Below are 56,566 nucleotides of genomic sequence, written 5' to 3' on the forward strand. Positions count from 1 at the left end.
GTGACGATGGCCCGGCGAACGCCGGTCGGGCCGAGCAGCACGAGCAGCAGCGCAAGGCCGGTTGCCGCGTAGAGGATGGTGAGGAGGGGAAGGCCGACGAGGTCCAGATCGAGCGGGTTGACGCCCGAGAGCAGCGAGTTCATTCAGATCCTCCGCTCTCACTTTGGCACCACCGGCACATTCCTGCGCGGGTCGTGTTGAGTTATCAGCCCGTGTTCGGCGAAACCACGGCTGGCGCTCGGCTCACACCCAGCCCGCGGGCGGATGCTTCCCCGCCGTCTCTCTACTGACGCTCCCCAGCAGGCTCCTAGCGCAGGTCGCGCAGGCGGTCAGTGATGCTGTTCTCTTCCCCCGACCTGCGCTCATAGGTGACGGCGATGATGAGGAGCACGGCGCCGACAACGGCCAGGGTGATCCACCACGGCATCGACTCGATCCCCCGACCGATCTGCACGAGAAAGACCAGAACGTTCTCGAGCGGAAGCACGACGATTCCGATCAGGAACGGCGCTGCGAGCTTGAGACTCGAGCCGCTCAGGATGGCGACGAGCGCAATGACGATCACGAGGATCGCCCGCCAAGTCTGTGGGTCGGTGAAAGTGGCCGCTACCGATGCCACGAGCAGGGTCACGACGCCGGGGGCGAGCAGCGGCCACGAGCCGTACCAGCCGGCTGGCCAGCCGGTCACCGTGCCGTCTTGCCTGCTGCCGCTGTCTGGCTGCTGGCGGGCAGCATCCGCTCGCGCACCAGTCAGGACTACGGCGCCGGCCGCAATCAAGAAGAACCCCAGCGGCAGGGAGAACCACTCGACCCGCAGCTCGCGCGGACTCCACGCCACGATCGCGGTGAGGAACGCGATCGCGAAGACGAACCACACGGGTGGAAGGCTGCTCGGCCGGTTACGCAGCCGCCAAGCGATGACGACGACGGCTAGGAGGTAGGCGAGCATGAGGGACCACATCATCCAGATCGTGAACCAATCGCGCTCGATCGAGGGCCAGGTGGCGACTGCGACGTAGACCGCCGTGGGCGCGTACAACCAGCGGGTGCGGGATAACCGCGACCCCTGCGGGGCGATCCTGAGGATGGCTCGAGCGCCGAGGGCTGCAGGCAGTGCACCGGCGAGGCCGATTGCGAGGCTGAGCAGAACGAGCGGCACTCCACCGGCCAGGATCGGGTCGGCACCGAGACCGAATCTCGCCCCCTGAATGGCACCGGCCGCCCCGGCAGCGATCGCGACCCCCAAAGTCGGCCGTTGCAGGACTCGAAGGTATTCGGCGCGCGCGGAAGCGCCCCGGCCGAGCAGCATGCCGAGGCCGAGCAGAAGCCAGGACCCCGCGATCAGGCCGTAACCACGCCACGGCGCCAGCGCGGCCGTTCCCGAGCCGGATACTGTCACAATCACCAGGATGGGTGCGACGGCCACGACCAGACCCGCCGCGTACAGCGACACGGCGCGGGAACCGCGTGCCGTGAGGATCAGGCCGACAGTCGCGGCGGCCAGGCTCGGTGGCAGCAGGTAGGGTTCGAGCACGCCGATTCCGGCGATGGCCCACAGACACCAGAGCGCACCCGTGAATGAGGCAGCGGCGACCCACCACCCGTAGCGGCGCTGTGCCCACAACGATGTGGCCGCGGCACCGAGCCCGAGAACGAGCAGCACGATGAAGGTGGTCGGCAGCCCGGCAGCGACGCGCACGAGCGCCAGAGCGACCGCGATCGCCGCGGTGAGCAGTGTGGAGGCTTCAATCGCGATCCGGGCAGCTGCCGCATCCCGCGTACCAATTCCCTGCTTGCCCAGCATCGACCGGATCAGGCCGGTGCTCGGAAGCACGACGGCGACAATTACGGCGACAATCGGCAAGGTCACCGGTGACGCGCTGCCAAGCAGCACCTGCGCGCCGAGGCAGATCACCACAACAGCAAGTGACGGAACGAGGAGTCCGGCGGCGATCGCACGGAGCACGAGGCCCAGGCCGGCACGCCGCGTGTTGAAGAGGGTGAGTGCCAGAAGAAAGATGAGGGCGGTCGAGAGAGCTGTCCAGCCGCTGCGCTCGAAAAGCACCTGCGCAACCCCGATCAGGAACGGCACCGACGTCACGACCAGAATCGCGTACCACGCTGGTGCCGCCACCCGGCGGAGGAACGTCGCGGCGATGGCGCCGATCGAGCCGAGCGATGTGGTGAGGCAGAGCAACGCGATCGTGCCGATGCCCAGCAGGTCGAGCGCCACGCCGAAGACGAACAGTGCGTAGGCATAACCTGCACCGACGTGCAGAAATCGTGCCCGGGTCGGCACGGTTCGCGCGATGGCGGCGAGGGTCGCGACGATCGCGATGCCCGCCCAGACCGTGACAACGTCATCGACCAGGGAGCAGACCGTGGCCAGCAACACCGCGAAATGGGTGCCCAGCACGAGGGGTAGCCGCATCTTCAGGGCGGCGTTACCGATGCGCGGAACAGCGACGAGCGCGACGCTCGCCGCCACGGCCAGGCCCAGGGCGATCGCGATGCGCGACCACAGGGGCATAACGGGCTGACAGGCAAACGCCAGCCCGGCGAGGGCGGCGAGCCAGATCGCAATCGAGCCGGTCCACGCGGCCAGCTTGGGGGAAGCATCCATTCTGGCGCCATCACGGTGCCTGCTTATAATCGAGAACGCTCCGAGTCCGGCCGCCATGGCGCACAGGCCGAGCACAACGGCGAGAAAGCCGTGCGGGGGCATGAATCCGGTCGCGCCGCCGTCTGAGCCGGTCAGTGACGTGAGCACCGTGACGGCCCCGATCAACACCGCGGAGAGAACGGGCACGAGGACACTCACACCCGCAACCGCGAGCACGCCGCCCAGGAATGCTCGACGGTCGAGGGCGTGGGCTCTCGGAGCCAGCGCCTGGAGCACGAGCAGTGCGGCGGCCCCTGCTCCGGGGGCGACGGCCTGGTACCACTCGTCCGCGACGTGCGCGCCGAGGTCGAGCGCGAAGGGCAAACTGACCGCGGCCGCCATCGCGGCGGCACCGGTGACGGCGCTCCAGAAGATTTTGGCGAGCTGCCGGGTCGTGAGCAGGGCGAGAACCGCGACGGCGGTCAGCACGGCGGTAATCGTCAACCAGTACTGGGTCGTGCTGGTGAATTCGATGAAGCCTATCTGGGCCAGCACGATGCCGGTCGCGAGGATCTGAATGGTCGCCAGTGTCACTCGCTCAGATACCAGGCGTGCATCAATCCGCCGCGCAAGCCCGGGTATGGTCGCGATCAAGGCCAGCGCGACAAAAGCTACTCCGAGGTGCCCCAGGGTTGCCGACAGTGTGGTTGCGCCCGCGTAGCCCAGCATCGCCGGAACGAGCGTGAGCGCGGCGAGCGAGATCCAGAGCCAGCCCCGAATTCGCGCGAGCGTCGCCATGACGACCATGACGCCTCCGCTGACCAGTGTTCCGGTGGCGGCGAACACCCACGGGCTGACTCCGGTCGGCGCCAGTTCCGAGAACGCGTAGACGTCGAGGGCGACGAAGACCATCCCAAGGCCACCGACGGCCTCCGCCGAGAATTGCAGCTGGCGACGGGCCAGCAACCAGCTGGCTCCGAGAAAGAGGAGCGTGACCAGGCTGACGATCACACTGCGCAGGGCGTGATCCCTGATGTCAGGGTTGAAGAAGGTGAAGACGATCGCCGAAATCGCGAACAATCCAGCGCCCGCGACTGCGAGCACTGACTGCACCGTCGCGCTCGACCGCGAAATATTCGGGGTCGCAGCGCTCTTGCCAAATTGCGCGGGCATCCGTTGTGGAATCGGTGCCGATGTCGGTACGGCGCTGTCTTCGGTTTTGGTCGCACGGGACGGATGCGCCACGCGAACGAGTGCCTCCTGCCGCCTGATGAGCGCCGCAGCAGCCGCCCCGGAGGTGGACCAGAGCTCGGCCGCCGCAGCGCCAACCAGTTCGGCGCCGCATTTGCGGCACGGGCTATCGGGCAGTGCGATCCCGCAGACGGGGCACGACGTCCGGTCGAGTAGGTGACGAATCGCGACGTCATTCCAGGACTTGACAGCGCGTGGCACGGTCATGCCCCCGTTTGTGCTGTCGTGGCGGCCGCATCCTCTGGCACCCACATGAAGATGTCACCGGGCTGGCAGTCGAGCACGCGGCAGATCGCATCCAAGGTGGAGAAGCGCACGGCTTTGGCCCGACCGTTTTTGAGCACAGAAACGTTTGCCGGTGTGATGTCGATTGCGGCGGCAAAGTCGGCGACCGACATCTTCTTCCTGGCGAGTTCGACGTCGAGGTTGATGACGATGGGCATCAGACCACTTCCGCCAGGTCTTGTTCCAGCTCGGATGCCTTACGCAGGAGCCCGCGCATCACCACGATCATCAAAGCGAGTCCCGAGCCGATGACGATTCCGAGCGCGCACAGCATGATGACCGACGGCGAGGCAACACCGGCGACCGCAAGGGTGATGAACGATCCAAGGATGAGGAGGGTGGCCAAGGCGACTATGCCGAGGATGAAATTGACATACCTGAATGCGTTTACTCTGAAAATGATGGATGCCCGCACCAGCGACAGCAGCCGCCACACGCAGACGAGCGCGACCTGCACGCAGAGCAGGAACGCCACGGTGACAACGATCCCGGGCACCTGGAGGTAGTCGAGTTGGGTGGATTTTTCGACCATCTGCTGCGCGACCGCTGGAATAACGAAAACCTGGCACGCTAAAAGCAGTGCGATCAGTGCGAAAATGAGCGTTTTCAGGGTGATGATCGCCGTGCCATGCATGAAAATCCTATCGTTTATCGGTGTAAATCTATCGATAAACAATATACATAGATTTCCCACCGTTGACAGATCACTTGTGGCACGGGGCCGTTTGCGGGATCCGTCGCAGCTAGGCGTCGGAGATGCCGGATCGTAAATTCTGTTCACGAGGCTGGCTGCTTTTGAGCGCAAGTCGCTGTTCCTGAATGATGCGGCCACCGCAGGGCTGCCCGGTAGGTTCAATCCTTCCGCATGGGCGGACTGCGCGCGAGCCTGGTACGGGAGCGCCGCGCGGGAGCGGCCTGTGAGGCAAAAAAACCGCGATCAAACGGCCCTTAAAACATTTCTTTGGGTATTCTTTGCGAGTTTTCGCCGATTCAGTGCTTGTATGCGTGATTTTTCCTCGGGAATGTCGGTGGTCGGGTGTTGGGTTGAATTATGAGCAACCTGGCGCTGGAGCTCACCCGGGTAGCGGTCGCTGTCGCCGCGCTCGGTGGCTCCAGTGCCGAGTTCGGCGGCCTGTCCGATGCGGCGGTGCTCGCGGCGCGTGGTCCGATCGCCGACCTGTTGCGGCTGAGCAATACGGTCGCGGCGTTGCTGGCAGGCACGATCGCGCGCAGGTCCAGGCCGGAGTTGGGTCAGTCGGGGTTGGCGGCGCGGTACGGGCTTCGTAACCCGACCCTGATGGTGCAAGACGCTACCGGGCTGAGCCGCATGGAGGCCGGCCGACTGCTGGCCGTGGGCGTACTGATGAACGACACCGAAACCGCTGAACGGCGGGCGGCCGATGCTGCCCGGGAGGCTGAGCTGGCCGCGCAGGTTGCCGCCGAAGCAGTGGCGGAAGCAGTGGCGGAAGCCGAGCGGGAGGCTGCACGGGCGGCTGCACGGGCGGCGGCGTAGGCAAAGTTGCACCCGGATCTGCCGCCGCTACCCGCGGCCGTGCCCCGCCGCGACTCGGACTCGTCAGCGCGTCAAGGACGACCCGCGCACCCTGGACCAAATCGCCGCTGATTCCTTCACCCAGCTGCTCAAACTCGGCGCTGACGCCGACCCGAACACCATGTTCGGCGGCCGCCGCCCGGTCGTGCAGATCATCGTCACCAAACACGACCGCCCCACCACCATCCCCCACCCAATAGCCCGCCCGGCCGCTGGCCCTGCAAGCACAACGGGACCAGCCACTGGCCCTGTCCGCGCAGATGGCCCGATAACCGGGTCGGGCGCGCCGACTAGCACAGCACCCGCTCCGGTCGCCCCGACCGCGCCGACCGCGCCAGAAGCCCAGGCGACCGGGAGCACAGGGAGCAGCGATAGCACCGAAAACCCCGCGAACACTCGGGGCGCCGACAAGGCGCCGAGTGGCACATTGGCGGGCAGCGGAACGGGCCGGATGGCGGCCCCCGGGCGGAGCGCTGAAACCACAAGTTCTACCGAACGCGCTAGCTCCCACCCCGTTTTCGGCTACCTCGAGGGAAACCCGGCGCCGGTGTCGGCGGAGACGATCGACCGGCACCTCTGTGACACCGGCTACCTCGCCATCTTGTTCAGTGAGTCCGGGCAACCACTCAACGTCGGACGAGAAGAACGTCTCTTCAACCGCGAGCAACGCCGGGCCCTCGCCGCGCGTGACGGCGGATGCCGCTGGCCCGGCTGCGACCAACCACCGTCGTGGACAGAGGCGCATCACATCGACATGTGGTCTGATCAAGGACTTTCCAACATCAACTTCGCCATAATGCTCTGTGCGCACCATCACCTGTTGCTGCACAACCGACATTGGAAGATCTATCTCCAGGGTGGCGAGTACTGGCTGCAACCCCCGGTCGAGATCGACCCGGAACAGACTTTGATCTACCTGCCCAGCCAGAACCCGCTCCTGCAGGCACCCGAACGGCTTGACCTTCCGACGCCGGCTACCCCCGCGACTGGTCGGGCAGATCGCGGCAAGTTACGGGATGGTGGTCTCGACGGGCTCGACCCGCGCACGGGGGACTACCCGCGACCGGGCTACCCAAATGACGACTACCGAAACTGACCCTTCGCGTTGGCTGGTCTCCTGCGCCTGGTGCCGCCAGCTGCGCGTTATAAGGTTTCGGCCTCCATCGCTCGTTCCTCGCGCCTCGACCAGAAAGACTCGCTGATCGAGGCACGAGCCTGCGAGCGTTCGAGATCCGGTCGCGATGCGTTAGAAGCCGAGGCGCCCGAGCTGCTTCGGGTCGCGCTGCCATTCCTTGGCGATCTTCACCCGCAGCGACAGAAAGACGCGCTTGCCGACGAGCGGTTCGATCTGTTTACGCGCGCGGGTACCGACATCCTTCAGCCGGCTGCCCGACTTGCCGATGATGATGCCCTTCTGGCTGTCTCGTTCGACGAACAGGTTGGCGTAAATCTCAACCAGTTCCTGGTCATCACGCTCGATGATGTCGTCGATGGTCACGGCGATCGAGTGCGGCAGCTCGTCGGTGACGCCCTCGAGGGCTGCCTCGCGAATGAACTCCGAGATGCGCGACTCGAGGGTCTCGTCGGTGACGGTGTCGGCTGGGTAGAGCGGGGCATCCGCATGCGGCAGCAGGCGCAGGAGTTGGGTCGCCAGGGTGTCGAGCTGGATTCGGCTGGTCGAGGAGATCGGAACAATGGCCTCCCAATCCCGCAGCTGGGAGACGGCGAGCAGCTGATTGGCGACGTTGGTCTTGGAGGATGCATCAATCTTGGTGACGATGGCGACCTTTTTGGCCCGCGGGAAGGCATCCAGTTGCTCGTTGATGAACTTATCTCCCGGGCCGATCGGCTCGTTGGCCGGGATGCACAGGCCGATCACGTCGACGCCGGCCAGGGTCGCCGTGACCAGGCTGTTCAGGCGCTCACCGAGGAGGGTGCGCGGGCGGTGGATTCCGGGGGTGTCGACCAGAATGAGCTGGCCGTTCTTCTGGTGCACGATGCCCCGAATGGCGCGGCGGGTGGTCTGCGGCTTCGACGAGGTGATCGCGACCTTCTCCCCCACGAGTGCGTTCGTCAGGGTGGACTTTCCCACGTTGGGGCGTCCCACGAAGGAGACGAATCCCGCTCGGTAATCGGCGGGGTGCGCCGGTGTTGCTGCGGTCATGACCGTTCTCCTTCATCATCAGACACTGTGCTACGGTTCGTTCCCGTGAGAAATGCGGTCTGCGCATCAATCAGCGCGTCGTCGCGCTCCACCAGCACGGTGCTGATGCGCTTACGACGACCTTCGGTGCGTTCGGCGGTGAGGTTCAACCCGCTCACCGAGGCGACCGAGCCGGCGACGGGCAGTCGCCCGAGCGCCTTGGCCAAAAGACCACCGACCGAGTCGACATCATCGTCGTCGAGCTCGAGACCGAAGAGTTCCCCGAGCTCGTCGACCGGCAGTCGGGCGCTGACCCGAAAATGCCCATCACCAAGGTCTTCGAACTCGACCACATCGCGGTCGTACTCATCCGAGATATCGCCGACGAGCTCCTCGATCAAATCCTCGAGGGTGACCAGTCCGGCGATGCCGCCGTACTCGTCAACGACCATGGCCAGGTGGTTGGACTCAAGCTGCATCTGCCGCAGCATATCGTCGGCTTTCTTGGATTCCGGCACGAACACGGCCGGACGTGCGAGTTCGGCGACCGTCAGCTGCAGGGCATTGATCGGGCGTTCAAAGACCAGCCGGGCAACGTCGCGCAGGTAAAGGATGCCGGCGACGTCGTCGACCTCGCCGCCCCGAACGGGCACGCGCGAGGTACCGCTGCTCAGGAACAGGCCCATGGCCGCGTCAATGCTCGCGTCGGCGTCGATGGTGATCATGTCGGTGCGGGGAATCATGAGCTCCCGCACGACAGTGTCGCTGAACTCAAAAATTGAGTGGATGAGCTCGCGGTCGTCCTCCTCGATTACGTCGAGTTCGGTGGCCTCGTCGACCATGCTGAGCAGCTGGTCTTCGGAGGTGAAGGTCGCCAGCTTGGTGCGGCCGGGGGTGACGCGGTTTCCGAGGGCGACCAGGGCGTTCGCGATCGGTCCGAGCAGAACGCGCGCAACATGCACGAGCAACGCGGTGGCCGTCAGCAGAGCGACCGGATGCGCCCGCCCGACACTGCGCGGACTGGCACCGACCAGCACAAACGAAACCGAGGTCATGATCAGCGCCGACAGCACCAGCGCGAGCCACAGGGCCTCGATGGTGGTCGCAAAAACGAGGGTCACCAAGACCGCCGCCGTGGTCTCGGCTGTAATGCGAATAAAGTTAATCGCATTCAGGTGCGCGCCGGTGTCCTCGGCGATCGCGCGGAGCGACCGTTTCGCCCGCCGCGTCGGCACCAGGCCGACAATATCGGCCCGGGATTGGGTCGTGATCGCCGCGTCGACGGCGGCCATCAGACCGGCAAACACGACCAGAACCACGGCCGCGTAAATAAACCACACGATGTGCATCAGGGGCGTTGTCGTTCCTGCATGGCAAAACCGATGAGAATGTCGCGCTGAATGCCGAACATTTCCTTCTCTTCGGCCGGTTCGGCGTGGTCGAAGCCGAGCAAGTGCAGCACGCCGTGCGTGGTCAGTAGCAGTAGCTCATCGAGGGTGCTGTGTCCGGCGGTTTCAGCCTGCTCCTTGGCGACCTGCGGGCAGAGCACGATATCGCCGAGCAATCCGGGCGGGGTCTCCTGCTCCTCGGTACCGGGGCGTAGTTCGTCCATCGGAAAGCTCAGAACGTCGGTGGGGCCCGGCTCATCCATCCACTGCACGTGCAGCTGCTCCATGGCACCCTCGTCGACCAGCACAATGGCGAGTTCGGCGTCGGCGTGCACGTGCATGGTGTCGAGCGCGAAGGCAGCGAGGCGCTGAATGGCGGCCTCATCGACCGGGATGGTCGACTCGTTGTTGATTTCGATGCTCAACTGGAACTCCGTTTCGGGTTGCGGCCGGGCGCATTGCCGGTGCGCTGCGGGCCTTGAGTAGCAAATGCGCGCGCTTCGGCGCTCTCCTGGCGGAGGGCCTGTTTCTGCGCGTCGTACTCGGTATACGCGTCGACGATGCGCCCGACCAGCGAGTGCCGCACAACGTCGGCACTGGTCAGATAGGAAAAGTGGATGTCGTCGATACCGTCAAGGACGCGGGTCACCAATTTCAAGCCGCTGCTGCCGGCCGGCAGGTCGATCTGGGTGACATCGCCGGTGATGACCATCTTGGAGCCGAAGCCAAGGCGGGTCAGGAACATCTTCATCTGCTCGGGCGTCGTGTTCTGGGCTTCGTCGAGCACGACGAAGCTCGCGTTCAGGGTGCGACCGCGCATGTAGGCGAGCGGGGCGACCTCGATCGTGCCGGCCGCGAGCAATTTGGGGATCAGTTCGGGGTCAAGCATTTCGCCGAGCGCGTCGTAGAGCGGCCGCAGGTAGGGATCGATCTTGTCCGTGAGCGTGCCGGGCAGAAAGCCGAGCCGTTCTCCGGCCTCCACTGCCGGGCGGGTCAGGATGATGCGCTCAACCTCTTTGTTCTGCAGGGCACGCACCGCCTTCGCCATGGCGAGGTAGGTCTTGCCGGTTCCGGCCGGTCCGATGCCGAACACGATCGTGTTGTCGTCGATCGCGTCGATGTACTCTTTCTGGCCGATCGATTTGGCCCGAATACTCTTGCCACGGGCGGTCAGAATTGGGGCGCCGAGCTGGGCGGATGGGCTCACGGAACTGTCGGCAGCCAGCATCCGTGACGCGGTGGCCACCTCGGTCTCGCCGAGGTCGTGGCCGGTGCGCAGGGCCAGCTGCAGCTCCTCGATCAAGCGACGCACGGCCTCGACGTCGTCGGCCGAGCCGCCGAGCGTCACGTCGTTGCCGCGCACGTGCACGTCGACCTTCGGGTAGGCGGCCTCGATGGTGTTCAGGTAGCGGTCTTCGGGGCCGAGCAAGCGCACCATGGCGACGCCGTCAACGGTGAAGCGCAGCTCCCTGTTGGAGTCAGCTTTAGAAGAATCAGAGGGCGCCAAGCGAGTCCTCCCCCAGCTGATCAGACGCTTCGGGGCTGCCGAGCACGTGCGCGTGCACGTGGAAGACGGTCTGGCCGGCAGCCGCCCCGGTGTTGAACACCAGACGGAACTGTCCGTTGGTGCGTTCGGCCGCGATCTGCTCGGCCACGGCGACGAGTTCGGCGAGCAGGGTGGGATTGCCGGCGGCGAGCTCGACCACGTTTTGATACTGAGGGTCTTTCGTGGTGACGACAACGTGCACCGGGGCTTTGGGTGCAATGTCGAGGAAAGCGATAATGCGCTCGGTTTCGGCCACGATCGTCGCCGGAATCTCACGCGCGATGATGCGGCTGAAAATGGTCGGTTGGGCGACGGAAGAAGACATACCTCTATCTTAAGCGGCGCTATCAGCGGCACGCACTACCAACGGCACGCTCTACCAGCGACCCAAAGTTGCATTGAGGATTGCGAGGGCGGCTGGCCCCGCGGTCGATGTGCGCAGCACGGTGTCGCCGAGGCGTACCTGGCTCGCGCCGGCCTGCTCAAGCAGGAGCAGTTCGGCCGGCGATATTCCGCCCTCGGGGCCGACGACGAGCAGAATGTCGCGGTCGTCGGTGGGGACGGCCACCTCGGTGAGGCGACCGGTTGCGGTCGGGTCGAGCAGCAGCATCCGTGTCGTGGCGGCCAAAACGGCCAGCTGCTTGGTGCTGGTCAGCTGGGCGACATCGGGCAGCCAAGCCCGGATCGACTGTTTGCTGGCCTCACGCAGGATGCTGCTCCAGCGTTCGTGGCCTTTGGCGATCTTCGCGCCCTCCCACTTGGTGATGGAGCGGGCTGCGGACCACGGGATGACGCCGTCGACGCCGAGTTCGGTGGCGGCCTGAATGGCCAGTTCGTCCCGGTCACCCTTGGCGAGGGCCTGCACCAAGCGGATGCGCGGCGTCGCCGCCGCAGTCTCGCTCGCGTCATCGACGCGCAGGGTCAACTGCAAAGCGTCCGCCGTCAGCACGGCTCCCTCCAGCAGCAACCCGGCCCCATTACCGAGGCGGAGCCGGTCCCCGGGGCGCACCCGGCTCACCGTGACCGCGTGCCGCGCCTCGTCGCCGTCCACGGTGACCACCTGCCCCGGGCGGCACTGCTCCGCCCGGAGCGTTTCTTGCAGGTAGAAATGTGCCACGTCAGCCGAGGAACCGGTCGCGCAGCTTCGCGAACAAGCCCTGCTGGTACTGGCTCAGGGTCGGCGCCGGAGCCGCGTAGCGGGCTGCGAACTGTTCGATCAGGTCGCGTTCCTTGTGGTCGAGCTTGGTCGGGGTGAGCACGTGGATGCCGACCTTGAGGTCGCCGCGGCCACTGCCGCGCAGCTTAGTGATTCCGCGATCCTTGATCGTGAGTACCTCGGAGCTCTGCGATCCGGGGCGAATCTCTACCTCGATGTCGCCGTCGAGAGCCTTGACGGTCACGGTGGTGCCGAGAATCGCACTGGTCATCGGCACGTCGAGCGAGCACATTAGGTCGTCGCCGTCACGGCTGAACACGTCGTGATGGCGCACCTTCATCTCCAGGTACAGGTCCCCATTGGGACCGGCAGCCGGGCCGGCTTCGCCGCTGCCGGGCATCTGCAGGCGCAGGCCGGTGTCGACGCCGGCCGGAATATCGACCGGAACGGTGCGGCGGGCGCGAATGCGGCCCTGACCGGAGCAGGTCATGCACGGGGTGGCGATGATGGTGCCGTAACCGCGGCAGGAACCGCACGGGCTGGACGTCATCACGTTCCCGAGCAGGGAGCGCACGGCGCGCTGGATGCTGCCCGTGCCGTGGCAGATGTCGCAGGTGATCGGCGCGGTGCCGGGCGCGCAACAGGAGCCCTTGCAGGTCTCACAGACGATCGCCGTGTCGACCTCCAGGTCGCGGTGCGTGCCGAAGATGACCTCGTCGAGGTCGAGGTCGACTCGAATCAGAGCGTCCTGGCCGCGTTCGCGGCGCGAGCGCGGACCACGGCTGCTCCCGCCGCCGCCGAAGAAGGTCTCGAAGATGTCGCCGAAGTTGCCGAAGTTCTGCCCGTCGAAGCCGCCGTTCTGGCCGCCGCCCTGGTCGTACTTCTGGCGCTGCTTGGCGTCGCTCAGCACGTCATAGGCGTGTGTGATGCTCTTGAACCGTTCGGATGCTTCGGCGCCGGGGTTCACGTCGGGGTGCAGCTCGCGGGCGAGGCGACGGTACGCCTTCTTGATTTGGTCGGTGGTTGCGTCGCGGTCAACGCCAAGCGCTTCGTAATGGTCAGCCAAAGGTGGCTCTCCTTGATTTTTTTATGATGGTTGTTCGAAATGGCACAGAGCCTAAATGGCACAGAGTCGAAATGGCACAGAGCCTAAATGGCACAGAGTCTAAATGGTACAGATTTCAGGTCTCGCCGAGCAGGCGGGAGAGGTACCGGGCGACGGCGCGTACGGCCGCCATATTGTTGGAATAGTCCATGCGGGTCGGCCCGAGCACGCCCAGCCGGGCCAGGTTGCCGCCTGCGGTATAGCCGCTGGTCAGCACGCTCGCTTCCGGTAGGCCGAAGGCCGCATTCTCCCGGCCGATACTCACCGAAACGCCGTGCTGGTCGGTCTCCATCTCGCCGAACAGCCGCAGCAGCACGACCTGTTCTTCGATGGCTTCGAGTACCGGATAGATGCTGCCGGAGAAGTCGTCTTCGGTGCGCACCAGGTTTGCGGCCCCGGCCATGACGAGCTTCTCCTGACGGTTGGCCCCGACCTGGTCGGCGACGGTGCGCGTGATCAGGTCGACGATCGGCTGCAGCGCCGGCGATCCCGGCCAGACGCTCACGGCGAGGGCAACGCTCGCCTCGGCCATGCCCAGTCCAACGACCGTGACGTTGAGTCGGGCGCGCAGTTCGCCGAGCGTCTGCTCGTCGAATGCTCGCGGCAGGTCGATGACTCGCTGCTCGACCCCGCCGGAATCGGTGATCAGCACCGACAGGATGCGCGTCTCGGTCAGCGGCACTAACTCGATGTGCCGAACCCTGGCGCGGGACAGCGAGGGGTATTGCACGAGCGCGACCTGGTGGGTGAGCTGCGAGAGCAAACGCACGCTGCGCACGAGCACCTCGTCGAGGTCGGCGGAGTGACCCAGGAAAGTTTCAATGGCCTGACGCTGGGCCGGGGTCAGCGGACGCAGGTCGGCCAGGTGGTCGACGAAGACCCGGTACCCCTTATCCGTCGGGATGCGCCCCGAGGAGGTGTGCGGCGCCGCGATGAGCTCTTCTTCTTCGAGCAGGGCCATGTCGTTGCGAATGGTCGCGGCGGAAACACCGAAGGAATGCCGGTCGACGATGGATTTGGAGCCGACGGGTTCGCGGGACGCGACGTAGTCCTGCACGATGACGCGCAGCACATCGAGCCCACGGTCGGAAACCATTTCGCCCGCCTTCCTCTTTTTCCGGTCCAGCTTCAATTAAGCGGATGCCCCGGGTCGGCGCGCGTCAAGCGCACCGGAACGCAGGTTTGCCGGCACGTCGTTGGCACTCGCATCCACTGACTGCCAATACTATCGCGACCGGCCGTGTTCCGGCTGAGCGCACCCATTGCCAGTATCGCGAACCGAGGGTTTAATTACCGCTATACGCTCCCCCCGGAGTTCAGTGAAAGGCACGATCATGAGCGATCCACAGGCACAACCTCCCGGTGATTCCAACTACCGTGACCCTAATGCTGGGCAGCCGCCGTATGGCCAGCAGCCCGGTACGGGCAGCCCATACGGCACCCCTACAGCCGCAGCCCCACTCTCGGAGGCCGACGACCGACAATGGGCCTCGTTTGCGCACCTCGGCGGCATCCTGAGCTTTCTTCCGTCGCTGATCATTTGGCTGGTCTTCAAGGACCGCGGCCGCCTCACCAATACCGAAGCGAAGGAGGCGCTCAACTTTCAGATCACCCTCGTGATCGGATACGTCGCGATAAATGTCGTCTCGTTCATCCTGGCGATCGTCACCTTCGGAATCGGCGGCCTGCTCATCGGCCTGACCTGGCTGCTCTGGGTGGCCGGAGTCATCTTTTCGATCATTGGGTTTCTGAAGGCCAAGGACGGCCAGAACTACCGGTATCCGGTCGCGATTCGCCTGATCAAGTAGCGCGCGGCCCGGTCCAATACGCATCTCGGACGGTTAGTCTGGAGGGGTCTGGCCTGGCTTGTCCGACCCCACACAGTGCTATTGCACGCAGTGGTTCTTCCCTGGATGTCGTCGGCAACCCATCGCCAGATCCACCGCGACCAAACCGACCACGCTCGAACAGGAGACCGCATGTCCGAGAACGATTCACGCACAAATCCGTACGAATCCACCCCGCCGCAAAACCCGTACGCGCAGAGCGTCCCGCCGGCGCCGATGAGTCCGGCCGACGAGAAGATGTGGGCGACCCTGATTCACGTCGGCGGTATCCTCTTCGCCTTTGTTCCCGCACTCATCGGCTATCTCGTGCTGCGCGATCGTGGGCCGTTCATTCGTGCCCACAGTGCGACGGCTTTGAACTTTCAGATCACCCTGATGATCGTTTATGTGGTGGGCACCGCGTTGACGGCGATCCTGATCGGCTACCTGATTGTGCCGGTGGCCTGGGTGCTCGGCATCATCTTCTCGATCCTCGCCGCACTCGCGGCCAACCGCGGCCAAGGGTATTCCTACCCGCTGACCATCAGATTTTTCAGCTAGCGCACGCTCTTAGTCGCTCAGCCGACGCACCACGGCGTCGGCCAGAAGCCGTCCGCGCAGGGTCAGTTCGATGGTCCCGGCGAGCGCAGCTTTGGCGTTGACGAGCTCATCGGCGATCAGGCCGGCCACCTCTCGGCGTCCGTCCGCGGACAGCGATGCGACCGGGATACCGGTGCGGATGCGGCTCTGCAACAGGATGCGCTCGAGTTCGCGGGTGGGCGCATCGAGCGTTTCGCGACCGGCGGCCGGGGACAGGCCGCCGAGCATCCGCTCTGAATAGGCTGCGGGATGTTTGACGTTCCACCAGCGCACCCCGCCGATGTGGCTGTGGGCGCCGGGGCCGATGCCCCACCAGTCCTGGCCGGTCCAGTAGGCGAGGTTGTGGCGGGAGCGGTGCGCGTCGCTCGTAGCCCAGTTGCTGACCTCGTACCAGTCATAGCCGGCGGCGGCAAGCAGTTCGTCGGCGAGTTCATAGAAGTCGGCCTGTTGGTCGTCGTCGGTCGGGGCGATCTCGCCGCGGCGAATCTGCCGCGCGAGTTTGGTGCCGTCTTCGACGATAAGCGAATAGGCGCTGAGGTGGTCTGGATGCAGGCTGAGCGCCTGTTCGAGGCTGGTGCGCCAGTCGGCGAGCGACTCTCCCGGCGTGCCGTAGATGAGGTCGAGGCTCACGTCGAGGCCGGCAGCGCGGGCCCATTCCACCACGAGGGGCACCCGCTCCGGGTCGTGGGTGCGTTCCAGGGTCGCCAGCACGTGCGGCACGGCGGACTGCATGCCGAAGGAAACCCGGGTGAATCCGGCCTCCGCGAGGGCGCCGAGGTAGGCGGCATCGACCGAGTCGGGGTTCGCCTCGGTGGTTACTTCGGCGTCGTCGGTCAAGCCCCACTGGTCGCGCACGGCGCCGAGCATTTTCGCCAGGTCGGTGACCGGCAGCAGCGTGGGTGTGCCTCCCCCGAAGAACACCGTTGCCACCGGGCGTTCGGGCACGCCCGATGCAGTGAGGATGCGCCCAGCGGCCTCAACCTCGAGCACCGCTTGGCTGGCGTAGTCGCTCTGCTTGACGCCGCGCAGTTCGGTCGCGGTATAGGTGTTGAAATCGCAGTAGCCGCAGCGCACCCGGCAGAACGGCACGTGCAGGTAGACGCCGAAATCGCGTTCAGCGGCGTTGACGGCTGCCGAGGCCGGCAAAAGGCCGTCGTCGGGTGCCGGGTCGCCGATGGGGTGGGGTCCGGCCATGGGTGGTGCTCCAGTACGTTCTATTTGATCGCACCCGCGGGGTGCAAAGCCCGCAGATACAACTTGGTGAATTTGGCCTGCTGAAAGCGCAGCACCGGCCAGGCCAGTCGGTAATACCAGGTGCTCGGCCGCGAAAAGGAGCGGATCGTCAACCAAACCGAGTCGTCCTCGCGGTGCTCGACGATGAAGGATTCCTCACCACTCTCCGGGTGGCCGGCCAGGGTGCCGTAGGCGAACCCGATGCGGGCGGCCTCGTCGATCACGTAGACGACCCGCACCGGCGCGGTCAAGCCGATCGGTCCAACCCGCATCTTGAGTGTGGCCGTCATACCGTTCGCAATATACGGGGTGCCATCCTCAGCGAAGGTCGCTTCATTGACCGGATGCTGCTGCCCGACCGCCGGCGTGCCGTCGGGTTGAAAGGTCACCGGGGTGTACTGCACGCCGGTTCCGTTTTCGAGGTCGGTCACCTCCATGCCGCTGCCGCGCTGGATTCCCCACGTCATCAGCAACTTGGTCGCGGCTTCAAAGCGTTCCGGCGAACTGCCGAGCCTGACGCTCTGCTCCATCGGCCGGTAGCCCTTGGGCGGATAGCTCATCAGGTCGGGCGCCAGCGTACCGCCGATGGCAGCGTAGCTGACGGCGGCATCGGTGAAGGTGGCCCTGCGCATCCGCTTTACTTCTTGTCTTTGGTCTCGATGTCGCCGCTGAGCGCGGCAATGAAGGCTTCCTGGGGAACTTCGACCCGGCCGACCATCTTCATGCGTTTCTTGCCCTCTTTCTGCTTCTCCAGCAGCTTGCGCTTGCGCGAGATGTCACCGCCGTAGCATTTGGCCAGCACGTCTTTGCGCATCGCCGAGATGCTCTCGCGGGCGATGATGTGCGCGCCGATCGCGGCCTGGATGGGCACCTCGAACTGCTGGCGCGGAATCAGTTTGCGCAGGCGCCCGGTCATTAGCGCGCCGTAGGCGTAGGCCTTGTCGCGGTGAACGATGGCGGAAAACGCGTCGACCTGCTCGCCCTGCAGCAAAATGTCGACCTTGACCAGGTCGGCTTCCTGCTCGCCGGAGGGTTCGTAGTCGAGCGAGGCGTAGCCGGCGGTGCGGCCCTTGAGCATGTCGAAGAAGTCGAACACGATCTCACCGAGCGGCATCGAATAGCGAATCTCGACGCGGTCTTCGCCGAGGTATTCCATGCCGAGCAGGGTGCCACGGCGACTCTGGCAGAGCTCCATAATGACGCCGACGTAGTCTTTCGGGGCGAGAATCGCGGCTTTGACCATGGGTTCGAGCACCTTGGCGATTTTGCCGGTGGGGTATTCGCTCGGGTTGGTGACCGTGATGGTGCGCTTGTCGTCGGTGGTGACCTCGTAGGGCACGCTCGGCGCCGTGGTGATGAGGTCGATGTTGAATTCACGTTCGAGGCGTTCGGTGATGATCTCGAGGTGCAGCAGGCCGAGAAACCCGCAGCGAAATCCGAAACCGAGGGCGACGGATGTCTCCGGCTCGTAGCCGAGGCTGGCGTCAGACAGCTTGAGTTTGTCCAGTGCTTCGCGCAGCGCCGGATAATCGCTGCCGTCGATCGGGTACAGGCCGGAGAACACCATGGGCTGCGGTTCGTCGTAGCCGGGCAGGGCGTCGGTCGCCGGGCGCACTGCGGTCGTGATGGTGTCGCCGACCTTGGACTGGCGCACGTCTTTCACACCGGTGATCAGGTAGCCGACCTCGCCGACCTTGAGGCCCTTGCTCTCCACCGGTTCGGGCGAGATGACGCCGATCTCGAGGATCTCGTGCGTCGCCTTGGTCGACATCATCTGAATTTTTTCGTGCGCCTTCAGATGGCCGTCGATCATGCGCACGTAGGTGACGACGCCGCGGTAGCTGTCGTAGACCGAGTCGAAAATCATGGCGCGAGCGGCGGCATCCGGGTTACCCTTCGGCGCCGGAATCATCGTCGTGGCGAGGTTCAGCAGCTCTTCAACACCGGCGCCGGTCTTGCCGGAGACACGCAGCACGTCTTCGGGGCGTCCGCCGATGAGACTCGCGAGTTCGCGGGCGTACTTCTCCGGGTCGGCGGCCGGCAGGTCGATCTTGTTGAGCACCGGAATGATCGTGAGGTCGTTTTCGAGGGCCAGGTAGAGGTTGGCGAGGGTCTGGGCTTCGATGCCCTGGGCAGCGTCGACCAGCAAGATGGCGCCCTCGCAGGCGGCGAGGCTGCGGGAGACCTCGTAGGTGAAGTCGACGTGGCCGGGGGTGTCGATCATGTTGAGGGCGTAGGTGACGCCGTCCATTTCCCACGGCATACGCACGGCCTGGCTCTTGATGGTGATGCCGCGTTCCCGCTCGATGTCCATGCGGTCCAGGTACTGGGCACGCATGGAACGCTCGTCGACGACGCCGGTGATCTGCAGCATCCGGTCGGCCAGGGTCGACTTGCCGTGGTCGATGTGGGCAATGATGCAGAAGTTGCGGATGAACTCGGGGGCCGTGGCGGCCGGTTCCAGCGCGTGAAGGGCTCTCGGTGACATAGTGCGTCTATTCTTTCATGCTCGGCCGTGTTGTACCGTCTCCACACTGGTATCAGAGATATCCGACGCATACAATACAAGTATCGCAGGGAGGATTTTTTCATGGCCATTTCGATCAGACTCTCACCCGAAGACGAAGCCCGGTTGCAGGCCCTCGCCACGAAGACCGGTCGCTCCAAGACCTTTTACGTGCGCGAAGCCATCCACGCGCACTTGGACGACCTCGAGGAGCGTTACTGGGCCGACGGGGTGATTCGAACATGGGAGGCGTCGGGCAGAGAAACGCGTCCGGCAGCCGAGCTCTGGGCTGAACTCGGCCTATGAGCCATCGCGCATGAAACGCTGGCGGCTGGAGACCACGCCGGAGTTTGACCGCGCAGCACGTAAAATCGACCGCCAGTCGCTCCGACGCATCAAGGACTACCTGGACGATATTCTCGAACTCGACGACCCGCGCGACCGCGGCAGGGGGCTGACCGCGAATCTCTCTGGTTATTGGCGTTATCGAATCGGACACTATCGAGTGATCGTCGAATTCCACGACGACGTGCTCGTCATCGTTGCGATCGGACTCGGTCACCGATCCGACATCTACCGAAACGACTGACCCTGGCCCCGGGTCAGGCTGAGGCGCGGTCGGCTCGTTTGACGACCTGGCCGAAGCCGTCGCTGTGCCGGTAGACCGGGGTGCCGTCGATGAGCACCAGTTCGGCGCGGGAGGTGAGGTCGAGCGGGTCGCCAGACCAGATCACGGCGTCGGCGTCGGCGTCGGCGTCGGCGTCGAGGCCAACGGTGAGGGATCCGACCCGGGAGTCGAGCCCGAGAATCACGGCCGGGTTGACCGTGAGGGCCTCGAGCGCCGTCTGCGCCGGCAGCCCGTCCTTCACGGCCAGGGAGGCCTGGTGCACGTGCTGGTCCCAGGCGAGTTCCCCGGAGAGCACCCGGGCCAGGGCCTCCTGGCCGAGGTCCCGGGTAAAGGGATCGCCCTTTTCGGCGGCGGCATCGCGCGCCTGCACGTAGTTCCGGGCATCGACGACGGCCGGGCGGATGATCAGACTGACGCCGAGGTGAGTGCTCAGGGTCTGCTTCTTCTCACCGTAGATCCGCTTCAAGTTCTCTCCGCGGGCTCTCTTGATGTTCACCGAGTCGCTGATCACCTGCTCGTCGATGGTTCGACCGCCCGAGCTCTTGATTGCAACCGACTGGCCGCCGATCGGATTGCCGGAGCCGGGCTTGACCACGATCGTGCTGACTCCGCCGGAGAGCGCGTCGCGAAAGCCCTCGTCATCGATGTTGATGGCGTCGATGGCACGGACAGCAGCCATGTTCGGGCCGGTCATTTCGTTGGTGTCGTTGCCTGCCCATCCATTCGCCGCTTCGTGGATGCCCACGTGGCCGTGCGCCTCGATGAAGCCGGGCAGCACCTACTTGCCGGTCGCATCGATGACCTGCGCGCCGATTGGAACGGTCAGGCCGGCGCCGACAGCGCTGATGCGACCGTTCTCGATCAGCACGGTGCCGTTCGCGATCGTTTCGCCGATTACCGGCACAACGCGAGCATTGATGATGGCGGTCAACGTGGTCGTGAGTGCAGATGTCATCGCTCCAGCCTCGGCATGCGCTGTGATCGGGGCTGACTAGGCTCGCGGGCATGGAGATTCCCGAGTCACGCGTACCAATTTTGCTCGTTCACGGTATCCGTGCCTCGGCCACGATGTGGCGGTATCAGGAGAAGAAGCTGCGTGCCGCCGGGCACCGGGTTCTCGCGATTGATCTGCCCGGCCACGGGCAGCGGATGACGGAGCCGTTCACGGTGCCGGCCGCGCTCACCGCCATCGACGACGGGGTGGCGGCGCTCGGTGGCAGTGTGCTGCTGGTCGGGCTCTCGCTCGGCGGCTACTACGCCGTCGCCTATGCCGCAGAGCACCCCGATCGGGTAGCCGGGCTGATCGCTGCCGGCTGTAGCGCAGTTCCCAGGGGCGCTTTGCTCGAGGGCTATCGGCTGCTGGCCCGAATGATTCACCGCCTACCCGATCGGGGCTTGTGGCTGCACGAGGGACTGGCGCGCCTCCTTCTACCTGCGGCCGGGGCGCGCGATGTACTCGCGGGCGGCGCCGCACTCGACGTGATGGATTCCGGCCTGCAGGCGACCTCGACGCTGACTCCCCTGGCCAGCCTCGCGGCGTATCCCGGCCCGATCTGGCTGGTCAACGGTGCCCTCGATCACTTTCGGCTGAACGAGCGGCGCTTTCTCTCCGCCTGCCGCAACGGGACGGTCGTCGTGGTGCCGGGAGCAACGCATCTGTCGAGCCTGGCCCAGCCGGAGCGCTTCACGGCGATCCTGTTGGGGGTCGCCGGACAGGTGTCGCTGGCGAACTGAGGCCGCGGCATCCGCTCGCCGCGGCATCCGCTTGCCGCGGCCGATCTGGGTGCCCGAATGCACTCATGGCACACCGCACCCGCGTGAGCGCGCCCGAGACCGGTGCGCGCTACGGCAACTAACGAACCGGCCTAGCGGTTACCCATATCGGGCGCGGTCATGCGCACGGAGGGTGCAGCGGCATCCGCTCGCGCGAGCGAAAAGGGGTTTCCCCGACCGGGCGAGTTTTGGGGCGGGGCGAATTGCTGGTAGCGTTACTGGTTGGCTTGCGTGTTGGGTCCCACCCCGCACGATTTTCGCCGCAGAAGCGCCCTCTACCGCTGAGCGGCTGTCCGTACTAGAACCTAACGAAAGCGTAAAAAACGTGGCAAATATCAAGTCGCAGATCAAGCGAATTGGCACCAACAAGAAGGCCCAGGAGCGTAACAAGGCCGTCAAGAGCGAGTTCAAGTCCGCGATCCGCGCGACTCGTACCGCAATTGCCGCTGGCGACAAAGACAAGGCCGTCGTCGGTCTCGCCTTTGCTTCCAAGAAGCTCGACAAGGCCGTCAGCAAGGGTGTAATCCACCAGAACCAGGCTGCGAACAAGAAGTCCGCCATCGCGAAGGCTGTCGGCGCACTGGTCTAATCGTCGCACTCGTCTAATCGACGCTGGATCCACCCGCACCTGCTGTCTGCGTCGGCTCGTTAGAGCGGATGCTGCACCTCGTGGCACATAAGTCCCCGCCCCTCGGCGGGGACTTTTTGTGTCCCTGGAAACCCGTCCGGGCAGCAGTGGCGCTGTCCCTGCGTCTCGAATTGACCACAAACTCTGTAACGCAGTGGTCCATTACTCGGCGTGTATTGCGGTCAACCGCGCAGGTTGAACCAGGCTCAGCAGCCCCGAGGCCCGCTCATTGCCGGTGGCGCTAGCCCTCGCCGCGGCGCGCGATCACGCCGATGAGGCGCTCGAGAGCGTAGACCGGGTCGCGACCCGCACCCTTCACCGCGGCATCCGTTTCGGCGAGCACGAGGATGCAACGGGCAAGGCCCTCGTCGCTCCAGCCGCGCAGGTCCTTCTGGGCGCGCTCCACCTGCCAGGGTGCCAGACCGAACTGGGCACCGAGCTGGGCAGAGCCGCCGCGGGCTCCGAAGACCTTCGCCATGGTGCGAATCTTCATAGCGAAGGCCGCGACGATCGGCACCGGATCGGCCCCGGAGGTGAGAGCGTGCCGCAGGGTGACGAGGGCCTCGCCATTGCGGCCAGCGATGGCCCAGTCTGCGACCTTGAAGGCGTTGGTTTCAACCCGACCGCCGTAGTAACGATCGACCGTGGTTTCGGTGACCTCGCTCGTCGCGTCTGCGATGAGCTGCTGGCAGGCGGCGGAGAGTTCGGCCAGATCGTCGGAGAACGCGGCGACAAGCTGCCGCAGCGCACTCGCGGTGACGCGTTTGCCGGCCGCCTTGAACTCGTTCGACGCGAATTCGTACTTCTCGGTGTCTTTCTTGAGCTCGGTACAGACCACCTCGATGGCGCCACCGAGTCCGCTGCGAATGGTGTCGAGCAGCTTCTTGCCCCGTACTCCCCCGCCGTGTCGCAGCACCACGTAGGTGTCATCGGCCGGGTTCTCGAGGTAGTCGAGCGCCTCGACGAGAAAGGTGTCGCTGCACTTCTCGACGTTGCTGACCCGAATCAGCCGCGGCTCGCCGAACAGGGACGGGCTCGCCAGGGTGAGCAGCTCACCGGGGGCGTAGCTGTCGGCCTGCACGTCGCTGATTTCAAGGCTGGGATCTTCAAGTTTGAGAAAGTCGCGGAGCTGACGGATGGCGCGTTCCGCGAGAAACGTTTCGGTCCCCGAGACGAGCACGATCGGTGCCGGACGCACCTGGTGCCAGCCGAGCTGGGGAATGACGGTGCCCTTGGCCGCGCGGGCGGGGGCTGCCTTGCCGGAGCGGGAACCGGTCGTGGCGGGTCGTGCAGCCAAAGCGCTCTCCTTGGGTGTCATGCGGGTGGTCGATCAAGCCTAACGCGCACGACTGACCCTCCCGGCAGCATCCGGGGCAGCCGTCGGCGGCACGGGCGGCCCGCGGTCGGTAATCTTCTCCGTCCAGAGCACGAGGGTGCCGTTGTCCCCTGGCGCAACCACCGCCATCCCCTCCCGGTCGGTGCGCACGGACACGGTTTTCACCGAAGCGAGAACGTTGAGCAACGCGTCGGTGGGATGCCCGTAGGTGTTTGTCGCGCCGACCGAGATCAGCCCCACCCGGGCCCGCAACTCGGCGTACAGCTCGGGGCTCTGATCGGCCGAGCCATGGTGGGCGACCTTCACGACGTCGACCCGGCCGGGCGGCGAGACCCGCCGCAAGGCATTCTGCGATTCCTCGCCGAGATCTCCGAGAAAAATCGAACGGATGCCCCGCCCTTCGAACACAATGGTGATGCTTCCCGGGTTGCCCGCCTGCATCGTCGTGGCTCCACGGACGGGCCAGAGTATGTTCCAGCGCAGTCCGCCCAGCGTGCCGGCATCACCCCGAGCCGTCTGACGCACGACGGCTCCACCAGCGGCGAGACGCTCGTGCAGGCTTTCGTCCTGCGCGTTCTCCGGCTGCCCGACCAGGGCGGTATCGACCTTGCCGATGACAGCATCCACCCCGCCGATATGGTCGAGGTCGTAGTGGGTAAGTACGAGCAAATTGATGCGACTGATGCCAAGGGTGGCCAGGCAGCTCGCGAGCAGTTTCGGGTCGGGACCGACGTCAACCAGACCGTACCGATCACCATCGCGCACGACGACGGCGTCGCCCTGCCCAATATCGCAGGCCGCAATCTGCCAGTTCGCCGGCAAGGAGGCGGCCCGGCCGATTCCGGTGCCGATCAGCGCCCCGGCGTAACCTCCGAAGCCGACCAGCAGCACGGCGAGGACCGCCGCCGGCCAGCGGGCGGGGCGAGCTGCCGGGCCGCGCAGGACGACCACGAGCGTGAGCAAGGTGACGACTGAGAGCAGCAATACGCCGGGCACTCCGCCGGGCCACGGCAGGCGGGTGCCCGGCAGCGTCGACGTGGTCTGGGCCACGGCGGCGATCCACGCCGATGGCAGCCAGGCCAGGGCGAGCAGGCCCGACGCTACGCCCGAGAGCACCGGCAGGGTCAGGCAGGCGATCAGCCCGACCACCGTAGCGACCGGCGCGGCGGGACCACCGAGAATGTTGGCCGGCACCCCGTACAGCGGCAGGCTGGGGCTCAACAGAATGAGCACGGGCTGGCAGGCTAGTTGGGCGGCCAGGGGAATGGCGATGACGGCGGCCAGGGCCAGCGGCATCCACTGGCTGAGCAGCCGGCTGAGCGGACCGGCCAGAATGAGGAGCCCCGCGGTCGCGAGCACGGACAGCGCAAAGCCGTAGTTGCGGGCCAGCCACGGGTCGCTCGCGAGCAGTCCGATCACCACGATGAGCAGGGTGGGCACGCCTCGCCCGGGCCGGCCGGCACCGATCGACGCGAGAGTGAGGGTGGCCATGACCGCCGAGCGCAGCACGCTCGGCTCGGGTGTGACCAGCACGGTAAAGCCGAGCAGCGTCGCCAGTGACAGCAGAATGCGCCAGCTCCGACCGAGCCGCAGGTAGCCGCCGAGCAGCATGATCGCGGCGATAACGATGGCACAATTGGCCCCGGAAACGGCGGTCAAGTGGCTCAGGGAGCTGGTTTTCATGGCTTGATCGAGGTCGGGGCTGACCGCGCTCGTGTCGCCGATCGCCAGGCCGGGGAGCAGGTCTCCCCCGTCACCGGGGAGGCTCGTCGCGGCCGCCGCGAACCGAGCGCGGAGCTCGTTCGCCCACTGCAGCCACCAGGGCGGAGACTCGGCTACCTGAGCGGGGTCGGTGGCAAACAGCAAGGCGACCGCCGCGTCGCCCGGATCTGTCGGGCGCAGGGTGCCCCGCAGGCGCAGGCTGGTGCCGATCTCGGGTTCGTCGCCTCCCCCGGCCGCCTCGGCGAACACCACCACCGGGGTCGACACCCTCGTCGATTCGCCGCGCAGGTCCAACTGCGTGAGCGTGGCCCGGTAGCGCACCCGCCCCGACGTACCGCCGCCGATGAAAGCTTTGGCTGGTACCGGAACCGACCAGACGGTGACCGTGACCGTGAGCGTCGCGTGCGACTCCGCGGCGGCGCGCACCTCCGGCGGCAGGCGAACCGGCGCCCATACCCCGACGGCAGTGGCGACAAGAGCCGCCGCCGCACAGCAGAGCACGATGCTGCCGCCCAGCGTCTGCCAGCGGTCACCCGGCCGAGGTGACGTTCCGGGGGTAGTACGACCCCGCCGACGGGACGCTGCATTCTGCTCCACGGCCCGCCCAGCAGCACGACCGCTGGCCAGCACAACGCTCGCACGATCGGTTGCCGATCGAACTGGCTGCGGCGCATCGGCCCCCAGCACGACGGAATGCGCCGGCATCCGTTTCATCACGAGGATGCCAGCCGTCACCCCAGCCGCTGCCCACAGCACCAGGGCGATGGACCAGGCGCCCTCTGGCGCTCCGATCAGCAGCCCTGCAGTAAGCCACGCTGCCAGGGCCGGAAGCGCCAGCCGCAGGTCGAGGCTCATACCGTAATGAGGTCTTTGAGCGCCTCGAACGTTTTATCGCCGATTCCCGTGACATCGCGCAGGCCGTCCACGCTGGTGAATCGCCCGTTAGCCGTGCGAAAGTCGATGATGCGCTGTGCCATGGTTGGGCCGATGCGGGGCAGGGAGTCGAGATCTGCGAGCGTCGCCGAGTTGAGGTTGACCTTGGCGGCGGGCGCGCCAACTCCCCCGGAGACGGCCGCCGCTGGGACGCCCGGCGACACCTCGCCCTGCCGCGGCACGTAGAATTGCTCGCCATCGCTCACAACCCGGGCAAGATTAACCCCGGCAGGGTCGGCCTCGACGCTCAGCCCGCCGGCGGCGGCGATCGCATCCATGACCCGGGCGCCGTCCCGCAACTCGAACAGGCCGGGCCGGGCGACCGCCCCCAGAACGTGCACGAAGATGATCGCGTCCGTGGCAGAGTCATTCGGCGCTGTGCTCTCACCGGCATCAAACGGCTCGAGGCTGCCGCCCATGGGGATCAATAGCGTTTCCGAGCCGACCGTGCGCTGCCCCGCCTGCTGGCCCACCGCCGACACGATGACGGCGACCACGAGGGCGAGCAGCAGGAGCACGACGGCCGCTCCCACGCCGACTCGCAGTCGGGGACGTCCCGGCGCGGCCGGAGCGAGGCGCTCCAGATCGAGGGGGAACCGGTCGGGCTGCATGCTCGCAGGCTAGGCCGCGCGAAGCATCCGTTTCTGGTCGGATGCCCCATCTGTGCACAGAGAAAGCAGGACGGTCCTGTGGAGAAGGCCCCGGCCGATCCTGCGAGGGATCGACCGCGGCCCGATTTTGCCTTCCGCTATGGGCGGGTGACGAAGGAGACGAGCTTCGGCACGCGCACAATCACCTTGATGATCTCGCGATCACCGATCGAACGGATGACCGCGGCGGCTTCCCGCGCCATCTTCTCCAGGTCTTCGCTTGAGATTTTCGGCGATACCTCGAGGAGGGTGCGCATCTTGCCGTCGACCTGGACGACCGCGGTGACCGATTCCTGCACGAGCAGGGTCTGCTCGGCCTTGCGCCACGGCACGAGGGCGATGCACGGCTCGTAGCCGAGGTGCTCCCACATGTCCTCCGCGGCGTAGGGGGCGAACAGGTTCAGCGCCATGGCGGTGGCTTCGGCGGCTTCGCGCACGGCGGCATCCGCTGGCCCTGCACCGGTATCGATGACTTTGCGGGTCGCGTTGACGAGCTCCATCAGGCGGGCGACGACGACGTTGAACTTGAACGACTCCACCAGGCCGGGTGCGTCGGACAAGAACCGGTGGGTGACCCGGCGCAGGGTGACGTCGCCCGTCTTCCACTCCACATCGGGCGCACTCGTGACGTCGCGGGCGACGCGCCAGGCGCGGGCCAGGAACTTGGCCGAGCCGACCGGGGAAACGTCAGACCAATCGATGTCGTCTTCGGGCGGGCCGGCGAAGGCCATCGTGAGGCGTACGGCGTCAACGCCGTGGCGTTCGATCTCCTCGGTGAAGTAGACCAAATTGCCCTTGCTCTTGCTCATCTTGGCGCCGTCGAGAATCACCATGCCCTGGTTGAGCAGGGCGGTGAACGGCTCGGTGAAGCTCACATAGCCCTCGTCGAAGAGGAACTTCGTGATGAACCGCGCGTACAGCAGGTGCAGAATGGCGTGCTCGACGCCGCCAACGTACTGGTCGACCGGCGCCCACTTCTCGGCCTCTTTCGGGTCGAAGGCCTTGGTGTCGTCCGTGGGGTTCAGGAACCGCAGAAAGTACCAGGAGCTGTCGACGAAGGTGTCCAGGGTGTCGGCGTCGCGGGTCGCCGGCGTGCCGTCGATCGGGTTCGGCACGTTGACCCAGTCGGTCGCACCGCCGAGCGGCGACGTTCCCCGCGGCTTCAGATCGAGGCCCTCTGCCGGCGGCAGCAGCACCGGCAGCTGGTCGTCGGGAACCGGGATCTCTGCACCATCGGTGCCGTGGATGATCGGGATCGGAGCTCCCCAGTAACGCTGCCGGGAAACCAGCCAGTCGCGCAGACGATAGTTCTTAGCCGACCGGCCGAGCCCGTCGGCGGCGAGTTGCTCGACGATGCGCTTGATCGCGGTGATCTTGCTCAGGCCGTTGAGCGGACCGGAGTTGATGAGGCGGCCCTCGCCCGCCAGGGCGATGCCGGTGCTGAGCGGGTCGAGCGCCGGCAGCTCTTCGGTGCCGTCGAGCATGCCCTGGGTGATCACCGGGATCATGCCGGTGGCCGGCGAGTTGGTGTCGACGACGACGCGCACGGGCAGGTCGAAGGCACGGGCGAAATCGAGGTCGCGCTGGTCGTGGGCCGGCACGGCCATGATCGCGCCGGTGCCGTAGTCGGCAAGCACGTAGTCCGCCGCCCAGATCGGGAGGCGTTCCCCGTTGACCGGGTTGATCGCGTAGCGGCCGATGAACACGCCGGTCTTGGGCCGGTCGGTGGCCTGACGCTCGATCTCGGTGCTGCGCTGAACCTGTACGAGGTAATCCTGGAAGGCTTCCTGCACCTCGGGCGTCGCCTCGGCGACGAGTTCAGCGGCGAGGTCGCAATCCGGGGCGACGACCATGAACGTCGCGCCGAACAGTGTGTCCGGCCGGGTGGTGAACACGGTGACGCGTTCGGTGCGTCCCTCGACCTGGAAGTCGACATCCGCTCCGATGGAGCGGCCGATCCAGTTACGCTGCATGTTGAGCACCTTGGCCGGCCAGGTGCCCTCGAGCTGATTGAGGTCATCCAGCAGACGGTCGGCGTAGTCGGTGATCTTGAAGTACCACTGGGTGAGTTTCTTCTTCACGACGACGGCGCCGCTGCGGTCGCTCGTGCCGTCGGCCAGCACCTGCTCGTTGGCGAGTACGGTCTGGTCGATCGGGTCCCAGTTGACCCAGCTGTCCTTGCGGTAGGCCAGGCCCTTCTTGTACAGCTGCAGGAACAGCCACTGGGTCCACTTGTAATATTCGGGGTCGCTCGTATGCAGTTCGCGGTCCCAGTCAAAGCTGGTCGCGTAGAGCTTCATGCTCTTCTTCTGCTGGGCGATGTTGTCGTAGGTCCAGCCGCGCGGGTCGATGCCCCGCTTGATGGCGGCGTTCTCGGCGGGCAGGCCGAAGGAATCCCAGCCGATCGGGTGCAGCACGTTGAAACCCTGGTGGCGCCAGTAGCGGGCGACGACGTCGCCGAGCGCATAGACCTCGGCGTGACCCATGTGCAGGTCGCCGGAGGGGTACGGGAACATATCGAGCACGTACTTGCGCGGGCGGGTGTCGCCCTCACCGCTCGTCTTGAACGGAGCGAGCTCCTCCCAGATGGGTTGCCACTTCGCCTGGATCGCGGCGAAGTCATACACTTCTTCGTCGCTCTCAACGCTCGAATCGATGCGTACGCTTTCGTGCTCGTGAACCACGTGACTCTCATTCATTGCAGGGGTTAGACATGATTGATACGAGGTGCACGCACAACAAAGCGGCGGTGTACCCCCCTTTAGATTACTAGGACGCAGCGACTCCAAGGTCGCACGAGGCACGAAGCCTTCGCAGCTGGCCGCCCGGGGTGCCAGAGGGCCCGGCCTTGTTGATTCAGGCGCAGCACGTAGGCTGAGCGAAATGAATGACATCCTCACGTGGATCCTCGACACCGTATCCAGCGTCGACCCGGTCGTTCGAACACTGCTGGCCTTTTTGGGTATGCTGCTGGAAACTTCAGTGCTGGTCGGCCTGGTCGTTCCCGGCGACACCATAGTGATCGTCGCCAGCACGGCGGTCTCCGGCCCGGTCGAGTTTGTCACGCTCGTGCTCGCCGTGATCGTCGGCGCCCTGGGCGGGGAGAGCATCGGCTTCGCGCTCGGCCACCACTTCGGACCGTTCATCCGTGCAAGCCGGCTGGGCCGCCGCATCGGCGAACACAACTGGATTCGCGCCGAGAACTACCTCGACCGGCGCGGTGGTTTGGCCGTGTTCATCTCCCGGTTTCTGCCGGTGCTGCATTCCCTCATTCCGGTCACCGTTGGAATGAGCCATATGCGCTACCGCACCTTCATGGCCTGGACCGTGCCCGCCTGCGTTATCTGGTCACTCGCCTATGTCACCGTCGGGTCGGCGGCGGCCGGCGGCTACCGCGAGCTCAGCGGCAGCCTGCACTTCGCCGGCTACCTGTTCGTCGGCGTGATCGCACTGTTCGTACTCGCGGTGTTCCTGATCAAGAAATGGCTGCACCGCCGCGAGCTGCGTCACATGGACTGAGCCCGGGCTGGCAGGGTCACCCGGGCCGTCACCAGGTCGTCGGGCACCGGCGTGTGGGAGATGAGCAGCACGGCCCGGTGGGCGTCGGCCGCAGCTCTCAGCAGGTCGCGCACGAGGGCATCCGCCTGGGCACTGTCGACGTTCGCGGTGGGTTCGTCGACGATGAGCACCGGAAAGTCGGCCAGCAAGGCCCTGGCCAGGGCAATCCGCTGAGCCTGTCCGCCGGAGACCAGGGCGCCGCGCTCCCCGACCCGGGCATCGAGGCCGCCGCGCGCTGCGACCCATTCAGCCAGTCCGACGCGGGCCAGCACGGCTAACAACTCGGCGTCGGTGGCAGTATCGCGGGCAAACAGCAGATTTTGACGGATGCTGTCGTCAAATAACCACGGGCGCTGCTCGCACAGTCCGACCACCCGCCGCACGTCGGTCTGAGCGAGCAGGCGGGCTTCGACCCCGTTCAGACGGTAGGAACCGGTGTAGTCAAGAAACCGCACCAGGGCCTGCGCGAGGGTGGTCTTGCCGGCACCACTCGGTCCGGCCAGGTGCACCCGGTCCCCCGGCGCGAGCCGAAGGGTCACACCGGCCACGCCCTGTTCGGTCTGGCCGGGCCAGCTGGCACCCAGGTCGGTCAGTTCGAGCATGACCGGGGTTGCCCGCCACGGCCGGAGGTTCGGTACATCGACGGGAATCTCAGCCGGTGGCGAAGCCGGAACAACCTCGGCGACGCGCCGCGCGCTCACCCGCACCTGGCGCCAGGCCGAGGCGGCGAGCGGAATCATTCCGAACACCTCGAATACGGCCAGCGGCACGAGCACGGCGACGATGAGGGTCGGGCCGAGCAGGTCCGGGCTGAGGAGTCCGCCGCCGCCATCGAGCGCGGGTATGCCGAAGTAGAGCGCGCCCAGCGTTGCCGCACCGGCAAACATCGCAACGACGGCCGATTGCACGCCCACTCCGACCGAGCGGCGCAGGGTGGCCCGGCGCAGGCGCTCATCGGTGCGGGCGAGCGCGGCGAGACGCGGCTTGAGGGCGTCGAAGGCGGTGAGCACGTCGAGGTTCTCCACGATTTCGAGCACCTCATCGGCAAGGGTGCCGCGGAGCGGTGCGAGCTCCCGCTCCGCCCGGGCGGCCAGGCTGCCGGAGAAAAGGGTGCCGAGCACTCCGGCCAACAGCAGGCAGACGAGCAGGGTGATGCCGGCGGCCGGCACGATCAGCCAGATGCCGATCACGCTGAGCAGGGCGGTGATTCCCGCGACCAGCAGCGGTTGCACAACCCGCAGCGGCAGGTCCTGCAGGTCATCGACGTCGCGCACGAGGCGGGTGAGCAGATCGCCGCGCCCGGTCTGGGCTAGGCCGGCCGGGGCGACCGGAACGATACGACGAAAGATGCCCAGGCGTAGTTCGGCGAGTTGCCGGAATGCGGCATCGTGGCTGGTCAGGCGCTCCAGGTAGCGAAACACGGACCGAAAGATGGCGAAGGCACGCACGCCGACGACGGCCATGCCCAGATAGGCCAGGGACGGCATTTCGGCGGCGCGGGTAATGAGCCAGGCCGAGCAGGCCAGCAGCGCCACCGCCATGACGGCGCTCGTCACGCCGGCCAGCAGGCCTGGAGCGAACCAGCGCGGGCGCGGCTGGGCGAGCCGCAGTACGTCGCGCGCGGCCGGGGTCGGCGTCCGGTCAGACATGAATCAGCTCCTGCAGCTCAATCATATGGTCAGCTGCGGCCAGGACGCCCGGCCGGTGGCTGACCACGATCACGACGCGGCCCTGATCGGCCAGTCGGCGCAGCCCGGCGAGCAGGCCGGCCTCGGCGTCGACGTCGAGCGCCGAGCTGGGTTCGTCCAGAATCACGACCTGGCACTCGGTCGCGAGGGCCCGGTAGATCGCCCGCGCGGCGGCGACGCGCTGCGCCTGCCCGCCCGAAAGCCCGTCGCCGTTGACCCCGAGCACCGTGGCCGGTGAAACCTCAGCGGCCCCCGCCCAGTCGAGGGCCTGAGCGACCAGAGTCCCGGTGGGCGTGCCCTGGCCAGCGGATGCCGCTCCCAGCGCCACATTCTCGGCCACCGTTCCCCGGACCAGGCCGGGTCGCTGGCCGGCCCAGGCCAACCACGGCCGACTCGGCCCGGCTGCCACGGCAACGCCGCCGAGCGTCACTGCACCGGTCAGGGGTACGAAGCCGAGCAGGGCGGCGACGAGGGTGGACTTGCCGACTCCGCTCACGCCGCGCAGCACGCTAATTTGCCCGGAGGCGAATTCGGCGTCCATCCGGTCGATCACGACGGTGTCGCCGCGCCGAATAGACACGTCGACCAGGCGCAGCTTGCCGGCACCGAGGCCTCCCAGCGCGACCGGCGCAGCCGCAGGATCGACCGGCGCCGGGGCATCCGCTTTATTGAAGTCGTCGTCGAGAATCGCGAACAGCTCTTCGGCAGCGGCCAGGCCGTCGGCCGCGGCGTGAAATTGCGCTCCGACCTGGCGCACCGGGAGAAACGCCTCGGGGGCCAGCAGCAGGACGAACAGCCCGACGCCGAGCAGCAGCTCGCCGTCGATGAGCCGCAGGCCAATCGACACGGCGATGAGAGCGACCGAGAGACTTGCGGCCAGTTCGAGCACGAAGCCGCTCAGAAAGGATACCCGCAGTACCTTAATTGTTCGGGTGCGGTACTGCTCGGTGGTGGAACGGATGCGATCAAACTGACGGCGTTCCCGGCCGTAGATCTTGAGGGTGCCGAGGCCGCCGACCACGTCGAGAAACCCGGTGGAGAGGCGTTGCAGTGCCTGCCACTGGTCCTGCTGTACCGACTGGGTGACCCGGCCGATGAGAATCATGAACACGGGGATGAGCGGAATCACGATGATGACGGTGAGGCCGCTGGGCAGGTCTTGCCAGAGCATTACCGCGATCAGAATCGGCGTAGCGATCGCGGTCAGCAACAGCTGCGGCAGATACCGCGCGAAGTAGTTGTCGAGTGCGTCGAGGCCGGTCGTGACAACGGTCGCCAGGCGTGCACTCTGCTGCGAGGCGACCCAGTCTGGGCCGCGCTCGGCGAGCTTGGCCATGACCTTGGCGCGCAGTTGACTCTTTACCTGCGCCGCACCGCGGTTGGCCGCGACTTCCAGCAACCAGATCAGCAGAGACCGGAGCACAATGACCGCGGCTAGGGCGACCAGCGTGGGTACGATCTCAGTGAGGGGCTCCCCCGCCACGAGGAGGGTGATTGCTCGGGTAAGAAACCACGCGAAGGCGACGACAACGAGGGTTTGTGCGAACCCGAGCAGCGCGCCAATGAGAAGAAACCGGCGCGCCGCTGAGGCATAACGAAGAAGGCGAGGATCCAGGGGGCGCACTGCCTTATTCTCCCACAGCCCGTGTCACGGGTGTGCTGGTCAACGGGGTACTCGTCAGGGGCGATCTAGTGAACAGAGACCTCAATATGGGCCCGACCAATGCGCTTGCGAAACACCCAGTAGGTCCAACCCTGATAGAGCAGAATGACGGGCATTCCGATCAGTGCCGTCCAGCTCATCACACCCAGCGTGTACGCCGACGAGGAGGCGTTGGCGATGGTCAGGCTGTTGGCTGGGTCGTTACTCGCCGGCATGACCTCGGGAAACAGCGAAGCGAACAGGCTCAGCACGACCAACCCGATAGCGCCGGCCATCAAGCCGAATGCGAGCCGCTCGGCCCCGCGCAGGTTGGCGAGGAACGATGCGATCAGTGCACCAGCCGCCACGGCGGCCAGAAGAGCGGATGCCACGGTGCCGTAGGCAAAGATTGTCCACACCAGGAAGGTAGCCGCGACAACGATCATCAGGATGCCGGCTTTGGTGGCGAGCTTGCGTGCCCGCAGTCTAATGTCACCCTCGGTCTTGAGCGAGATGAAGACCACACCGTGCACAAAGAACAGCAGCAGAGTGGTGACCCCACCGAGCAGGGCATACGGGTTGAGTAGGTCAAAGAAGGTACCGGTGTAGTTGTGGTTGACGTCGAGGTTCACGCCGCGCACGATGTTCGCGAAAGCCACACCCCAGAGCAATGCCGGAACGGCCGATCCGACGATAATCATGCCGTCAAACCATTTCTTCCACGAAGATTCGGGGCGTTGGTGCCGGTATTCAAACGACACCCCGCGCACGATCAGGGCCACCAGAATAAGCACGAGCGGGAGGTAGAAACCGCTGAACATCGTTGCGTACCATTCGGGGAACGCCGCGAACAACGACGCCCCAGCCACGATCACCCAGGTCTCGTTAAGGTCCCAAACCGGACCGATGGTGTTGATGAGAACACGGCGATCGGTGTCGTCCCGGCCCAGGAATGGAAGAGACATGCCGACCCCAAAATCGAATCCATCGAGCACGAAGTACCCAACGAACATGACAGCGATGATCCAGAACCAAAGAATTGTGAGATCCATTTTGTATTCCCCTAGACCCGTCCTAATAGACCGTGGCGGTGTGCTTGACTTCGCCGGACTCGGCGTCGAGAACCGGAGCATCGTCCGGCCCCTTCTGAACGGCTTTCAGGATGAGTTTGAACTCGACCACCACGAGAATGCCGTAGAGCACCGTGAAGACGATCAGGGAGATGAGAATTTCCACGCCGGTCACGCCGGGTGAAACGCCGTCCTGCGTTCTCAGCAGACCAAACACGAGCCACGGCTGGCGGCCCATTTCGGTGAATACCCAGCCGACCGTCATCGCGAGTAGCGAAGCGGGGAAGCTCCAAATAGCGAGCTTCCATACCCAATTCTGCTTCGGCATCCGTCCCTTGCGGGTGAGAAACAGCCCAACGACGGCCACGAGCATGTGTACGAGACCGAGAGCGATCATCCAGCGGAACGCCCAATAAGTGATCCAGATGGTGGGCGTGTAGTCGCCGGGGCCGTACGTCGAAACGTACTGGGCCTGCAAGTTGTTAATGCCCTGCACGGTGCCGTCGAAGGTGTGGGTCGAGAGGAACGAAAGCAGGTAAGGGATGCGGATCGAGAAGAGTTCGTGCACACCGTCGGGCGTGCCGAGTGTAAAGAGGGAAAACGACGCGTTGGCTCCGGTGGCCGTGTGGTATAGCGCCTCGGCGGCTGCCATTTTCATCGGCTGCACCTCACCCATCACGAGGCTGAGCTGGTCGCCGGCGAGAGTTGTACCAATGCCGGCCAGGACCATCATCCACAGACCGAATTTGAGAGCTGGGCGCATGGTCTCAAAATGCTGGTTACGTGCCAGATGCCAGGCCGCCACCGAAATGATCAGGCCTGCCGACACCATGAAACACGCGAAGATGGTGTGCGGGAACGCCGCCAGTGCGATCGGGTTGGTGAGCAGTTCCCCGATGCTAGTCAGCTCGGCCCGGCCCTTCTCCGCGTTGATGGTATACGCGATCGGGTTCTGCATGAAGGCGTTGGCCGCGAGGATGAAGTAAGCCGACGTGATGCTGCCCATCACGGTGAGCCATATGGTGGCGAGATGCACCTTCTTCGGCAGTTTGTCCCAGCCAAAGATCCACAGGCCGATGAACGTCGCCTCGAGGAAGAAGGCAAGGATGCCCTCGAACGCGAGCGGGGCCCCGAACACGTCACCGACGAAGCGCGAGTAATCCGACCAGTTCATACCGAACTGAAACTCCTGCACGATTCCCGTCACGACGCCCATGGCGAAGTTGATCAGAAAGATTTTGCCGAAGAAGTGCGTCAGCTGCAAGTACTTGGCCTTGTCGGTGCGCACCCACGCCGTCTGGAAGATGGCGACCGTGAGGACCATGCCAATGGTGAGAGGCACGAAGAGGAAATGGTAGACGGTCGTAAGACCGAACTGCCACCGTGAGAGGAGTAACGGATCCAACCACTCGTTCATATGCCCTCCAGCATTTATTCGCATCACGCATAATTTCTACGCTGTGTAGAACCCTACACTTCTACGCTGTGTAGAAACCTGGGTATGACAGCAATTTTCTACGACACGTAGAAATTACAGTTCGACCGCGTAAGATGCTGCGTATGGCAAATTTAGGCGTGCTTGAGCGGCTTCTGATGGATGTCCTGTGGGACTCCCCCACACCGTTGTCCGCCAACGATCTCAAGGATTCTTTGATGCGCCCGGGTCTTGCGACCAAGCCCACGAAGCCACTGGCGACCACAACCGTTCTGACGGTGTTGTCTCGACTTGAGACAAAGGGTTTCGTCACCCGCGACCGCAGCGTGCGCCCACACACGTACACCGCTGTTATGACCCGTGCGACCCACACGGCCGAGCTCATGCATGAGGTACTCGGGCAGGTGCCGGACCGCCAAGCGGCCCTCGTGCGGTTCATTGGAGGCGTCACCCCTCAGGAGGCGGACACACTGCGCCAACTCCTCGGCGTTGCGACGACCGACAACCTCTAACTCCGCCAGACCTTAACTGCGATACCCGTGATCATCAGCGCCGCCCTGCTTGGCGTCATTGCCGTGATTCTCGCTTGGCCTTTTCCGTTGGTGCTGGCCCGGTCGGATTGGCCCGCGCGCTCCCCGGACGTCGCCCTCGTGCTCTGGCAGACCATCGCCCTGTCCGGTGGCATGTCGATGATCGGCTCCCTGCTGCTCTACGGTCTTGTTCCGTTCGGTAATGCTCTGCCACAGAGCGTCATCTTCCTCGGCGACAGCCTGCGGTCCGGTACTCTTCCGGCCGATACGCGTTTCACCCACGTGCTCGCGCTCGGGGCAGCTATTCTGCTCAGCACTCACCTGCTGTTGAATTTGTTCGCCACTTTCGTGCGCGCCGAGCGACAGCGACGCCGCCACTACACTCTCATCGCCCTGCTCAGCGATCCTCTGAACGGCCAACCGGGAATGCGCGTCATCGACCATCCTGCCCCGGTCGCCTATTGCCTTCCCGGTGCTGGTCATTCCGCGACGGTGCTGTCTAAGGGATTGCTCCGCCTGCTCGACGCCGACCAGGTGCGTGCGGTGATCGCCCACGAACGAGCCCATCTGGTTCAGCAGCATCACCTGGTGTTACTGGCCTTCAAGAGTTGGCACAGCGCCCTACCCTGGTTTCCCATCGCCAATCGCGCCGAAAATGCCGTGGCGCTCTTGGTTGAAATGATCGCGGACGATCGCGCACGCCGCGACGTGGACGACCGCACACTTGCTACCGCTATCGCGCTCGTGGGGCTGGGGCAACAACCGGAGGTCCTCGCCGCAGCGTCGGATGGCGAGTCGGACGAGCCATGGATCTCGTCGCCGGAGCGCGCTCTCGTCGCTCCGCGGGTGTACCGGCTCATGAACCAGGCTCTTCCCCTGTCCCGCCTCGCCACCATGGCCGTCTTCGTGACCGCGATCGCGCTCGCCCTCGCCCCCGCCATCGTGCTGTTGCGGGCATAGACGCACAAAACCCTCACACCGCCCAAGAAGGGACGTTATGAGGGTTTTGGGTGAAACGATACTGCTAGAAGAGGTTTGCCTTTTCGAGCCAGGCCGCCGCGATGGCCTCAGCGGACTTCTGGTCATTGACGCTCTCGGAGTTGAGGCTCACCAGGTCCTCAGCGCTGAGGGCAGCACTGATCTTGTTCAGTACCGACGCGGCCTTGTCGGTGACCTTTTCGGAAACCAAAGGCACGACGTTGTCCGCGAAGAAGAGACCATCTGGGTCGCTCAGCGCCACGAGCTTGTCTGACTTGATGTTGGGGCTTGCCGTATAAATATTTGTCAGCTGAATCGCGTTGTCAACAAGAGCCTTAACGGTCAGCGGGCCACCACCATCCTCAATCGGGGTGAAACCGGCGGTTTCGATGCCGTACTTCGCCTTGAGGGCGGCCGGCCCATACGGACGTGTCTCCAGCACAGAGGTGCCACCAACCATGAGCGGTTCGGTGACATTCTTCAGTGACGCGATGTCCGTTAGGTTGTATTTTTCCGCGAAGGCTTGGGTTACGGTCCAAGAATTCTGGTCTGAGGCCGCCGCTTTGTCCAGCACGCGCAGGGTGGAGGGAAGCGCCGCTTGAAGCTCAGTGTAGATCGCGTCGCTCGTGCCACCAACAGCGTTCGGTTCGAGTGCCTGCAGCAGGCTACCGGTGTATTCGGGGAATACATCGACGCCGCCTGCTTCCAGCTCGGGCAGGTACACCTCGCGCTGGCCTATCCGGAACGTGCGGTCGACGGTGAAACCGTTGGCCTCTAATGCCTGCGAGTAGATCTCGGCGATGATCTCATTGGAGTAGTAGTCCTGAGAACCCACAACGAGCGTGTCGGCAGCGCTTGTGGCGCCACTTCCACTGCCCAGGGGATCACCGGACGCGCACCCTGCGAGGGCTACTGCGGCCCCAACCGCGACCACACTGATGAGCGTGAGTCGGCCTTTTTTTGCTGTGAACATGCGTTTTCCTTTCATGATGGCGAATTCCATCACCGGGCCAGCTTGGTGAAACCGGCCCAGATGTCTGTGGGGCGTCCGGCCGCAACTCCGCGGGGAACAACCAATTTCTGAAGCACCGTAAAGATGCCCTCAAGCAGCAGCGCGAGCAGAATAACGAGAATGGACCCGCCCAGCATCTGCGCATAATCGAGATTTTTCAACCCCGTAAACAGGAAGCGGCCCAGTCCGATGTCGGCCACGTAGGCAGCGAGTGTGGCGGTGGCCACGATTTGCAGCGTGGCCGAGCGCAACCCACCCATCAAGAGGGGAAGGCTGAGCGGAAGCTCCACTTTGCGCACAATCTGCCCCTCCGACATCCCCACGGCTCTGGCGGCATCGATGGTCGCGCGATCAATCGCTTCAAAGCCGGTGTATGCCCCCGCGAGAATGGGTGGGATCGCGAGCACCGTGAGGGCCGCGTAGGGTGCGGTCAGACCGATTCCCACCGACAGAGCGACAAGCGTGAGCAACCCCAGGGTCGGAATGGAACGGAAAGCGCCTGCAGTTCCGACAGCCAAGCCACGCCCGCGTCCGGTGTGTCCAATGAAGAAGCCCAGCGGTATGGCGATGACGGACGCAAAGACAAGTGTGAGCAAAGTAAAGCCCAGGTGTTCCAATACCCGGATGCCGATGGCATTCGATCCCACATAGTTGGTCGGATCGAACAGCCACGCGACTGCATCTGCAAAGAAGTTCATGCCACCGCCTCCTTGTCAGAGCGCATCGGCGCGCGCGCCGCCGATGGCGCAGATCTCGTCCACGGCATGAGAAGGCGACCGAGAAGAACGAGAGCCCCATCCAGTGCCAGGGCGAGTACGACCGTGGCGATAATCCCGGCAATGATTTCCGCCTGGATGCCACGCTGAAAACCGTCGGTGAACAGACTGCCCAGGCTCTGGGCACCAATGACAGCGCCCACCGTAGCGAGACTGACCGTACTCACTGCGACGACCCGCAACCCGGCCAGCAGGACCGGACCCGCGAGTGGAAACTCCACCCGCCAGAACTGAGTCCACTCGGAGAAGCCCACCGCCATCGCGGACTGTCGAACGTTCCGGTCGACGGAGGCGAGACCATCGGCCACCACTCGCACCATGAGCGCCACACCGTAGAGCGTCAGGGCGATGATGAGATTGAGCGGCGAACGAACGGTCGTTCCCACGATGAAAGGAAGCACAATGAAGAGTGGGAGCGAGGGTACGGCGTACAGCAGGCCTACGCCCGAGAGAATGATGCCGCGCCCAACGCGGAAGCGGTATGCCAGCCAGCCGAGGGGAACAGCCAGGAGAAAACTGAGGATGATGGGCGGAACGCTCAGCACGACGTGATCGAGAGTGCGATCCCAGATGAGGTCCAGGTTTGACCATATCCAGGTCACCGGGGATCCCCACCCTGCGCCGGGGCACCCGATCCCGCGAACGGGCCGGCCTTTACTTCGGGGGCGGCCTTTTCTTCGGGCGCGGCCTTTGCTCCAGCGGCGGCACTCGGGGACGTTCCACCCGCGAGTACGCCGGCGAGCCGTCCATCGGCGTCGACAAGCACGTCGCCGTCCGAGTGGGACTCGAGGTGCAGCACGCGTTTGCCGCGATCTGCACCGACAAAGGTGGCCACAAAATCGTCTGCCGGATTGGCCAGGATCTCCGCCGGGGACCCCACCTGGGCGATCAGCCCGCCGGTACGCAGGATCACCACCTGGTCGCCGAGCAAAAAGGCCTCGTCAATGTCATGCGTCACAAACACGACCGTTTTTCCGAGTTCCCGCTGCAGGCGCAGCAACTCCTGCTGCAGTTCCGCCCGCACAATGGGGTCAACGGCGCCGAAGGGCTCATCCATGAGCAGAATGTTGGGATTGACCGCGAGGCCGCGCGCCACTCCGACTCGTTGCTGCTGGCCGCCGGAGAGCTGACTCGGGTACCGGTTGGCAAGCGATCGATCAAGACCGACCGTGTCGAGTAACTGCAGCGCCTCGGTGCGGGCTCTCTTCTTGGGAATCCCCGATAGCATCGGCACGGTGGCGACGTTGTCGATGACCTTGCGATGGGGAAGCAGCCCCGAGTTCTGCATGACGTAGCCGATCCCACGCCGCAGTTTGACCGGTTCGAGTGTGCCTATATCGGCCCCGTCAATCTCGATAGACCCGCTCGTCGGGTCGACCATCCGGTTGATCATGCGCAGCAGCGTTGTCTTTCCTGACCCCGAGGTTCCGACCAGAACGGTGGTTTTGCGTGAGGGCAGCACGAGGCTGAAGCCATCGACGGCAACCGTGCCGTCGGGGAACCGTTTGGTCACCGAGTGGAATTCAATCATCGTGGTGGCTCGCTCCTCGCATCAAGTCGGGTCAGACAAACCAGATGCTAACCCAACCACTTTTCTACGCGACAGGCAAAACAGATTGCGCAAAAAGAATTCATCCCGGAGCGAACAGGCAACCCACTGCCTCAAATTCCGACCACCCTACCGAGCAATGCATCGGCAAATCGACGCAGAGCCGCTATGACGAGCAGAGGCTACGACGCAGCGGCGAGGAGGCTGAGCGCCCGCGGGCTGTAATAGCGGTCGAGGTACTCGCGCAGCACCAGCCGACACTCGGCGATAAACCGTTCTTCACCGAGCGGCTCGCTGTGGAAAGCACGTGCCAATAGTGCGTCGGCCATTTCGACGGCGACTTCGAGGCGAAAGATGAGCTCCGGGCCGGCGGGCAGATTGAACTCGTTCACGAGCACATCAGCCAGGCGGCGGGCGAAGAAATCAACGTCGGCCGCGGCATCCGCTGCCGGAGCACCGTCTCGGTCATCGAAGTTGACGATGCGAAAGCCGGGCTCTGAACGGTACAGACCGACGAAGGCCGTGACGACACAGTCCACAGCGTCCCACCAGGTGGTAAGGGTGCTTGCACCGAGCTCGTCGACGACGCGCTGCCGAAAACGCACGACGGCACGCTCGTGCAGGGCATGCAGAACAGCCACCCGGTCGGGGTAATAGCGGTAGACCGTACCGATCGACGCACCGGCACGCTCAGCGATCATCGCCGTCGTGATGCGGTCGAAACCGACCTCGTCCACGACCGCAGCTGCGGCATCGAGCAAACCGGACAACCGTGCTGCGCTGCGCTGCTGAATCGGCTCAGCGCGCACCTGCTGTGGTGCGGCGCCAGCGTCTTCACCCAATAGGCCATTAAGCGGCATTTATCCCCCTTGAAGATAAGTCAACATCATACGGGGTAAAACCCCATTTATACATCTCTGATCGGGGGATGCACAGCAAGCATGGCAGAATGAGGGAGTGCCAGAGTCCCGAGACAACACGCCGAACGCGACCAGTCCCGTGCGAATCATGCACCGTGCCGCCCGGATCGAGGATTGGCTGCACGATCGGCGGGAACACTCCGCCCGTCGCCGCGGCTACCGACCGACCGTTATTCCGTATTCCGGCTATGGCTCCACCGGGTGGGTGCGCATTCTCTGCCGCGTTCTGCTGGCCAAGCCGGACAAGCCGGAAAAACGGCAAAAACGTCCGAGAGCGGATGGCCGCGACGCCGGAATTCGAGGCTGGCGCAGCTTCACAAGCGTTCCGGTCAATGACGTCACGGTCACGATCGAGATCGATGGCCAGACCCATCACGTGCAGGCCGACCGGGGCGGGGTCGTCGACACCGTGGTGCCCGTGTCATTGCCCCCGGGATGGCACGTCGCCCGACTGCACACCGAATTCTCCGACGTTCAGCACGCCCCCATCTTCATCGTTGCCCCAACGGTCGGCTACGGTGTCGTTTCTGATGTCGACGACACCGTCATGGTCACAACCCTCCCCCGCCCCCTACTGGCAGCCTGGAACACGTTTGTGCTCGACGAGCATGCCCGGGTGCCGACCCCAGGGATGGCGGTCTTTCTGGAACGGCTCGCGTCGTTCACCCCGGGTGCTCCGGTCATCTATCTCTCGACCGGAGCCTGGAACGTGGCACCGACCCTGTCCCGTTTTCTCTCCCGCAACCTGTACCCGGCCGGGGCACTGCTCCTGACAGACTGGGGCCCGACGCACGACCGCTGGTTCCGCAGCGGGAGTGCCCACAAACGCGACAACCTGCGGCGGCTCGCCGAACAGTTTCCGCAAATCCGCTGGATTCTGATCGGTGACGACGGCCAGCACGACGAAGCCATCTACAGCGACTTTCAACGCGACTACCCCGGAAGCGTCGCCGCCGTGGCCATTCGCCAGCTCTCTGCGAGCGAGGCCGTGCTCGCCGGCGGCCGTTCCCGCGACGCCGTGCTCATCGAGGGCGGCCCTGAGGCCCCCTGGGTGTACGGCCCCGACGGGTCCAGCCTGTCCAGCCAGTTGGCCGAGCACGGCCTGATTTGAGCCCGGCCTGATCTGAGCGGCTTTGACACAACCAGCGATTGTGATCGCGTTGGGTTACCCCGTGGTGCTCTGCTCCATGCTCATGCGGCGCAGCACCAGGTTCTCGACGACCTGGGCCAGGCCGTAGAGGGCGAGCGAGACGATGGTGATCACCACGACCGAGGCCCACACCTCGGAATTCTGCACCTTGGCGACAGCGGCGACGATCGAGTTGCCGAGGCCCTGGCCGGTGGTCAACCACTCGGCCAAGAGTGCCCCGGTGATAGCGCCGGGCACCGAGATCTTCACCGCGGCGAAGAACGAGGGCAGGGAGCTCGGCAATGCCACCTTGCGCAGGGCCGTGACGGCGCTGCCGCCGTAGACCGTGATCACATCGCTGATCTGTGGTGAGGAGGACCGCAGACCGAAGGCGATGTTCACGAGGGCGGGGAACAGAACGACGATGGCACCCATCACGACCGCGGTGGTGAGTCCGCGCCCGGTGATGAGGCTGATGATCGGCACGAGGGCCACTAGCGGCACCGACCGCAGCAGCAGGGCGATGGGCATGAGGGCATGCTCGATACCCCGCGACAGGGTGAACACGACCGCGAGCAGCAGGGCACAGGTGAGCCCGGCGACGAACCCGAGAAAGGCGTCGCTCAGGGTCACCACGAGGTTGCCCAGAATGAGGGCCCGATTATCGGCGGCCTCGGGAACGGTAACGAGCCAGGTCCAGACGTCGAGGGGTCCCTTGGCGAGGAAGGGCGAAATGTCCAGCACGAGGAGCAGTGCCTGCCAGGCGAGCAGCACGAGAATGAGGGTGACGAGCCCGGTCAGCAGTCCGCGCAGTACGGTCGTGACTGCGACTCGTGCGAAGCTCATCGACTGCTCCGTCCGGTCGTCCACGGCGTGGCGAAACGCACTATGACGGCGAAAATCGCGTAGCCGAGCCCCGCGGTGACTCCTGCGACGAGCGCGAGGCTCCACACCCGGTCGACGTTGGCCGTTGAACCGGCCACGAGCATGGCGATGCCGAGGCCGCGGCTGACCCCGCCGAGGTACTCCCCCAGGATCGCCCCGATGAAGGCGGCCGGCGCGGCGATCTGCAGCGCCGTCAGCACACTGGGCAGCCCCGCGATCAGGCGCACCTTGCGCAGCTGCGTGAATCTGCTGCCGCCGTACACGGTGATGAGGTCGAGGCTCGCGGCATCCGCTGCCTTGAGACCGACCAGGGAACCGATCACGGTCGTGAAGAACACGGATATGGCCGCGAGAAAAACCGCCGTTCCCGCCGGGTCGCCGGCGCTCGGCGCGCCGATCACGATGTAGGCGATCGGGCCGATGGCGACGATCGGGATGCAGTAGGTGATCACGGCGATCTGCATGGCGATCTTCTCGATACGCGGCAGTAGCAGCACGAGGCCGGCGAGGGCCAGGGCGAGCCCGTTGCCCCAGGCGAAGCCGATGAGCGCTTCGAGCACGGTGACGCTGACGTGCGGCAGATAGAAGGCCGGCCCATCGCTGAGCAGTTGGTGGAGCACATCGAGCGGGGTCGGCACCGCGCCGCCCGGCATCGAGCCGACCTCGGCCAAGACAGTGACGGCGCTGATCCACCACAGTGCGACAACGCCGGCGACCCCGATCAGCCCAGTCGCCCAGGCGGGCAGGGCGCGCAGCGAACTTCGAATCACTGGTCGTCGCCCTGCACGGCGGCATCGCTAAACAGCAGGTCGGATGCACGGTCGTGCAGGGAGTGAAACTCGGGCGAACGCATCATCTCCGGCAACCGGGGCCGGGGCAGGTCGATGTCGATGACTTCCTTGACCCGACCGGGACGTGCGCTCATTACCGCGACGTGGTCGGAGAGGAAGATCGCCTCGGCGATGCCGTGGGTGACCATGAGCGTGGTGGCCGGCTTCTGGGTCCAGATGCGCAGCAGCTCAAGGTTGAGACGCTGCCTGGTCATGTCGTCGAGGGCCCCGAAGGGTTCGTCGAGTAGCAGCACCGAGGGTTTGAGTACAAGCGACCGGGCGATGGACACGCGCTGCTTCATGCCGCCGGAGAGCTGCGCGGGCTTGGCCTTCTCAAAGCCCTGCAGTCCGACGAGGGCAATCAGTTCGTCGATGTAGGCATCGTCGACGGGAATGCGCGCCACTTCGAACGGCAGACGGATATTCGAGCGCACGCTGCGCCAGGGCAGGAGGGCGGAATCCTGGAAGGCGATGCCGAGCTGGTGCCCGCCACGCAGCTCCTGCGGGCTCTTGCCGTCTACCCTGGTTGTGCCGCTCGTTGGCTGATCGAGCCCGGCGAGGATGCGCAGAATGGTGGATTTTCCACACCCGGACGGCCCGAGCAGGGAGAGAAAACTGCCCTTGTCGGTGTGCAGGTTGGCATTGTCGAGGGCGACGACCTTTTTGCGCCCGGCGGCGAAGACCTTGTGCAACTGGGAGATATGCAGGCCGGTTCCCGAAGCGGCCGCCTCCGCCTCGGCGCGGACCGCTGAATCACGAACACCGGCATCAGTACTACTCACGTCTTCTTACTCCTTAGCGGCTGCAGCGATTGGTTCTCGTCCGGTGCACATTTTACGTTCCGGTCAGACCGGCTTGCGGAACGCTGACGCGCCCCGCAAGCGGGCCGACCGGGCTGCTACTTGCTGTACGCGAGCAGGTCGGGGTTCTCGGCGTAGACCTCGGCGAGCAGGGTGAGATCGAACAACTGGCTCGCCGTGATCGTCAGGCCGGTCGCTTCGAGCGTGTCGATGCTCTGCTGTTGCAGCTCAGAGCTGATCGTGAACAGCCCGTTGGCCAGGGTGTCTGCGCTCACCACGAGGCCGGTGGACTGAATCTCGGCCTGGCGGGTTTCCTTCTCGATGGTGAGATCGAAGGTCGGCCCGTAGGTGTCGACGGTGAGTTTCGCCGCGGCGGCCGGGTCGTTGATAGCGTCGGTCCAGCCACGGATCTCGGCGACCAGCAGGGCCTTGAGCTTCTCCCGGTCGTTCTTGATCGCGTCGTCGGTCACGGTGAGGGTTTCGGCGACGAACGGCAGGCCGAAGTCGGCCAGCGGCAGGTTGACCGGGTCGAGCCCGAGGAGCTCGGCGTCGATGGACTCGTTGGTCAGGTAGGAGAACCAACCGTCGACCTCACCGTTGAACAGCGGGGTCGGGTCGTACTGCACCGGAAGGGTGGTCAGGGAATCCTCGTCGATGTCGTTGATTTCGAGGAAGGCTTCCCACAGGCTCAGGTTGCTCGCCTGTACGCCGATGGTCTTGCCCTTCAGGTCGTCGAGACCGGCGATATTGCCCTTGTCGGCGAGCGAAAGAATCGTGAACGGGTTCTTCTGGTACGTGGCGCCGATGATCTTCAGCGGAGCGCCCTCGTTGGCGATGATCGTTCCGGTGGAGATGGCGTTGCCGATGCCGACGTCGACGTTGCCCGAGATGACGGCAGCTTCAATGGACGCCGGACCCTCGATCATGTCCACGGCATCGAAACCGGCCTCGGCGAAGTAACCGTTCTGATCGGCGAGGTATTCGCCCATGAACTCGGCGTTCTTGATCCAGCTGAACTGGATGCTCGCGTCACCGAAGGAGGCACCCTCCCCGGCCGTACCCGCGGCATCCGGGGTATCGCTGCCCGCGCAGGCCGTCAGTGCCAAGGCCAGCACGGCGGCGGCGACGACGCCCTTGACCACCCGGACAACCGCTCGATTATGGGTGGAAAAGCCTCTGGATGGTGTCATTGCGGGATTCCTCTCGAGGGTGCAAGGGCGCTGCGGTGGTACAGACGCTGTGGATCATGAATTTCCTGGGCAGAACAGCACCAGAAATCGCAGTTTAGGCGGGGCAGATATCGATTCGAGTTCGACTTTGTTTCGAACGGATGTCTAAAAAAGAAGGGTTGCCTCCGCCAGCCCGGTTCTACGCCGCACCGGCCCGGCCGCTCAGCCCGTCGGCGCCAGCAGGCGGTCGAGGCCGCGGTTGATCTGGCGAGCCCAGAGCGGACCGCGGTAGAGGAACGCGGTGTAGCCCTGCACGAGGGTGGCTCCGGCGGCGAGACGCTCGGCGACCTGGGCTGCCGTGTCGACGCCGCCAACCGAGATGACACAGAACCCGGCCGGCACGACAGCGCGAATCTGGTGCAGGATGGCGAGGGAGCGGGCCCCCAGCGGGGCGCCAGACAGGCCGCCGGCTCCGGCTGCGTCAACGGTCGCCGCATCCGTTTTCAAGCCGGTGCGGGCAATCGTGGTGTTGGTGGCGATGATTCCGTCGAGGCCCAGTTCGACGGCGAGGCTGGCGATGCGGGCGACCTCGGCATCCGCCAGATCGGGGGCGATCTTCACGAGCAGCGGGGTATCGCCGGCAGCCTGTTTGACCGCGGTCAGAAGCGGGGCGAGCTGGTCAAGCTCTTGCAGGCCGCGCAGGCCTGGAGTGTTGGGCGAGCTGACGTTGACGACGAGATAGTCGGCGAGAGCGGCGAGGGTTTTAGCGCTCTGTAGGTAGTCGGCCGTCGCATTCTCGACGGCGGTGACACGGCTCTTGCCGATGTTGATGCCGAGCACGGGGCGCCCCGGCACGGCACGCACGCACGCGAGTCGATCGACAGCGGCCGCGGCGCCGTGGTTGTTGAAGCCCATGCGGTTAATGACGGCGCGGTCGGCCACCAACCGAAAGAGTCGTGGGGTCGGGTTGCCGGGCTGGGCGAGCGCGGTGAGGGTGCCGACCTCGACATGCCCGAATCCGAGCTGGCCGAGTCCGATGACGGCCTCGCCGTCTTTGTCGAACCCGGCGGCGACGCCGAACGGTGAGTCGAAGTGCAGGCCGAGGGTGTCGACGCCGAGGTCGGTGCGCGGCCGGGTGAAACGGTGCACGAGGCGGCCGATTCCGAGGCTCGGCAGGTGACGGATGACGATGAACGCGAGGTGGTGGGCGCGCTCGGGGTCCATCCTGGTGAGCACGAATTTGAAGAAAAGTGGATACATCGCGCCCTGGACCTTACGCCTACGGTTTAGTGGAACTGGTGGACGTGGACTCCGCTGACGCGGCCGCGGCGCCGGCAGCATCCGCTGGTTGCGCTCGTTTGCTGGCCTGAGCGGCCTTGTGCTCCGTGCGCAGCTGCGCGATGGCGCTTTCGAAGTCGTCGAGAGAATCAAAGCTCTGATACACACTCGCGAAGCGCAAGTACGCGACCTCGTCGAGGTCGCGTAGCGGCGGGAGGATGGCCAGACCGATGTCGTTGGCCTCGATCTGTGCCGCTCCGGTCTGCCGAATCGTCTCTTCAACCTTCTGGGCGAGCATGGCCAGGTCGGAGTCGGTGACCGGTCTGCCTTGGCAGGCCTTGCGCACGCCGGTGACGATCTTCTCGCGGCTGAACGGCTCGACCACGCCACTGCGCTTGATAATGTTCAGGCTCGCTGTTTCGGTGGTACTGAAGCGGCGACCGCATTCGGGGCACTGACGACGACGACGAATCGAAAGGCCGTCGTCGCTCGTGCGCGAGTCAATGACTCGGGAATCGGGGTGACGACAGAACGGGCAAAACATTGTGCTGTCAGTCTACCGGTCCCGGCCTCCCCCGCTGCTCCGCTGCTCCGCGAGAGCAGGCCGCTCTCGCGCGACGGGGCCTACTGGGGAGCGAACCGCGCGGTCACGGCGTCGCCGTGCGCGGGGAGCGCCTCGGCGTTGGAGAGCGCCGCAATGTGACCGGCGACGCCCTGCAAGGCTTCGCGGCTGTAGCGAACGACCTGCTGCGGCCGGAGAAACGTGTAGGCGCCGAGTGCGGATGAGAACCGCGCCTGTCCCCCGGTGGGCAGCACGTGGTTGGATCCGGCGACGTAGTCGCCGAGGCTGACCGGCGAATACGGGCCAAGAAAGATTGCTCCGGCGTTTTCAATCTCGGCCAGCACGGCATCGGGGTCGCCGGTCTGAATTTCGAGGTGTTCCGGCCCGAAGGCGTTGCTGAACGCGGCCGCGATCTGCAGGTTGTCGACGAGCACGATCGCCGACTGGCGGCCGCCGAGCGCAGCACGAACCCGTTCGCTGTGGGTAGTGGATGCTGCCAGCACGGCGAGGCGCGCCGCCACGGCCTCGGCGAGGTCAAACGAGTCGGTCACGAGCACCGCCGCGGCGAGCTCGTCGTGCTCGGCCTGGCTGACCAGGTCGGCGGCGACGAGCAGCGGGTCGGCGGCGGCATCCGCTATCACGAGAATATCGGTGGGGCCAGCTTCGGAATCGATCCCAGCCTGGCCGCGAATGAGGCGTTTGGCGGCGGCAACGTAGACGTTGCCCGGTCCGGTGACGATCTGCACCGGGTCGAGGCCGATGTCTTCGACGCCGTAGGCGAGGGCGCCGATCGCGCCCGCGCCGCCCATGGCGTAGATCTCATCGACGCCAAGGAGCGAGGCGACGGCGAGGATGGTCGGGTGCACGCGGCCGTCGAAGTGGCTTTGCGGCGGCGATGCGAGCGCGATCGAGCGCACGCCGGAGACCTGCGCCGGTACGACGTTCATCACGACGCTGGACGGATAGACCGCCTTGCCGCCGGGAACGTAGAGGCCGACCCGGTTCACCGGCTGCCAGCGTTGAGTGACGGTGGCGCCGGCCTCGATCGTGGTGGTCACGTGCGGGGGCACCTGGGCGGCGCTGGCCAGGCGAACCCGGCGGATGGTCTCGGTGATGGCGGTGCGCACGGCCGGGTCGAGCCCGGCGATGGCGTCGGCAATGTGGCTGGCCGGAACGCGCACCTGCTCGGGGCGCACCCGGTCGAGACGTTCAGCCTGGTCGAGCAGGGCAGCCTCGCCGCGCTCGCGCACGTCGGCAATGAGCTCGGCAGCGATATCGGCGGCGACGGCGACACTGGTCAGCGCGCGGGGTACGGACGCCAGGAGGTCGGCGGGGGTCGGCTCTGTGCCGCGAAGGTCAATAGTCTGGATCATCGTGTCCCAGCCTATCCGTGAACGCTGCGCGCCGACCGGCGCAGCAGCTCGGACTGCCGAACACGCCGTGACACTCCGTGCCCGGGAATAGGCTGAAGGTGAAACAGATTGTTGGTTGAGTATGCAAAGCAACGTTGAACCCCAAGTCATTAGTGAAGCCGCTATTACTCTGCCCGCCGGCCCGCCGCTTGCAGCTGACCCGAATGCTCCCGATGACCTGGCGGCATTCAAGCACGCGTTCCGCCGTCATGCCGCCGGGGTCGCCGCAGTCACGACGCTCGCGCCCGACGGTAGTCCGGTCGGCTTCACCGCCACCTCCCTCGCCTCACTCTCGGCCGTTCCGCCGCTGGCGACCTTCAATATGGCCCGGTCGGCCAGCTCCTGGGCTGCGATTGCTGTGGCCGAGCGCGTGGTCATCCACATGCTCGGGGCCCAGAACCGGGCGATTGCCGAGAAACTGGCCGGCCCAAATACCGAACGCTTCGTCGGTGACCACTGGGAGCCGGGGCCCTATGGGCTTCCCGTGTTGACCGGGGTGACCAGCTGGATGATCGGCCGAATTGTCGAACGGGTATCGGTGCACAATAACGCCGTGGTGGTGGTGCAGATCGAGGGCGGCGGCATGGGCACCGACGATGAGGCCCTGCTCTACCACGAGCGCACCTACCGAGTACCGGGCGCCGCCGTCTAAAGCGGCCATGGTGCCCTGTGGGTAGCGGCCGTACCCGCCAGCGCGGGCACCCTTGGTCCGGGCCTGGTCGAGCCGCGCTGCTACTTCTGGGCGGCTAACTTTGCGGCGGCTTTGCGACGACGACGTTCGGCTTCGACAATGGCAGCCTCGGCCGGGGTCGGCGCGGTTCCGCCGAGGTGCGCGGGCTGCCACCACTGGCCAGAGCCCGGCACCGCATACTCCGACTGCACGGCATCGACCAGGGACTGCAGGGCCGCGTGGAGCCGAAGGGTGGCGACCGCTGCGTCACCGTCTTGGCCGGCAGTATCCGTTTGAAACGGCGTGCCGAAGCGGATGCTGACCGGAACGCCGACCCGTTCCCGCAGCGTCGAGCGGTGGTTCTTGGTCATCAGGCGATGACCACCCCACACGGCCACCGGGATGATCGGTACGTTCGCGGCCTGGGCCATGCGCACCGCGCCGGTCTTCAGCTGGCGCACCGTGAACGAGGCGTTGACGCCGCCCTCGGGAAACACGCCGAGCAATTCGCCCTCGCGGAGCGCGGTCACGGCCTGCCCATAAGCCTCGCCGCCGCTCTCCATATCGACGGAGATGTGCTTCATACCACGCAGCAGCCGCCCAACCAGCGGCTGGTCGAAGGCGCCCTTCTTGGCCATGAAGCGGATGTGTCGGCGATTGTGCAGCCAGGTGACCCACTCGACCAGGGCGAAGTCCAGGTAGCCGAAGTGGGTGATCGCGAGCACGGCGCCGCCGGTGGCGGGCAGTTGTTCCAGCCCGGTCACGTTCTGGCGTACCCGGAGCACGCCGAACAGGGCGCGTCCGGCGCTGATAGCGGTCGAGTAGATCGGCTCTCGCTTGTGCATGTATTCAGCCTAAGCGGGCATCCTGTCAGTCATCTGCAGCCCAGTAAACCGGGTCAGGTCAGGCAGTTGGGCCCGAGGATGCTCTTCAGCTCGCCGAACAGGTCCGCGCTCACCTTCACCCGGTGCGGCAACTCGAACACCCGCGCCACATCACCCTTGACCAGTTTGAGACGCACCTCGGCGTCGCCGGCGTGGCGCTGGAGAATCTCGCCGAGCGCGCTCACCGTGTCGGTCGTCGCCCGCGCCTCCCCCACCGTGATCGCGACCATGCTCTGGTCCGAACCTTGGCCGAGTTCGGGCTGGAACACGCTGAAGGCGTGCAGGTTCATGCCGTCGTCGCGCAGGCTTACCCGACCGCGCACCACGACGACCGAGTCGCTGATCAGCTCCGGCGCGAACTCCAGATAGGCCTTGCCCATGAACATCGCGGTGATCTCGCCGCCGAAGTCCTCGACCTGAATCATGCCGTACTGGTTGCCCGACTTCTTCGCGATGCGATGCTGCACGCTCGTAATCAGGCCAGCCACGGTCACCGTGTCGCCGTCCTCTGTCGACTCCGACGCGATCAGGTCGGCGATCGTGGTGCTGGCGTGCTTGGCGAGCGGTATCTCCAGCCCGGCGAGCGGATGGTCGGACACGTACAGTCCGAGCATGTCACGTTCGTAGGCGAGTTTCTCTTTCTTGCTCCACTCCGGCCGGTCTGGCACCTGTTCGGTGTCCTGCGGCTCGTCGAACAGGCTGTCAAAGTCAAACCCGATATTGCCGTTGCTCTCTTCACGCTTGATCTTGACGGCCGACTCGACGGCCGACTCGTGAATCTCGACCATGCCCCGACGGGTGGCGCCGAGCGAGTCGAATGCCCCGGCCTTGACCAATGATTCAATCGTGCGCTTATTGGCCACCGGCAGCGGCACCTTGCGCAGAAAGTCGTGGAACGATTCGAAGCGCCCCTTCTCCTCGCGGGCGCCGCGAATGGCCTCCACCACGTTGAAACCGACGTTACGCACAGCACCCAGACCAAAACGGATGTCCGTACCCACCGCCGCAAAGAATCCGATCGACTCGTTCACGTCGGGCGCTAGCACCTGGATGCCCATGCGGCGGCACTCGTTGAGGTACAGCGCGAGCTTGTCCCGGGAGTCGCCGACGCTCGTGAGCAGGGCCGCCATGTACTCGGCCGGGTAGACGGCCTTGAGGTAGGCGGTCCAATAGGAGAGCACGCCGTACGCGGCCGAGTGCGCCTTGTTGAAGGCATAGTCGGAGAACGGCAGCAGAATATTCCAGACCGTGGTGACGGCATCCATGGAATAGCCGCGGTCTTGCATGCCCTTGGAGAAGCCCTCGAACTGCTTGTCCAGCTCGGACTTCTTTTTCTTACCCATGGCCCGGCGCAACAGATCGGCTTCACCGAGCGTGAAGCCAGCGAGCACCTGCGCGATCGACATAACCTGCTCCTGGTACACGATCAGGCCGTAGGTGGTGCCGATGACGTCCTTGAGGGGCTCTTCGAGCTCCTTGTGAATCGGGATGATCTCCTGCACGCCGGTTTTGCGCAGCGCGTAGTTGGTGTGCGAGTTGGCGCCCATGGGCCCTGGGCGGTACAGCGCGATGACGGCCGAGATGTCCTCGAAGTTGTCGGGTTTCATGAGCCGCAACAGGGCCCGCATCGGGCCGCCGTCGAGCTGGAACACACCGAGCGTGTCGCCGCGGGCGAGCAGTTCGTAGGCGGCGGGGTCTTCGAGGCCGAGGTCTTCGAGTACGGGCCGGTGGCCGCGGTTCACGGCGATATTGTCGAGGGTGTCGTCGATAATGGTGAGGTTGCGCAGCCCCAAAAAGTCCATCTTGATCAGTCCGAGGGCTTCGGAAGCCGGGTAATCGAACTGCGTGACGACCTGGCCATCCGCTTCACGCTTCATGATCGGAATAATGTCGATCAGGGGGTCGCTCGACATGATCACTCCGGCCGCGTGCACACCCCACTGGCGTTTGAGGTTTTCCAGGCCGAGCGCGGTGTCGAAGACGGTGCGGGCCTCTGGATCGCTTTCAATCACGGCCCGAAAATCAGCCGCTTCGCGGTAGCGCGGGTGGTCCTTATCGAACATGCCAGTCAGCGGCACGTCTTTGCCCATGATGGCCGGCGGCATGGCCTTGGTGAGTTTGTCGCCCATTCCGAACGGAAAGCCGAGCACGCGCGAGGCGTCTTTCAGGGCCTGCTTGGCCTTGATCGTGCCGTAGGTGACGATCTGGGCGACGCGTTCCTCGCCGTACTTCTCGGTGACGTACTTGATGACCTCACCGCGGCGACGCTCGTCGAAGTCGACGTCGAAGTCGGGCATGGAGACGCGGTCGGGGTTGAGGAACCGTTCGAAGATGAGTCCGTGCACGAGCGGGTCGAGGTCGGTGATGCCCATCGCGTAGGCGACCATCGAGCCGGCGCCCGAGCCGCGACCGGGACCGACGCGGATGCCCTGCTGCTTGGACCACATGATGAAGTCGGCGACGACGAGAAAGTAGCCGGGAAAGCCCATCTGCACGATGATGCCGATTTCGTAGTCCGCGCGCTTGCGCACGTCATCGGGGATGCCCTTCGGGTAGCGTTTGGCCAACCCGATCTCGTTCTCCTTGATGAACCAGCTTTCCTCGTTCTCGCCCTCCGGGCAGGGAAAGCGGGGCATGTAGTTGGCTTTGGTGTTGAATTCCACCTCGCAGCGCTCGGCGATGAGCAGCGTGTTGTCGCAGGATTCGGGGTGGTCCCGAAACATATGCCGCATCTGCGCCGCGGTCTTCAGGTAGAACTCGTTAGAGTCGAACTTGAACCGGTTCGGGTCGTCCAAAGTGGATGCCGACTGTACGCAGAGCAGCGCTGCGTGGGCTGTCGCATCGTGCGCGTGGGTGTAGTGCAAGTCGTTGGTGGCCAGCAGCGGAAGGTCAAGTTCCTTGGCCAGCTTGAGCAGGTCGGTCATAGTGCGGCGTTCGATGTCGATGCCGTGGTCCATGATCTCGCAGAAGAAATTCTCTTTGCCGAAGATGTCCTGAAAGTCGCCGGCGGCCTTCTTTGCCTCCTCATACTGACCGAGGCGCAGCCGGGTCTGAACCTCGCCACCGACGCAGCCGGTGGTGCCGATCAGTCCCTTGGAGAACTGGCTGAGCAGCTCGCGGTCCATGCGCGGTTTGAAGTAGTAGCCCTCGAGGCTCGCCTTCGAAGAGAGTCGGAACAGGTTGTGCATGCCCTCGGTGTTTTCGGAGAGCAGCGTCATGTGGGTGTACGAACCAGCGCCACCGACGTCGTCCCGGTTTTGGCCGCTCGTGCCCCAGCGCACCCGGGTCTTGTCCCGCCGATCGGTGCCGGGCGTGATGTACGCCTCGGTGCCGATGATCGGCTTTATGCCGGCATCGGTCGCGCTCTTCCAGAAGTCGAATGCACCGAACACGTTGCCGTGGTCGGTGATCGCGACCGCCGGCATCCCCTCGTCGACGGCAGCCTTGATCAGGGGTTTCACCCGGGCCGCTCCGTCGAGCATGGAATATTCACTGTGCACGTGCAGATGCACGAACGAGTCGGTCGCGCTGGCCGGGTTACTCACGATTGCTCCGAGCAGTTGATGGAACGGTGTTCGATGGGGTCGATCGCCTCGCTTGATTCTGGGCGAGCGGATGCTGCGGCTAATCTCCGCGCAGCACGCCGAGGGCGTGCGAGAGGTCGGCCGGGTAGTCGGCGTTGTAGGTGACCCATTCGTGACTGTCCGGGTGGGTGAAGGCCAGCTGCTTGGCGTGCAGCCATTGCCGTTTCAGGCCGAGCCGGGCGGTGATCGATGGATCGGCGCCGTACATGGCGTCGCCGACACACGGATGCCGCTGGGCCGTCATGTGCACCCGAATCTGGTGGGTGCGCCCCGTCTCCAGGTGCACCTCGAGCAGGGAACCGTAGGGGAAAGCTTCGAGGGTCTCATAGTGGGTGATCGATGGCTTGCCATCGGCCATGACCGCGAACTTCCAGTCCGACCGCGGGTGGCGACCGATCGGGGCGTCGATCGTTCCGGTCAGCGGGTCGGGATGACCCTGCACGACGGTGTGGTAGATCTTCTGCACCTCGCGGTCATGGAAGGCCTTCTTGAGCGCCGTGTAGGCCGTCTCCGACTTGGCCACGACCATGAGCCCGCTGGTGCCGACGTCGAGGCGGTGCACGATGCCGGCGCGTTCCGCCGCGCCGGAGGTCGCGATGCGGAATCCAGCCGCCGCGAGGGCGCCCGGAACGGTCGGCCCGGTCCAGCCGACGCTCGCGTGCGCGGCGACCCCGGCGGGCTTGTTAATGACGACGATGCTCTCGTCGTCGTGCACGATCGTCAGGTCGGGTACGGCGATGGGGATGATGCGCAGCGGCTGCTTGGGCTGCCAGGTGACTTCGATCCAGGCTCCGGCTCGCAGCCGGTCGGACTTGCCGACGACGGTGCCGTCGACCACGACGCCGCCGGCTTCGGAGACCTCGGCGGCGAAGCTGCGGGAGAATCCGAACAGCTTGGCCAAACCGGCGTCAACGCGCACGCCCTCCAGCCCGTCGGGCAGGGGCAGGGAGCGACTCTCAGAGCTGCCGGTCATGGGCGCGGCTCGGTGGTCGGTGTCTCGGCCGGTGCAGCTGCGGTTGGTGCGGTGGTGGGTGTTTCTGGAGTCACAGCATCCGTTTGTTTCAAGGTTGACGCAGTCTTCTTGCTTTCGGCCACGACCTTGTTGCCATCGAGGCCGATGCCGCGGATGGTCAGGATCATGAACATGGCCATGCTGGTCACGATGGCCATGTCGGCCACATTGTAGATCGCCGGCAGCATCCAGGGCGTTGAGATGAAGTCGATGACGTGGCCGAGCCCGAAACCGGGCTCGCGCAGCAGGCGATCGGTCAGGTTGCCGAGCACACCGCCCAGCAGCAGGCCGAAGACGAGTCCCCAGGCGAGCGAGCGGATGCGCCGGGCG

52 protein-coding genes and 1 pseudogene (2 of these 53 cut by a window edge) are annotated in these 56,566 nt (G+C 65.2%); 13 read left to right on the plus strand and 40 right to left on the minus strand.

Annotation, left to right across the window (positions count from 1 at the left end; all coding sequences use genetic code 11):
• From E3O11_RS14430 to E3O11_RS14445, 4 genes are all read right to left on the minus strand, one after another.
• Positions 1–143: the 5' end (the start) of an alpha/beta hydrolase gene (locus tag E3O11_RS14430; RefSeq protein WP_092448512.1), read on the minus strand. 1,207 nt of this gene lie to the left of the window's left edge; only the first 143 of its 1,350 coding nucleotides appear in the window; the start codon lies at positions 141–143; its stop codon lies off the left edge, out of view.
• A gap of 164 nt (positions 144–307) precedes the next feature.
• Positions 308–4,060: an SCO7613 C-terminal domain-containing membrane protein gene (locus E3O11_RS14435; protein ID WP_092448511.1), complete on the minus strand. Its 3,753-nt coding sequence runs from the start codon at positions 4,058–4,060 to the stop codon at positions 308–310.
• Positions 4,057–4,296, minus strand: coding sequence for a helix-turn-helix domain-containing protein (locus E3O11_RS14440; protein ID WP_092448510.1), 240 nt, complete (start codon positions 4,294–4,296; stop codon positions 4,057–4,059). Before E3O11_RS14440 ends, E3O11_RS14435 begins: the two co-directional genes overlap by 4 nt.
• Entirely contained in the window at positions 4,296–4,772 is a 477-nt protein-coding gene (locus tag E3O11_RS14445; RefSeq protein ID WP_092448509.1) for a DUF2975 domain-containing protein, read from the minus strand. The genes E3O11_RS14440 and E3O11_RS14445 overlap by 1 nt, the downstream gene beginning before the upstream one ends.
• Before the next feature lie 417 nt (positions 4,773–5,189).
• Between E3O11_RS14445 and E3O11_RS14450 the strand changes: the two genes are divergently transcribed.
• Positions 5,190–5,651: a hypothetical protein gene (locus tag E3O11_RS14450; protein WP_092448508.1), complete on the plus strand. Its 462-nt coding sequence runs from the start codon at positions 5,190–5,192 to the stop codon at positions 5,649–5,651.
• A 586-nt stretch (positions 5,652–6,237) separates the two neighbouring features.
• Positions 6,238–6,786, plus strand: a complete 549-nt coding sequence (locus E3O11_RS14455) for an HNH endonuclease signature motif containing protein (RefSeq protein ID WP_373866144.1) — start codon at positions 6,238–6,240, stop codon at positions 6,784–6,786.
• A 150-nt stretch (positions 6,787–6,936) separates the two neighbouring features.
• Here the strand turns inward: E3O11_RS14455 and era are convergent, their stop codons facing one another.
• The 8 genes from era to hrcA all read right to left on the minus strand — a co-directional run bounded on the left by era (position 6,937) and on the right by hrcA (position 14,124).
• Positions 6,937–7,854, minus strand: a complete 918-nt coding sequence (gene era, locus E3O11_RS14460; protein WP_092448506.1) for a GTPase Era — start codon at positions 7,852–7,854, stop codon at positions 6,937–6,939.
• Positions 7,851–9,182, minus strand: coding sequence for a hemolysin family protein (locus E3O11_RS14465; protein WP_170851536.1), 1,332 nt, complete (start codon positions 9,180–9,182; stop codon positions 7,851–7,853). Before E3O11_RS14465 ends, era begins: the two co-directional genes overlap by 4 nt.
• Positions 9,182–9,646 (minus strand): rRNA maturation RNase YbeY, encoded by a 465-nt coding sequence (ybeY, locus tag E3O11_RS14470; protein WP_092448504.1) that lies wholly within the window; start codon positions 9,644–9,646, stop codon positions 9,182–9,184. The genes E3O11_RS14465 and ybeY overlap by 1 nt, the downstream gene beginning before the upstream one ends.
• Positions 9,643–10,659: a PhoH family protein gene (locus tag E3O11_RS14475; RefSeq protein ID WP_092448503.1), complete on the minus strand. Its 1,017-nt coding sequence runs from the start codon at positions 10,657–10,659 to the stop codon at positions 9,643–9,645. The genes ybeY and E3O11_RS14475 overlap by 4 nt, the downstream gene beginning before the upstream one ends.
• A gap of 55 nt (positions 10,660–10,714) precedes the next feature.
• Positions 10,715–11,092 carry an HIT domain-containing protein gene (locus tag E3O11_RS14480; RefSeq protein ID WP_092448502.1) on the minus strand — a complete coding sequence of 126 codons (378 nt, stop codon included), beginning with the start codon at positions 11,090–11,092 and terminating at the stop codon, positions 10,715–10,717.
• 51 nt (positions 11,093–11,143) lie between these two features.
• The gene (locus E3O11_RS14485; protein ID WP_092448501.1) at positions 11,144–11,884 is read right to left on the minus strand and encodes a 16S rRNA (uracil(1498)-N(3))-methyltransferase; all 741 of its coding nucleotides are present in this window, start codon (positions 11,882–11,884) and stop codon (positions 11,144–11,146) included.
• Between the two features lies 1 nt (position 11,885).
• Entirely contained in the window at positions 11,886–12,989 is a 1,104-nt protein-coding gene (gene dnaJ, locus E3O11_RS14490) for a molecular chaperone DnaJ (protein WP_092448500.1), read from the minus strand.
• Between the two features lie 115 nt (positions 12,990–13,104).
• Positions 13,105–14,124 (minus strand): heat-inducible transcriptional repressor HrcA, encoded by a 1,020-nt coding sequence (hrcA, locus tag E3O11_RS14495; protein ID WP_092448499.1) that lies wholly within the window; start codon positions 14,122–14,124, stop codon positions 13,105–13,107.
• 238 nt (positions 14,125–14,362) lie between these two features.
• On the opposite strand from hrcA, the gene E3O11_RS14500 reads away from it, so the two are divergent.
• Positions 14,363–14,836, plus strand: coding sequence for a DUF4870 domain-containing protein (locus tag E3O11_RS14500; RefSeq protein WP_092448498.1), 474 nt, complete (start codon positions 14,363–14,365; stop codon positions 14,834–14,836).
• 171 nt (positions 14,837–15,007) lie between these two features.
• Complete coding sequence (locus tag E3O11_RS14505) at positions 15,008–15,415, plus strand: DUF4870 domain-containing protein (protein ID WP_233195382.1); 408 nt, start codon at positions 15,008–15,010, stop codon at positions 15,413–15,415.
• Between the two features lie 9 nt (positions 15,416–15,424).
• On the opposite strand, the gene hemW is transcribed toward E3O11_RS14505, so the two are convergent.
• The 3 genes from hemW to lepA are packed head-to-tail and all read right to left on the minus strand — an operon-like array spanning position 15,425 to position 19,175.
• The gene (gene hemW, locus E3O11_RS14510; protein WP_092448497.1) at positions 15,425–16,648 is read right to left on the minus strand and encodes a radical SAM family heme chaperone HemW; all 1,224 of its coding nucleotides are present in this window, start codon (positions 16,646–16,648) and stop codon (positions 15,425–15,427) included.
• A 20-nt stretch (positions 16,649–16,668) separates the two neighbouring features.
• Positions 16,669–17,319 carry a DUF1990 family protein gene (locus tag E3O11_RS14515; protein WP_092448496.1) on the minus strand — a complete coding sequence of 217 codons (651 nt, stop codon included), beginning with the start codon at positions 17,317–17,319 and terminating at the stop codon, positions 16,669–16,671.
• A gap of 5 nt (positions 17,320–17,324) precedes the next feature.
• Complete coding sequence (gene lepA / locus E3O11_RS14520) at positions 17,325–19,175, minus strand: translation elongation factor 4 (RefSeq protein ID WP_092448495.1); 1,851 nt, start codon at positions 19,173–19,175, stop codon at positions 17,325–17,327.
• Positions 19,176–19,277: 102 nt separating this feature from the next.
• Between lepA and relB the strand changes: the two genes are divergently transcribed.
• Both relB and E3O11_RS14530 read left to right on the plus strand, forming a co-directional pair.
• Positions 19,278–19,499: a type II toxin-antitoxin system RelB family antitoxin gene (gene relB / locus E3O11_RS14525; RefSeq protein ID WP_092448494.1), complete on the plus strand. Its 222-nt coding sequence runs from the start codon at positions 19,278–19,280 to the stop codon at positions 19,497–19,499.
• Between the two features lie 10 nt (positions 19,500–19,509).
• Positions 19,510–19,782 (plus strand): type II toxin-antitoxin system RelE family toxin, encoded by a 273-nt coding sequence (locus E3O11_RS14530; protein WP_092448493.1) that lies wholly within the window; start codon positions 19,510–19,512, stop codon positions 19,780–19,782.
• A gap of 13 nt (positions 19,783–19,795) precedes the next feature.
• Here E3O11_RS14530 and E3O11_RS14535 read toward each other — a convergent pair.
• Positions 19,796–20,776 (minus strand): annotated as a pseudogene (locus E3O11_RS14535) (amidohydrolase family protein).
• 50 nt (positions 20,777–20,826) lie between these two features.
• Between E3O11_RS14535 and E3O11_RS14540 the strand changes: the two are divergent.
• Both E3O11_RS14540 and rpsT read left to right on the plus strand, forming a co-directional pair.
• Positions 20,827–21,555 carry an alpha/beta fold hydrolase gene (locus tag E3O11_RS14540; protein ID WP_092448492.1) on the plus strand — a complete coding sequence of 243 codons (729 nt, stop codon included), beginning with the start codon at positions 20,827–20,829 and terminating at the stop codon, positions 21,553–21,555.
• Between the two features lie 364 nt (positions 21,556–21,919).
• Positions 21,920–22,183, plus strand: a complete 264-nt coding sequence (rpsT, locus tag E3O11_RS14545; RefSeq protein ID WP_092448491.1) for a 30S ribosomal protein S20 — start codon at positions 21,920–21,922, stop codon at positions 22,181–22,183.
• 280 nt (positions 22,184–22,463) lie between these two features.
• Here the strand turns inward: rpsT and holA are convergent, their stop codons facing one another.
• The 4 genes from holA to leuS form a co-directional block, all read right to left on the minus strand.
• Positions 22,464–23,519, minus strand: coding sequence for a DNA polymerase III subunit delta (gene holA / locus E3O11_RS14550; protein WP_241994738.1), 1,056 nt, complete (start codon positions 23,517–23,519; stop codon positions 22,464–22,466).
• A gap of 39 nt (positions 23,520–23,558) precedes the next feature.
• Entirely contained in the window at positions 23,559–26,135 is a 2,577-nt protein-coding gene (locus E3O11_RS14555) for a ComEC/Rec2 family competence protein (RefSeq protein WP_092450470.1), read from the minus strand.
• Positions 26,132–26,824, minus strand: coding sequence for a helix-hairpin-helix domain-containing protein (locus tag E3O11_RS14560; RefSeq protein ID WP_092450471.1), 693 nt, complete (start codon positions 26,822–26,824; stop codon positions 26,132–26,134). Before E3O11_RS14560 ends, E3O11_RS14555 begins: the two co-directional genes overlap by 4 nt.
• Before the next feature lie 137 nt (positions 26,825–26,961).
• The gene (gene leuS / locus E3O11_RS14565) at positions 26,962–29,547 is read right to left on the minus strand and encodes a leucine--tRNA ligase (RefSeq protein ID WP_370257013.1); all 2,586 of its coding nucleotides are present in this window, start codon (positions 29,545–29,547) and stop codon (positions 26,962–26,964) included.
• A 199-nt stretch (positions 29,548–29,746) separates the two neighbouring features.
• Between leuS and E3O11_RS14570 the strand changes: the two genes are divergently transcribed.
• On the plus strand, positions 29,747–30,382 hold the full coding sequence (locus E3O11_RS14570; RefSeq protein ID WP_092450475.1) for a DedA family protein: 636 nt from the start codon (positions 29,747–29,749) through the stop codon (positions 30,380–30,382).
• Here the strand turns inward: E3O11_RS14570 and cydC are convergent.
• The 4 genes from cydC to E3O11_RS14590 all read right to left on the minus strand — a co-directional run bounded on the left by cydC (position 30,370) and on the right by E3O11_RS14590 (position 36,238).
• Entirely contained in the window at positions 30,370–32,070 is a 1,701-nt protein-coding gene (gene cydC, locus E3O11_RS14575) for a thiol reductant ABC exporter subunit CydC (protein ID WP_092450478.1), read from the minus strand. The two genes, E3O11_RS14570 and cydC, sit on opposite strands and share 13 nt — an antisense overlap.
• Entirely contained in the window at positions 32,063–33,733 is a 1,671-nt protein-coding gene (cydD, locus tag E3O11_RS14580; protein WP_092450481.1) for a thiol reductant ABC exporter subunit CydD, read from the minus strand. The genes cydC and cydD overlap by 8 nt, the downstream gene beginning before the upstream one ends.
• A 65-nt stretch (positions 33,734–33,798) precedes the next feature.
• Positions 33,799–34,803, minus strand: a complete 1,005-nt coding sequence (gene cydB / locus E3O11_RS14585; protein WP_092450483.1) for a cytochrome d ubiquinol oxidase subunit II — start codon at positions 34,801–34,803, stop codon at positions 33,799–33,801.
• Positions 34,804–34,825: 22 nt separating this feature from the next.
• Entirely contained in the window at positions 34,826–36,238 is a 1,413-nt protein-coding gene (locus tag E3O11_RS14590; protein ID WP_092450485.1) for a cytochrome ubiquinol oxidase subunit I, read from the minus strand.
• Between the two features lie 143 nt (positions 36,239–36,381).
• Between E3O11_RS14590 and E3O11_RS14595 the strand changes: the two genes are divergently transcribed.
• Together E3O11_RS14595 and E3O11_RS14600 are read left to right on the plus strand one after the other, a co-directional pair.
• Entirely contained in the window at positions 36,382–36,768 is a 387-nt protein-coding gene (locus E3O11_RS14595) for a BlaI/MecI/CopY family transcriptional regulator (RefSeq protein WP_092450731.1), read from the plus strand.
• A gap of 27 nt (positions 36,769–36,795) precedes the next feature.
• On the plus strand, positions 36,796–37,746 hold the full coding sequence (locus E3O11_RS14600) for a M56 family metallopeptidase (RefSeq protein WP_241994739.1): 951 nt from the start codon (positions 36,796–36,798) through the stop codon (positions 37,744–37,746).
• 64 nt (positions 37,747–37,810) lie between these two features.
• Here E3O11_RS14600 and E3O11_RS14605 read toward each other — a convergent pair whose 3' ends face one another.
• The 5 genes from E3O11_RS14605 to E3O11_RS14625 form a co-directional block, all read right to left on the minus strand.
• Positions 37,811–38,767: an ABC transporter substrate-binding protein gene (locus E3O11_RS14605; protein ID WP_241994746.1), complete on the minus strand. Its 957-nt coding sequence runs from the start codon at positions 38,765–38,767 to the stop codon at positions 37,811–37,813.
• Positions 38,767–39,474: an ABC transporter permease gene (locus E3O11_RS14610; protein ID WP_092450489.1), complete on the minus strand. Its 708-nt coding sequence runs from the start codon at positions 39,472–39,474 to the stop codon at positions 38,767–38,769. The genes E3O11_RS14605 and E3O11_RS14610 overlap by 1 nt, the downstream gene beginning before the upstream one ends.
• Positions 39,471–40,154, minus strand: a complete 684-nt coding sequence (locus E3O11_RS14615) for an ABC transporter permease (RefSeq protein WP_092450492.1) — start codon at positions 40,152–40,154, stop codon at positions 39,471–39,473. The genes E3O11_RS14610 and E3O11_RS14615 overlap by 4 nt, the downstream gene beginning before the upstream one ends.
• Complete coding sequence (locus E3O11_RS14620) at positions 40,151–41,083, minus strand: ABC transporter ATP-binding protein (protein ID WP_092450495.1); 933 nt, start codon at positions 41,081–41,083, stop codon at positions 40,151–40,153. Before E3O11_RS14620 ends, E3O11_RS14615 begins: the two co-directional genes overlap by 4 nt.
• A 200-nt stretch (positions 41,084–41,283) precedes the next feature.
• On the minus strand, positions 41,284–41,961 hold the full coding sequence (locus E3O11_RS14625; protein WP_092450497.1) for a TetR/AcrR family transcriptional regulator: 678 nt from the start codon (positions 41,959–41,961) through the stop codon (positions 41,284–41,286).
• Positions 41,962–42,109: 148 nt separating this feature from the next.
• Here E3O11_RS14625 and E3O11_RS14630 point away from each other — a divergent pair, with 148 nt between their 5' ends.
• A complete protein-coding gene (locus E3O11_RS14630) occupies positions 42,110–43,132 on the plus strand; it encodes an App1 family protein (protein ID WP_092450735.1) in 1,023 nt (340 codons plus the stop codon).
• Between the two features lie 54 nt (positions 43,133–43,186).
• Here the strand turns inward: E3O11_RS14630 and E3O11_RS14635 are convergent, their stop codons facing one another.
• From E3O11_RS14635 to hisD, 7 genes are all read right to left on the minus strand, one after another.
• Positions 43,187–43,996, minus strand: coding sequence for an ABC transporter permease (locus E3O11_RS14635; protein WP_092450499.1), 810 nt, complete (start codon positions 43,994–43,996; stop codon positions 43,187–43,189).
• Positions 43,993–44,805, minus strand: a complete 813-nt coding sequence (locus E3O11_RS14640) for an ABC transporter permease (protein ID WP_241991017.1) — start codon at positions 44,803–44,805, stop codon at positions 43,993–43,995. Before E3O11_RS14640 ends, E3O11_RS14635 begins: the two co-directional genes overlap by 4 nt.
• Complete coding sequence (locus E3O11_RS14645) at positions 44,802–45,647, minus strand: ABC transporter ATP-binding protein (RefSeq protein WP_092450502.1); 846 nt, start codon at positions 45,645–45,647, stop codon at positions 44,802–44,804. The genes E3O11_RS14640 and E3O11_RS14645 overlap by 4 nt, the downstream gene beginning before the upstream one ends.
• A 116-nt stretch (positions 45,648–45,763) precedes the next feature.
• The gene (locus E3O11_RS14650) at positions 45,764–46,855 is read right to left on the minus strand and encodes an ABC transporter substrate-binding protein (RefSeq protein WP_092450504.1); all 1,092 of its coding nucleotides are present in this window, start codon (positions 46,853–46,855) and stop codon (positions 45,764–45,766) included.
• A 201-nt stretch (positions 46,856–47,056) separates the two neighbouring features.
• The gene (locus tag E3O11_RS14655) at positions 47,057–48,094 is read right to left on the minus strand and encodes a quinone-dependent dihydroorotate dehydrogenase (RefSeq protein ID WP_092450506.1); all 1,038 of its coding nucleotides are present in this window, start codon (positions 48,092–48,094) and stop codon (positions 47,057–47,059) included.
• Between the two features lie 19 nt (positions 48,095–48,113).
• Complete coding sequence (gene nrdR, locus E3O11_RS14660; protein ID WP_092450508.1) at positions 48,114–48,656, minus strand: transcriptional regulator NrdR; 543 nt, start codon at positions 48,654–48,656, stop codon at positions 48,114–48,116.
• Positions 48,657–48,736: 80 nt separating this feature from the next.
• Entirely contained in the window at positions 48,737–50,047 is a 1,311-nt protein-coding gene (gene hisD, locus E3O11_RS14665) for a histidinol dehydrogenase (RefSeq protein WP_092450509.1), read from the minus strand.
• A 121-nt stretch (positions 50,048–50,168) separates the two neighbouring features.
• Here hisD and E3O11_RS14670 point away from each other — a divergent pair, with 121 nt between their 5' ends.
• On the plus strand, positions 50,169–50,738 hold the full coding sequence (locus E3O11_RS14670) for a flavin reductase family protein (RefSeq protein WP_092450511.1): 570 nt from the start codon (positions 50,169–50,171) through the stop codon (positions 50,736–50,738).
• An 80-nt stretch (positions 50,739–50,818) separates the two neighbouring features.
• On the opposite strand, the gene E3O11_RS14675 is transcribed toward E3O11_RS14670, so the two are convergent.
• The 4 genes from E3O11_RS14675 to lspA all read right to left on the minus strand — a co-directional run.
• The gene (locus E3O11_RS14675) at positions 50,819–51,601 is read right to left on the minus strand and encodes a lysophospholipid acyltransferase family protein (RefSeq protein ID WP_092450513.1); all 783 of its coding nucleotides are present in this window, start codon (positions 51,599–51,601) and stop codon (positions 50,819–50,821) included.
• A 53-nt stretch (positions 51,602–51,654) separates the two neighbouring features.
• The gene (gene dnaE, locus E3O11_RS14680) at positions 51,655–55,122 is read right to left on the minus strand and encodes a DNA polymerase III subunit alpha (protein ID WP_233195394.1); all 3,468 of its coding nucleotides are present in this window, start codon (positions 55,120–55,122) and stop codon (positions 51,655–51,657) included.
• 142 nt (positions 55,123–55,264) lie between these two features.
• On the minus strand, positions 55,265–56,197 hold the full coding sequence (locus tag E3O11_RS14685) for an RluA family pseudouridine synthase (RefSeq protein WP_092450518.1): 933 nt from the start codon (positions 56,195–56,197) through the stop codon (positions 55,265–55,267).
• A protein-coding gene (lspA, locus tag E3O11_RS14690) for a signal peptidase II (RefSeq protein ID WP_092450520.1) crosses the window boundary here: on the minus strand, positions 56,194–56,566 show its 3' portion. It continues 263 nt past the right edge of the window; 373 of the gene's 636 nt are visible here — the last part of the coding sequence; its start codon lies off the right edge, out of view; it ends in the stop codon at positions 56,194–56,196. Before lspA ends, E3O11_RS14685 begins: the two co-directional genes overlap by 4 nt.

Origin of the sequence: Cryobacterium levicorallinum (assembly GCF_004402405.1) — a bacterium.
Taxonomy (GTDB): Bacteria; Actinomycetota; Actinomycetes; order Actinomycetales; family Microbacteriaceae; genus Cryobacterium; species Cryobacterium levicorallinum.

What these genes read in the sequence shown, in the direction of transcription:
- E3O11_RS14530 (WP_092448493.1), top strand. Translation starts at nt 19,510, where the DNA reads ATGAAACGCTGGCGGCTGGAGACCACGCCGGAGTTTGACCGCGCAGCA.
- E3O11_RS14515 (WP_092448496.1), bottom strand. Translation starts at nt 17,319, where the DNA reads ATGCGCAGGGCCACCTTCACCGATGCCGCCGTCAGCTACGCTGCCATC.
- E3O11_RS14500 (WP_092448498.1), top strand. Translation starts at nt 14,363, where the DNA reads ATGAGCGATCCACAGGCACAACCTCCCGGTGATTCCAACTACCGTGAC.
- E3O11_RS14570 (WP_092450475.1), top strand. Translation starts at nt 29,747, where the DNA reads ATGAATGACATCCTCACGTGGATCCTCGACACCGTATCCAGCGTCGAC.
- E3O11_RS14605 (WP_241994746.1), bottom strand. Translation starts at nt 38,767, where the DNA reads ATGGAATTCGCCATCATGAAAGGAAAACGCATGTTCACAGCAAAAAAA.
- E3O11_RS14440 (WP_092448510.1), bottom strand. Translation starts at nt 4,296, where the DNA reads ATGCCCATCGTCATCAACCTCGACGTCGAACTCGCCAGGAAGAAGATG.
- E3O11_RS14590 (WP_092450485.1), bottom strand. Translation starts at nt 36,238, where the DNA reads ATGAACGAGTGGTTGGATCCGTTACTCCTCTCACGGTGGCAGTTCGGT.
- hrcA (WP_092448499.1), bottom strand. Translation starts at nt 14,124, where the DNA reads ATGGTTTCCGACCGTGGGCTCGATGTGCTGCGCGTCATCGTGCAGGAC.
- nrdR (WP_092450508.1), bottom strand. Translation starts at nt 48,656, where the DNA reads ATGTTTTGCCCGTTCTGTCGTCACCCCGATTCCCGAGTCATTGACTCG.
- E3O11_RS14610 (WP_092450489.1), bottom strand. Translation starts at nt 39,474, where the DNA reads ATGAACTTCTTTGCAGATGCAGTCGCGTGGCTGTTCGATCCGACCAAC.
- E3O11_RS14675 (WP_092450513.1), bottom strand. Translation starts at nt 51,601, where the DNA reads ATGCACAAGCGAGAGCCGATCTACTCGACCGCTATCAGCGCCGGACGC.
- E3O11_RS14685 (WP_092450518.1), bottom strand. Translation starts at nt 56,197, where the DNA reads ATGACCGGCAGCTCTGAGAGTCGCTCCCTGCCCCTGCCCGACGGGCTG.
- E3O11_RS14450 (WP_092448508.1), top strand. Translation starts at nt 5,190, where the DNA reads ATGAGCAACCTGGCGCTGGAGCTCACCCGGGTAGCGGTCGCTGTCGCC.
- E3O11_RS14505 (WP_233195382.1), top strand. Translation starts at nt 15,008, where the DNA reads ATGTCCGAGAACGATTCACGCACAAATCCGTACGAATCCACCCCGCCG.
- E3O11_RS14595 (WP_092450731.1), top strand. Translation starts at nt 36,382, where the DNA reads ATGGCAAATTTAGGCGTGCTTGAGCGGCTTCTGATGGATGTCCTGTGG.
- E3O11_RS14475 (WP_092448503.1), bottom strand. Translation starts at nt 10,659, where the DNA reads ATGGTGCGCTTGCTCGGCCCCGAAGACCGCTACCTGAACACCATCGAG.
- relB (WP_092448494.1), top strand. Translation starts at nt 19,278, where the DNA reads ATGGCCATTTCGATCAGACTCTCACCCGAAGACGAAGCCCGGTTGCAG.
- lepA (WP_092448495.1), bottom strand. Translation starts at nt 19,175, where the DNA reads ATGTCACCGAGAGCCCTTCACGCGCTGGAACCGGCCGCCACGGCCCCC.
- era (WP_092448506.1), bottom strand. Translation starts at nt 7,854, where the DNA reads ATGACCGCAGCAACACCGGCGCACCCCGCCGATTACCGAGCGGGATTC.
- E3O11_RS14445 (WP_092448509.1), bottom strand. Translation starts at nt 4,772, where the DNA reads ATGCATGGCACGGCGATCATCACCCTGAAAACGCTCATTTTCGCACTG.
- E3O11_RS14650 (WP_092450504.1), bottom strand. Translation starts at nt 46,855, where the DNA reads ATGACACCATCCAGAGGCTTTTCCACCCATAATCGAGCGGTTGTCCGG.
- E3O11_RS14560 (WP_092450471.1), bottom strand. Translation starts at nt 26,824, where the DNA reads ATGCAGCCCGACCGGTTCCCCCTCGATCTGGAGCGCCTCGCTCCGGCC.
- cydC (WP_092450478.1), bottom strand. Translation starts at nt 32,070, where the DNA reads ATGTCTGACCGGACGCCGACCCCGGCCGCGCGCGACGTACTGCGGCTC.
- E3O11_RS14435 (WP_092448511.1), bottom strand. Translation starts at nt 4,060, where the DNA reads ATGACCGTGCCACGCGCTGTCAAGTCCTGGAATGACGTCGCGATTCGT.
- E3O11_RS14465 (WP_170851536.1), bottom strand. Translation starts at nt 9,182, where the DNA reads ATGCACATCGTGTGGTTTATTTACGCGGCCGTGGTTCTGGTCGTGTTT.
- E3O11_RS14625 (WP_092450497.1), bottom strand. Translation starts at nt 41,961, where the DNA reads ATGCCGCTTAATGGCCTATTGGGTGAAGACGCTGGCGCCGCACCACAG.
- hemW (WP_092448497.1), bottom strand. Translation starts at nt 16,648, where the DNA reads ATGGCCGGACCCCACCCCATCGGCGACCCGGCACCCGACGACGGCCTT.
- E3O11_RS14620 (WP_092450495.1), bottom strand. Translation starts at nt 41,083, where the DNA reads ATGATTGAATTCCACTCGGTGACCAAACGGTTCCCCGACGGCACGGTT.
- E3O11_RS14630 (WP_092450735.1), top strand. Translation starts at nt 42,110, where the DNA reads ATGCACCGTGCCGCCCGGATCGAGGATTGGCTGCACGATCGGCGGGAA.
- dnaE (WP_233195394.1), bottom strand. Translation starts at nt 55,122, where the DNA reads ATGCTCGACGGAGCGGCCCGGGTGAAACCCCTGATCAAGGCTGCCGTC.
- cydB (WP_092450483.1), bottom strand. Translation starts at nt 34,803, where the DNA reads ATGGATCTCACAATTCTTTGGTTCTGGATCATCGCTGTCATGTTCGTT.
- E3O11_RS14555 (WP_092450470.1), bottom strand. Translation starts at nt 26,135, where the DNA reads ATGAGCCTCGACCTGCGGCTGGCGCTTCCGGCCCTGGCAGCGTGGCTT.
- hisD (WP_092450509.1), bottom strand. Translation starts at nt 50,047, where the DNA reads ATGATCCAGACTATTGACCTTCGCGGCACAGAGCCGACCCCCGCCGAC.
- E3O11_RS14540 (WP_092448492.1), top strand. Translation starts at nt 20,827, where the DNA reads ATGGAGATTCCCGAGTCACGCGTACCAATTTTGCTCGTTCACGGTATC.
- E3O11_RS14635 (WP_092450499.1), bottom strand. Translation starts at nt 43,996, where the DNA reads ATGAGCTTCGCACGAGTCGCAGTCACGACCGTACTGCGCGGACTGCTG.
- E3O11_RS14655 (WP_092450506.1), bottom strand. Translation starts at nt 48,094, where the DNA reads ATGTATCCACTTTTCTTCAAATTCGTGCTCACCAGGATGGACCCCGAG.
- E3O11_RS14670 (WP_092450511.1), top strand. Translation starts at nt 50,169, where the DNA reads ATGCAAAGCAACGTTGAACCCCAAGTCATTAGTGAAGCCGCTATTACT.
- E3O11_RS14480 (WP_092448502.1), bottom strand. Translation starts at nt 11,092, where the DNA reads ATGTCTTCTTCCGTCGCCCAACCGACCATTTTCAGCCGCATCATCGCG.